This window comes from Enterobacter sp. SCRI0065 (genome assembly GCF_059766475.1).
This window is the reverse complement of sequence record NZ_JCBAJB010000003.1, coordinates 1-56,741: the sequence shown is the minus strand read 5'-3', so window position 1 is coordinate 56,741 and position 56,741 is coordinate 1. Positions and strand designations below refer to the sequence as shown.

The 56,741-nt window shown below is 52.5% G+C and carries 54 protein-coding genes and 1 tRNA gene (1 of these 55 running past the window's edge); 37 read left to right on the top strand and 18 right to left on the bottom strand.

Annotation, left to right across the window (positions count from 1 at the left end):
* The 3 genes in view from pepP to ubiI are tightly spaced (at most 12 nt apart) and all read left to right on the top strand, a layout consistent with a single transcriptional unit that may run on beyond the window.
* Positions 1-582 carry the end of a Xaa-Pro aminopeptidase gene (gene pepP, locus AC6EMZ_RS10355; RefSeq protein ID WP_498402379.1) on the top strand. 732 nt of this gene lie to the left of the window's left edge, so only the last 582 of its 1,314 coding nucleotides appear in the window; its start codon lies beyond the left edge, outside the window; the stop codon is at positions 580-582.
* Positions 579-1,757, top strand: coding sequence for a 2-octaprenyl-6-methoxyphenyl hydroxylase (gene ubiH / locus AC6EMZ_RS10350; RefSeq protein WP_498402377.1), 1,179 nt, complete (start codon positions 579-581; stop codon positions 1,755-1,757). The genes pepP and ubiH overlap by 4 nt, the downstream gene beginning before the upstream one ends.
* Before the next feature lie 12 nt (positions 1,758-1,769).
* Positions 1,770-2,972 (top strand): FAD-dependent 2-octaprenylphenol hydroxylase, encoded by a 1,203-nt coding sequence (gene ubiI, locus AC6EMZ_RS10345; RefSeq protein ID WP_498402376.1) that lies wholly within the window; start codon positions 1,770-1,772, stop codon positions 2,970-2,972.
* A 287-nt stretch (positions 2,973-3,259) separates the two neighbouring features.
* Here the strand turns inward: ubiI and AC6EMZ_RS10340 are convergent, their stop codons facing one another.
* Complete coding sequence (locus AC6EMZ_RS10340) at positions 3,260-3,397, bottom strand: hypothetical protein (RefSeq protein WP_498402375.1); 138 nt, start codon at positions 3,395-3,397, stop codon at positions 3,260-3,262.
* 1 nt (position 3,398) lies between these two features.
* Between AC6EMZ_RS10340 and gcvT the strand changes: the two genes are divergently transcribed.
* The 4 genes from gcvT to AC6EMZ_RS10320 all read left to right on the top strand — a co-directional run bounded on the left by gcvT (position 3,399) and on the right by AC6EMZ_RS10320 (position 8,669).
* On the top strand, positions 3,399-4,493 hold the full coding sequence (gcvT, locus tag AC6EMZ_RS10335) for a glycine cleavage system aminomethyltransferase GcvT (RefSeq protein ID WP_498402374.1): 1,095 nt from the start codon (positions 3,399-3,401) through the stop codon (positions 4,491-4,493).
* A gap of 24 nt (positions 4,494-4,517) precedes the next feature.
* Complete coding sequence (gcvH, locus tag AC6EMZ_RS10330; RefSeq protein WP_498402373.1) at positions 4,518-4,907, top strand: glycine cleavage system protein GcvH; 390 nt, start codon at positions 4,518-4,520, stop codon at positions 4,905-4,907.
* Positions 4,908-4,974: 67 nt separating this feature from the next.
* Positions 4,975-7,848 carry an aminomethyl-transferring glycine dehydrogenase gene (gene gcvP / locus AC6EMZ_RS10325; RefSeq protein ID WP_498402372.1) on the top strand — a complete coding sequence of 958 codons (2,874 nt, stop codon included), beginning with the start codon at positions 4,975-4,977 and terminating at the stop codon, positions 7,846-7,848.
* Positions 7,849-7,925: 77 nt separating this feature from the next.
* Positions 7,926-8,669 (top strand): SDR family oxidoreductase, encoded by a 744-nt coding sequence (locus AC6EMZ_RS10320; protein WP_498402371.1) that lies wholly within the window; start codon positions 7,926-7,928, stop codon positions 8,667-8,669.
* Between the two features lie 19 nt (positions 8,670-8,688).
* On the opposite strand, the gene bglA is transcribed toward AC6EMZ_RS10320, so the two are convergent.
* Positions 8,689-10,122, bottom strand: a complete 1,434-nt coding sequence (bglA, locus tag AC6EMZ_RS10315) for a 6-phospho-beta-glucosidase BglA (protein ID WP_498402370.1) — start codon at positions 10,120-10,122, stop codon at positions 8,689-8,691.
* A 116-nt stretch (positions 10,123-10,238) separates the two neighbouring features.
* Positions 10,239-10,970 carry a MurR/RpiR family transcriptional regulator gene (locus tag AC6EMZ_RS10310; RefSeq protein ID WP_498402811.1) on the bottom strand — a complete coding sequence of 244 codons (732 nt, stop codon included), beginning with the start codon at positions 10,968-10,970 and terminating at the stop codon, positions 10,239-10,241.
* Positions 10,971-11,022: 52 nt separating this feature from the next.
* Between AC6EMZ_RS10310 and yqfB the strand changes: the two genes are divergently transcribed.
* Together yqfB and trhA are read left to right on the top strand one after the other, a co-directional pair.
* Positions 11,023-11,334, top strand: coding sequence for a N(4)-acetylcytidine aminohydrolase (gene yqfB / locus AC6EMZ_RS10305; RefSeq protein WP_498402369.1), 312 nt, complete (start codon positions 11,023-11,025; stop codon positions 11,332-11,334).
* A 164-nt stretch (positions 11,335-11,498) separates the two neighbouring features.
* A complete protein-coding gene (gene trhA, locus AC6EMZ_RS10300; protein ID WP_498402368.1) occupies positions 11,499-12,152 on the top strand; it encodes a PAQR family membrane homeostasis protein TrhA in 654 nt (217 codons plus the stop codon).
* A 46-nt stretch (positions 12,153-12,198) separates the two neighbouring features.
* On the opposite strand, the gene ygfZ is transcribed toward trhA, so the two are convergent.
* Positions 12,199-13,179, bottom strand: a complete 981-nt coding sequence (gene ygfZ, locus AC6EMZ_RS10295) for a tRNA-modifying protein YgfZ (RefSeq protein WP_498402367.1) — start codon at positions 13,177-13,179, stop codon at positions 12,199-12,201.
* 264 nt (positions 13,180-13,443) lie between these two features.
* Between ygfZ and sdhE the strand changes: the two genes are divergently transcribed.
* Positions 13,444-13,710 carry an FAD assembly factor SdhE gene (gene sdhE / locus AC6EMZ_RS10290; RefSeq protein WP_095283258.1) on the top strand — a complete coding sequence of 89 codons (267 nt, stop codon included), beginning with the start codon at positions 13,444-13,446 and terminating at the stop codon, positions 13,708-13,710.
* Complete coding sequence (locus AC6EMZ_RS10285; RefSeq protein ID WP_498402366.1) at positions 13,691-14,104, top strand: protein YgfX; 414 nt, start codon at positions 13,691-13,693, stop codon at positions 14,102-14,104. Before sdhE ends, AC6EMZ_RS10285 begins: the two co-directional genes overlap by 20 nt.
* 4 nt (positions 14,105-14,108) lie before the next feature.
* Here AC6EMZ_RS10285 and fldB read toward each other — a convergent pair whose 3' ends face one another.
* Complete coding sequence (fldB, locus tag AC6EMZ_RS10280) at positions 14,109-14,630, bottom strand: flavodoxin FldB (RefSeq protein WP_498402365.1); 522 nt, start codon at positions 14,628-14,630, stop codon at positions 14,109-14,111.
* A gap of 100 nt (positions 14,631-14,730) precedes the next feature.
* Between fldB and xerD the strand changes: the two genes are divergently transcribed.
* The 5 genes from xerD (at position 14,731) to lysS (ending at position 20,825) form a co-directional block, all read left to right on the top strand.
* Complete coding sequence (xerD, locus tag AC6EMZ_RS10275; RefSeq protein ID WP_498402363.1) at positions 14,731-15,627, top strand: site-specific tyrosine recombinase XerD; 897 nt, start codon at positions 14,731-14,733, stop codon at positions 15,625-15,627.
* Between the two features lie 28 nt (positions 15,628-15,655).
* The gene (gene dsbC / locus AC6EMZ_RS10270) at positions 15,656-16,369 is read left to right on the top strand and encodes a bifunctional protein-disulfide isomerase/oxidoreductase DsbC (protein ID WP_498402362.1); all 714 of its coding nucleotides are present in this window, start codon (positions 15,656-15,658) and stop codon (positions 16,367-16,369) included.
* A gap of 5 nt (positions 16,370-16,374) precedes the next feature.
* Entirely contained in the window at positions 16,375-18,108 is a 1,734-nt protein-coding gene (gene recJ, locus AC6EMZ_RS10265) for a single-stranded-DNA-specific exonuclease RecJ (protein ID WP_498402361.1), read from the top strand.
* A gap of 91 nt (positions 18,109-18,199) precedes the next feature.
* Positions 18,200-19,298 (top strand): peptide chain release factor 2 gene (prfB, locus tag AC6EMZ_RS10260; RefSeq protein WP_498402360.1). Its coding sequence is split into 2 segments (ribosomal slippage): positions 18,200-18,274 and positions 18,276-19,298, totalling 1,098 coding nucleotides; the frame shifts between segments, so codons are not numbered across the junction.
* Between the two features lie 9 nt (positions 19,299-19,307).
* Positions 19,308-20,825, top strand: a complete 1,518-nt coding sequence (gene lysS, locus AC6EMZ_RS10255; protein WP_498402359.1) for a lysine--tRNA ligase — start codon at positions 19,308-19,310, stop codon at positions 20,823-20,825.
* Between the two features lie 49 nt (positions 20,826-20,874).
* Here the strand turns inward: lysS and idi are convergent, their stop codons facing one another.
* Positions 20,875-21,426 (bottom strand): isopentenyl-diphosphate Delta-isomerase, encoded by a 552-nt coding sequence (gene idi, locus AC6EMZ_RS10250; RefSeq protein ID WP_498402357.1) that lies wholly within the window; start codon positions 21,424-21,426, stop codon positions 20,875-20,877.
* 159 nt (positions 21,427-21,585) lie between these two features.
* Here idi and actS point away from each other — a divergent pair, with 159 nt between their 5' ends.
* The 4 genes from actS (at position 21,586) to ompA (ending at position 24,367) form a co-directional block, all read left to right on the top strand.
* Positions 21,586-22,326 (top strand): amidase activator ActS, encoded by a 741-nt coding sequence (gene actS / locus AC6EMZ_RS10245; protein WP_498402355.1) that lies wholly within the window; start codon positions 21,586-21,588, stop codon positions 22,324-22,326.
* Between the two features lie 80 nt (positions 22,327-22,406).
* Positions 22,407-22,480: transfer RNA gene (locus AC6EMZ_RS10240), tRNA-Gly, on the top strand.
* 99 nt (positions 22,481-22,579) lie between these two features.
* Complete coding sequence (locus AC6EMZ_RS10235; protein ID WP_498402354.1) at positions 22,580-23,209, top strand: helix-turn-helix domain-containing protein; 630 nt, start codon at positions 22,580-22,582, stop codon at positions 23,207-23,209.
* A 114-nt stretch (positions 23,210-23,323) separates the two neighbouring features.
* A complete protein-coding gene (gene ompA / locus AC6EMZ_RS10230; protein ID WP_498402353.1) occupies positions 23,324-24,367 on the top strand; it encodes a porin OmpA in 1,044 nt (347 codons plus the stop codon).
* 59 nt (positions 24,368-24,426) lie between these two features.
* Here ompA and AC6EMZ_RS10225 read toward each other — a convergent pair whose 3' ends face one another.
* The gene (locus tag AC6EMZ_RS10225; protein WP_498402352.1) at positions 24,427-24,825 is read right to left on the bottom strand and encodes a KPN_03583 family lipoprotein; all 399 of its coding nucleotides are present in this window, start codon (positions 24,823-24,825) and stop codon (positions 24,427-24,429) included.
* A gap of 151 nt (positions 24,826-24,976) precedes the next feature.
* Between AC6EMZ_RS10225 and AC6EMZ_RS10220 the strand changes: the two genes are divergently transcribed.
* The 6 genes from AC6EMZ_RS10220 (at position 24,977) to AC6EMZ_RS10195 (ending at position 31,677) form a co-directional block, all read left to right on the top strand.
* Positions 24,977-25,207, top strand: coding sequence for a (4Fe-4S)-binding protein (locus AC6EMZ_RS10220; RefSeq protein ID WP_498402351.1), 231 nt, complete (start codon positions 24,977-24,979; stop codon positions 25,205-25,207).
* A gap of 10 nt (positions 25,208-25,217) precedes the next feature.
* Complete coding sequence (locus tag AC6EMZ_RS10215; protein ID WP_498402350.1) at positions 25,218-25,490, top strand: GNAT family N-acetyltransferase; 273 nt, start codon at positions 25,218-25,220, stop codon at positions 25,488-25,490.
* A 206-nt stretch (positions 25,491-25,696) separates the two neighbouring features.
* Complete coding sequence (locus AC6EMZ_RS10210) at positions 25,697-26,560, top strand: ChaN family lipoprotein (protein WP_498402349.1); 864 nt, start codon at positions 25,697-25,699, stop codon at positions 26,558-26,560.
* Positions 26,557-27,333, top strand: a complete 777-nt coding sequence (locus AC6EMZ_RS10205; protein WP_498402348.1) for an energy transducer TonB family protein — start codon at positions 26,557-26,559, stop codon at positions 27,331-27,333. Before AC6EMZ_RS10210 ends, AC6EMZ_RS10205 begins: the two co-directional genes overlap by 4 nt.
* Before the next feature lie 17 nt (positions 27,334-27,350).
* On the top strand, positions 27,351-29,450 hold the full coding sequence (locus tag AC6EMZ_RS10200; protein ID WP_498402347.1) for a S9 family peptidase: 2,100 nt from the start codon (positions 27,351-27,353) through the stop codon (positions 29,448-29,450).
* A 37-nt stretch (positions 29,451-29,487) separates the two neighbouring features.
* Entirely contained in the window at positions 29,488-31,677 is a 2,190-nt protein-coding gene (locus AC6EMZ_RS10195) for a TonB-dependent receptor domain-containing protein (RefSeq protein WP_498402809.1), read from the top strand.
* A 40-nt stretch (positions 31,678-31,717) separates the two neighbouring features.
* Here the strand turns inward: AC6EMZ_RS10195 and AC6EMZ_RS10190 are convergent, their stop codons facing one another.
* Positions 31,718-32,947, bottom strand: a complete 1,230-nt coding sequence (locus AC6EMZ_RS10190; RefSeq protein ID WP_498402346.1) for an amino acid permease — start codon at positions 32,945-32,947, stop codon at positions 31,718-31,720.
* A 119-nt stretch (positions 32,948-33,066) separates the two neighbouring features.
* Positions 33,067-33,525, bottom strand: a complete 459-nt coding sequence (locus tag AC6EMZ_RS10185; protein ID WP_498402345.1) for a multidrug/biocide efflux PACE transporter — start codon at positions 33,523-33,525, stop codon at positions 33,067-33,069.
* Positions 33,526-33,633: 108 nt separating this feature from the next.
* Between AC6EMZ_RS10185 and AC6EMZ_RS10180 the strand changes: the two genes are divergently transcribed.
* From AC6EMZ_RS10180 to AC6EMZ_RS10170, 3 genes are all read left to right on the top strand, one after another.
* Entirely contained in the window at positions 33,634-34,500 is an 867-nt protein-coding gene (locus AC6EMZ_RS10180) for a LysR family transcriptional regulator (protein WP_498402344.1), read from the top strand.
* A gap of 96 nt (positions 34,501-34,596) precedes the next feature.
* Entirely contained in the window at positions 34,597-35,775 is a 1,179-nt protein-coding gene (locus AC6EMZ_RS10175; protein WP_498402343.1) for an acetyl-CoA C-acetyltransferase, read from the top strand.
* Positions 35,776-36,102: 327 nt separating this feature from the next.
* Positions 36,103-36,786, top strand: a complete 684-nt coding sequence (locus AC6EMZ_RS10170) for an oligogalacturonate-specific porin KdgM family protein (protein WP_498402342.1) — start codon at positions 36,103-36,105, stop codon at positions 36,784-36,786.
* A 134-nt stretch (positions 36,787-36,920) separates the two neighbouring features.
* Here AC6EMZ_RS10170 and AC6EMZ_RS10165 read toward each other — a convergent pair whose 3' ends face one another.
* Positions 36,921-38,096, bottom strand: a complete 1,176-nt coding sequence (locus AC6EMZ_RS10165) for an oligogalacturonate lyase family protein (RefSeq protein ID WP_498402341.1) — start codon at positions 38,094-38,096, stop codon at positions 36,921-36,923.
* A gap of 457 nt (positions 38,097-38,553) precedes the next feature.
* Between AC6EMZ_RS10165 and kduI the strand changes: the two genes are divergently transcribed.
* From kduI to araE, 3 genes are all read left to right on the top strand, one after another.
* The gene (kduI, locus tag AC6EMZ_RS10160) at positions 38,554-39,390 is read left to right on the top strand and encodes a 5-dehydro-4-deoxy-D-glucuronate isomerase (RefSeq protein WP_498402340.1); all 837 of its coding nucleotides are present in this window, start codon (positions 38,554-38,556) and stop codon (positions 39,388-39,390) included.
* Positions 39,391-39,453: 63 nt separating this feature from the next.
* The gene (gene kduD / locus AC6EMZ_RS10155) at positions 39,454-40,215 is read left to right on the top strand and encodes a 2-dehydro-3-deoxy-D-gluconate 5-dehydrogenase KduD (RefSeq protein ID WP_498402339.1); all 762 of its coding nucleotides are present in this window, start codon (positions 39,454-39,456) and stop codon (positions 40,213-40,215) included.
* A gap of 313 nt (positions 40,216-40,528) precedes the next feature.
* Positions 40,529-41,944 carry an arabinose-proton symporter AraE gene (gene araE, locus AC6EMZ_RS10150; protein ID WP_498402338.1) on the top strand — a complete coding sequence of 472 codons (1,416 nt, stop codon included), beginning with the start codon at positions 40,529-40,531 and terminating at the stop codon, positions 41,942-41,944.
* Between the two features lie 37 nt (positions 41,945-41,981).
* Here the strand turns inward: araE and AC6EMZ_RS10145 are convergent, their stop codons facing one another.
* The 5 genes from AC6EMZ_RS10145 to AC6EMZ_RS10125 form a co-directional block, all read right to left on the bottom strand.
* Positions 41,982-43,109: an oligogalacturonate lyase family protein gene (locus AC6EMZ_RS10145; RefSeq protein ID WP_498402337.1), complete on the bottom strand. Its 1,128-nt coding sequence runs from the start codon at positions 43,107-43,109 to the stop codon at positions 41,982-41,984.
* Between the two features lie 66 nt (positions 43,110-43,175).
* A complete protein-coding gene (locus tag AC6EMZ_RS10140) occupies positions 43,176-44,462 on the bottom strand; it encodes an ABC transporter substrate-binding protein (protein WP_498402336.1) in 1,287 nt (428 codons plus the stop codon).
* Between the two features lie 14 nt (positions 44,463-44,476).
* Positions 44,477-45,604 carry an ABC transporter ATP-binding protein gene (locus AC6EMZ_RS10135; protein WP_498402335.1) on the bottom strand — a complete coding sequence of 376 codons (1,128 nt, stop codon included), beginning with the start codon at positions 45,602-45,604 and terminating at the stop codon, positions 44,477-44,479.
* Between the two features lie 12 nt (positions 45,605-45,616).
* The gene (locus AC6EMZ_RS10130; RefSeq protein WP_498402334.1) at positions 45,617-46,519 is read right to left on the bottom strand and encodes a carbohydrate ABC transporter permease; all 903 of its coding nucleotides are present in this window, start codon (positions 46,517-46,519) and stop codon (positions 45,617-45,619) included.
* Complete coding sequence (locus AC6EMZ_RS10125) at positions 46,512-47,402, bottom strand: carbohydrate ABC transporter permease (RefSeq protein WP_498402333.1); 891 nt, start codon at positions 47,400-47,402, stop codon at positions 46,512-46,514. Before AC6EMZ_RS10125 ends, AC6EMZ_RS10130 begins: the two co-directional genes overlap by 8 nt.
* A 548-nt stretch (positions 47,403-47,950) precedes the next feature.
* Between AC6EMZ_RS10125 and wzz(fepE) the strand changes: the two genes are divergently transcribed.
* The gene (gene wzz(fepE), locus AC6EMZ_RS10120) at positions 47,951-49,075 is read left to right on the top strand and encodes an LPS O-antigen length regulator Wzz(fepE) (RefSeq protein ID WP_498402332.1); all 1,125 of its coding nucleotides are present in this window, start codon (positions 47,951-47,953) and stop codon (positions 49,073-49,075) included.
* A gap of 44 nt (positions 49,076-49,119) precedes the next feature.
* Here the strand turns inward: wzz(fepE) and AC6EMZ_RS10115 are convergent, their stop codons facing one another.
* Positions 49,120-49,443, bottom strand: a complete 324-nt coding sequence (locus tag AC6EMZ_RS10115; RefSeq protein ID WP_498402331.1) for a cupin domain-containing protein — start codon at positions 49,441-49,443, stop codon at positions 49,120-49,122.
* 133 nt (positions 49,444-49,576) lie between these two features.
* On the opposite strand from AC6EMZ_RS10115, the gene AC6EMZ_RS10110 reads away from it, so the two are divergent.
* Positions 49,577-50,269 (top strand): aspartate/glutamate racemase, encoded by a 693-nt coding sequence (locus tag AC6EMZ_RS10110; protein WP_498402330.1) that lies wholly within the window; start codon positions 49,577-49,579, stop codon positions 50,267-50,269.
* Here the strand turns inward: AC6EMZ_RS10110 and AC6EMZ_RS10105 are convergent.
* On the bottom strand, positions 50,256-51,182 hold the full coding sequence (locus AC6EMZ_RS10105) for a LysR family transcriptional regulator (RefSeq protein ID WP_498402329.1): 927 nt from the start codon (positions 51,180-51,182) through the stop codon (positions 50,256-50,258). The two genes, AC6EMZ_RS10110 and AC6EMZ_RS10105, sit on opposite strands and share 14 nt — an antisense overlap.
* 124 nt (positions 51,183-51,306) lie before the next feature.
* Between AC6EMZ_RS10105 and lysA the strand changes: the two genes are divergently transcribed.
* The gene (lysA, locus tag AC6EMZ_RS10100) at positions 51,307-52,569 is read left to right on the top strand and encodes a diaminopimelate decarboxylase (RefSeq protein WP_498402328.1); all 1,263 of its coding nucleotides are present in this window, start codon (positions 51,307-51,309) and stop codon (positions 52,567-52,569) included.
* Here lysA and AC6EMZ_RS10095 read toward each other — a convergent pair.
* Positions 52,561-53,577, bottom strand: a complete 1,017-nt coding sequence (locus AC6EMZ_RS10095) for a LacI family DNA-binding transcriptional regulator (RefSeq protein WP_498402327.1) — start codon at positions 53,575-53,577, stop codon at positions 52,561-52,563. The genes lysA and AC6EMZ_RS10095 overlap by 9 nt on opposite strands.
* A 299-nt stretch (positions 53,578-53,876) precedes the next feature.
* Between AC6EMZ_RS10095 and AC6EMZ_RS10090 the strand changes: the two genes are divergently transcribed.
* Positions 53,877-55,214, top strand: coding sequence for a PTS sugar transporter subunit IIC (locus AC6EMZ_RS10090; protein WP_498402326.1), 1,338 nt, complete (start codon positions 53,877-53,879; stop codon positions 55,212-55,214).
* 7 nt (positions 55,215-55,221) lie between these two features.
* Positions 55,222-56,655, top strand: a complete 1,434-nt coding sequence (locus tag AC6EMZ_RS10085; protein ID WP_498402325.1) for a glycoside hydrolase family 1 protein — start codon at positions 55,222-55,224, stop codon at positions 56,653-56,655.
* Positions 56,656-56,741: the final 86 nt, after the last annotated feature.

Genomic DNA, 56,741 nt, shown 5'->3' with positions numbered 1-56,741 from the left:
AATGAAAGCGAACTGCGTAATGGCGATCTGGTGTTGATCGACGCAGGCTGTGAATATCGAGGATACGCCGGTGATATCACCCGTACGTTCCCGGTTAACGGCAGGTTTACCCCTGCACAGCGCGCCATTTACGACATCGTTCTGGACTCGCTGGAAACGGCGTTGTCGCTTTTCCGTCCGGGAACATCGATTCAGGAAGTGACGAGCGTGGTGGTGCGCATCATGGTGACCGGGCTTGTGGAACTGGGCATTCTGAAAGGTGAAATTGACGAGTTGATTGCCGATAACGCCCACCGAGCATTCTTTATGCATGGCCTCAGCCACTGGCTGGGTCTGGACGTACATGATGTCGGTGGCTATGGCATCGATCGTTCGCGAGCGCTTGAGCCGGGTATGGTCATCACCGTCGAACCGGGTCTCTATATTGCGCCGGATGCGGATGTGCCTGCTCAATATCGCGGCATCGGTATCCGTATTGAAGACGATATCGTGATTACCGAAAACGGTAACGAAAACCTGACCGCAACCGTGGTGAAAAAGGCGGACGACATCGAAGCGTTAATGGCGGCGGCTCGCGCATGAGTATCATCATCGTTGGCGGTGGCATGACCGGCGCGACGCTGGCGCTGGCAATCTCGCAGCTCACGCACGGAACGCTGCCGGTTCATTTGATCGAAGCCGTTTCACCGCAGGGCGCGGATCATCCGGGTTTTGACGCTCGTGCTATTGCGCTGGCGCAAGGCACCTGTCAGCAGCTTGCACGCGTCGGGATCTGGCAGTCAATTGCCGAATGCGCGACGGCCATTAGTACCGTACACGTAAGCGATCGCGGCCATGCAGGTTTTGTGACGCTGGACGCGCAAGATTACCGCATCGATGCGCTCGGCCAGGTGGTTGAACTGCACGACGTCGGATTACGCTTGTTCCGTTTGTTGCAGGATGCACCTGGCGTCACGCTGCACTGCCCAGCGCGCGTCGCCAGCTATACGCGTCGTGACGACGGCGTCAGCGTTACGCTCGACGACGGTCGTCTTCTGGAAGGGCAACTGTTGGTCGCAGCGGACGGTTCTCGTTCCGCGCTGGCGACCCAGTGCGGTATCGAATGGCGACAGCAGCCTTATGGCCAGGCGGCGGTGATCGCCAACGTCTCAACCTCGGTTAATCCTGATGGTCGTGCGTTCGAGCGCTTTACTGAACATGGCCCGCTGGCGATGCTGCCGATGTCGAAAGGCCGTAGCTCGTTAGTCTGGAGCCACGCTCAGGAAAACATCGACGAGGTGATGGCGTGGTCGGATACGCGTTTTTGCGATGAACTGCAAAAAGCGTTTGGCTGGCGGCTGGGTCGTGTTACTCATGCGGGTAAACGTTCTGCCTATCCGCTGGCGTTGACCACTGCATCACAATCTATTTCCCATCGCCTGGCGCTGGTCGGTAACGCCGCACAAACGCTGCACCCTATTGCGGGCCAGGGTTTTAACCTGGGTTTACGCGATGTCATGAGCCTGGCTGAGACGCTGGCACTGGCATGGCAGGAGCAAAAAGATTGCGGCGCGTATCCGATCCTGTGCCAGTATCAAAAACGTCGTCAGACCGATAAAGAGGCGACAATCGGCGTGACCGACGGTCTGGTGCATCTTTTCGCGAATCGCTGGGCACCGTTGGTGGCCGGGCGCAACGCGGGGCTGATGGCGATGGAATTATTTACCCCGGCACGTGACGTGCTGGCGCAGCGGACCCTTGGTTGGGTCGCGCGTTAAGGAGTGAACTCAGTGCAGAATGTTGATGTTGCCATTGTGGGTGGCGGAATGGTTGGCCTGGCGCTGGCCTGTGGTTTGCAAGGCAGCGGCCTGCGCGTGGCGGTTCTTGAGCACTCTCCGCCGCAGCCTGTCGCGCATGACGCACCGCCTGAACTTCGCGTGTCGGCCATCAACGCAGCCAGTGAAAAGCTGCTGACGCGACTCGGCGTGTGGTCTGATATCACAGCGTTTCGTGCCAGTTGCTATCACGGGATGGAAGTGTGGGACAAAGACAGCTTTGGGCATATCGCTTTTGATGACGAGAGCATGGGCTATAGCCATCTGGGCCATATCGTTGAAAATGCCGTCATTCACCATGCCTTGTGGCGTAAAGCGCAGCAGTCTGGCGACGTTACGCTGATTGCACCTGCGCAAGTGCAGCAGGTCGCGTGGGGCGAAAACGAAGCTTTTATCACCCTGGAAAGCGGCGACATGCTGACCGCGCGTCTGGTCGTTGGCGCTGATGGGGCGAACTCCTGGCTACGCAACAAGGCCGATATCCCGCTGACATTCTGGGATTACCAGCATCATGCGCTGGTCGCGACCATTCGCACCGCTGAAGCGCATGGCGGCGTGGCGCGTCAGATTTTCCATAATGACGGTATTCTGGCGTTTCTGCCGCTGAGCGATCCTCACCTGTGCTCTATCGTCTGGTCCCTGGTGCCAGATAAAGCCCAGCAGATGCAGGAAGCCACGTCAGAAGTGTTCAATCAGGCGCTGTGTATGGCGTTTGATAATCGTCTTGGCCTGTGCGAGCTTGAAAGCGAACGTCAGGTATTTCCTCTAACTGGTCGTTACGCGCGTCAGTTCGCCGCGCACCGACTGGCGTTGATTGGGGATGCGGCACACACCATCCATCCTTTGGCTGGACAGGGCGTGAACCTGGGCTTTATGGATGCGGCTGAACTGATCGAAGAACTTCGCCGTCTGCATCGCGAAGGTAAAGATATTGGTCAGCATCTGTATCTGCGTCGTTACGAACGTAGCCGCAAGCACAGTGCGGCAATGATGCTGGCCGGTATGCAGGGTTTCCGCGAGCTCTTTGCCGGGAACCATCCTGCCAAAAAGCTGCTTCGAGATATGGGTTTGAAACTGGCAGATACCCTACCGGGTGTTAAGCCGCAACTTCTTCGTCAGGCAATGGGTCTTAACGATCTCCCCGACTGGCTGCGTTAATTCGATCCCCATCACACTTTCTTCTCCCGGCCTTTGTGCCGGGAAAGCACCCTCGTTTGAAATAATCTAATTTCACGGCAATTTTCGCATTAGATTATCTAATCTAGCGTTTTTCACATCACGGAAATTCTGCATGTTTTTCCGCAGTAAATATCACCCTCACTAAATAACGTGAAGTTATCGTTAACTTTATGCGGAGTTAATCGCATTTTTCTAGTGAATAGTTCTGTGGGCTTTTTAGCGTTTTTTGGTCATAAGCTAATGTGATGACCCATTTTACCTTATGGTTAATCGCCGGTTTCGGTGGTAACTTCAGGTAAAAGAGAACGTTTGCGTCGGCGTCCAGGCGTGATGTCGATGCCGGGTTTCGTGATGATTTTTTCATTGCGAAACGCAAGATAGCCCTGCTTATTCAACGAGGACAAGATGGCTCAACAAACTCCTTTATATGAACAACACACGTTATGCGGCGCGCGCATGGTGGATTTCCATGGCTGGATGATGCCACTGCATTACGGCTCACAGATTGATGAGCATCACGCGGTGCGTACCGACGCCGGTATGTTCGATGTGTCGCACATGACTATCGTCGATTTGCGCGGTAGCCGCACCCGGGAGTTTTTGCGCTATCTGTTGGCTAACGACGTCGCAAAACTAAAGACGCCGGGTAAAGCGCTCTATTCTGGAATGCTTAATGCTTCCGGTGGCGTTATCGACGATCTGATTGTTTATTACTTTACTGAAGATTTCTTCCGCCTCGTTGTTAACTCCGCTACCCGCGAAAAAGACCTCTCCTGGATTTCCCAACACGCCGAACCGTACTCCATTGACATCACCGTTCGTGACGACCTGTCGCTGATTGCCGTTCAGGGGCCGAACGCCCAGGCAAAAGCCGCAATGTTGTTTACGGATGAACAACGTCAGGCGACCGAAGGCATGAAACCGTTCTTTGGCGTGCAGTCCGGTGATTTGTTTATAGCCACCACGGGCTATACCGGTGAAGCCGGTTATGAAATTGCGATGCCGAACGAGAAGGCTGCTGAATTCTGGCACGCGCTGGTTGAAGCGGGTGTTAAGCCGGCAGGCCTGGGCGCGCGCGATACGCTGCGTCTGGAAGCCGGCATGAACTTATACAGCCAGGAAATGGACGAAACCGTTTCTCCACTGGCGGCCAACATGGGCTGGACCATTGCATGGGAACCTGCCGACCGTGAATTCATTGGCCGTGAAGCGCTGGAAATACAGCGCGAAAAAGGTACCGATCAGTTGGTTGGCCTGGTGATGACCGAGAAAGGGGTGCTGCGTAACGAGCTGCCGGTGCGTTTCACCGATAAACTTGGTAATCAGCATGAAGGCCACATTACCAGCGGCACATTCTCGCCGACGCTGGGTTACAGCATTGCGCTGGCGCGCGTCCCGGTCGGGATTGGCGAAACCGCCATTGTGCAAATTCGTAACCGCGAAATGCCGGTCAAAGTGACTAAACCGATTTTTGTTCGCGCCGGTAAGCCGGTCGCCTAATCATTTTTTATCAGGAGAATTCCAATGAGCAATGTGCCAGCAGAACTGAAATACAGTAAAGAACACGAATGGCTGCGCAAAGAAGCCGACGGCAGCTACACCGTAGGCATCACCGAGCATGCACAAGAGTTGCTGGGCGATATGGTCTTTGTGGATCTGCCCGATGTAGGTACGACCGTTAACGCGGGCGACGACTGCGCGGTAGCGGAGTCGGTCAAAGCGGCCTCTGATATCTATGCACCGGTCAGTGGCGAAATTGTTGCCGTCAACGATGCGCTGAGCGACTCCCCAGAGCTGGTCAATAGCGACCCGTACACCGATGGCTGGATCTTTAAAATCAAAGCCAGCGACGAAGCGGAAGTTGCCGCACTGCTGGACGCCACCGCTTACGCCGCCCTGTTAGAAGACGAGTAAGTATTTTCCCTCTCCCGGCGGGAGAGGGAGAAAACACATTCACCGCATGTTTCAGGAACCATCGCTCATGACACAGACTTTAAGCCAGCTTGAAAACCGTGGCGCTTTTATTGAACGCCACATTGGGCCGGATGCTCAGCAACAGCAGGAGATGCTAAAGACGGTTGGCGCGGATTCGTTAAACGCACTGATCGGCCAGATCGTGCCAAAAGACATCCAGCTCGCTACGCCGCCTCAGGTGGGTGATGCGACAACCGAATTTGCCGCGCTGGCAGAGCTGAAGGCGATTGCCGGCCTCAACAAGCGCTTTAAGTCTTACATAGGCATGGGTTACACCCCGGTGCAGTTGCCGCCGGTTATTCTGCGTAACATGCTGGAAAATCCAGGCTGGTATACCGCGTATACGCCGTATCAGCCAGAGGTGTCTCAGGGGCGTCTCGAAGCGCTGCTTAACTTCCAGCAGGTGACGCTGGATCTCACCGGTCTGGATATTGCGTCGGCCTCTTTACTGGACGAAGCGACCGCCGCTGCCGAAGCGATGGCGATGGCAAAACGTGTGAGCAAGCTGAAAAACGCCAACCGCTTCTTTGTCGCGGCTGACGTACATCCGCAAACGCTGGATGTGGTGCGCACGCGTGCAGAAACCTTTGGCTTTGACGTCATCGTTGATGACGCTGATAAAGTGCTGGATCACCAGGATGTGTTTGGCGTGCTGTTGCAGCAGGTCGGAACCAGCGGTGAAGTACACGACTACCGTCAACTGATCGCCGAGCTGAAATCCCGCAAAGTGATCGTTAGCGTCGCGGCTGATTTTATGGCGCTGGTTCTGCTCACCGCTCCTGGCAAACAGGGTGCAGACATTGTCTTCGGCTCCGCGCAGCGCTTTGGCGTGCCGATGGGCTACGGCGGTCCGCATGCGGCCTTCTTCGCCGGAAAAGACGAATTCAAACGCTCTATGCCTGGCCGTATTATCGGCGTGTCGAAAGACGCTGCCGGTAACACCGCGCTGCGCATGGCGATGCAGACTCGCGAGCAGCACATTCGCCGCGAGAAAGCGAACTCCAACATCTGTACCTCCCAGGTGCTGCTGGCCAACATTGCCAGCCTGTATGCCGTCTTCCATGGCCCTGTGGGTCTGAAGCGCATCGCGACGCGTATCCACCGTTTTGCGGATATCCTGGCGGCTGGTTTACAGCAGAAGGGCCTGAAGCTTCGCCATGCTCATTACTTCGACACGCTGTGCGTGGAAGTGGCGGATAAAGCCGCTGTTCTGGCGCGTGCAGAAGCCGCAGAGATCAACCTGCGCAGCGATATTCTGAATGCTGTCGGCATTACGCTTGATGAAACCACTTCTCGCGAAGATGTGCAGAATCTGTTCAACGTATTGCTTGGCGATGCGCACGGTCTGGATGTAGAAACCCTGGATAAAGACGTCGCGCACGATAGCCGCTCCATCCAGGAAAGCATGCTGCGCGATGACGCTATCCTGTCTCATCCGGTGTTTAACCGCTATCACAGCGAAACCGAGATGATGCGCTATATGCACTCTCTGGAACGCAAAGATCTGGCGCTGAATCAGGCAATGATCCCACTGGGATCCTGCACCATGAAGCTGAACGCCGCCGCGGAAATGATCCCAATCACCTGGCCTGAATTTTCTGAACTGCATCCATTCTGTCCGGTAGAACAGGCGGAAGGCTACCACCAGATGATTGGTCAGCTCTCAGAATGGCTGGTTAAGCTGACCGGATACGACGCGCTCTGCATGCAGCCAAACTCAGGCGCGCAGGGTGAATACGCGGGCTTGCTGGCGATTCGTCACTATCACGAGAGCCGCAACGAAGGTCATCGCGATATCTGTCTGATCCCAAGCTCAGCACACGGTACTAACCCAGCATCCGCGCAGATGGCCGGAATGGAAGTGGTCGTCGTGGCCTGCGATAAAAACGGCAACATCGACCTGAACGATCTGCGTGCGAAAGCCGAGCAGGCGGGAGATAAGCTGTCCTGCATTATGGTCACGTACCCGTCTACCCACGGCGTGTACGAAGAGACCATCCGTGAAGTGTGCGAGATTGTGCATCAGTTCGGTGGTCAGGTTTACCTGGATGGCGCGAACATGAATGCGCAGGTCGGCATTACTTCTCCGGGCTTTATCGGCGCAGATGTGTCGCATCTCAACCTGCATAAAACCTTCTGCATTCCGCACGGCGGCGGTGGCCCGGGTATGGGCCCTATCGGTGTCAAAGCGCACCTGGCACCGTTTGTGCCAGGCCATAGCGTCGTGCAAATTGAAGGCATGCTCACCCGTCAGGGCGCGGTATCTGCCGCACCGTTTGGCAGTGCATCTATTCTGCCAATCAGCTGGATGTACATCCGCATGATGGGTGCTGAAGGGCTGAAGCAGGCGAGCCAGGTGGCAATCCTGAATGCGAACTACATTGCGACCCGTCTGAAAGATGCCTATCCGGTGCTTTACACTGGCCGTGATGGTCGTGTGGCCCACGAATGTATTCTGGATATCCGCCCGCTAAAAGATGAAACCGGCATCAGCGAACTGGACATTGCGAAACGTCTTATCGACTACGGCTTCCATGCGCCAACCATGTCGTTCCCGGTGGCAGGTACGCTGATGGTTGAGCCGACCGAGTCGGAAAGTAAAGTTGAGCTGGACCGCTTTATCGATGCCATGCTCGCCATTCGCAATGAAATTACCCGTGTGAAACAGGGGGAATGGACGCTGGAAGATAACCCGCTGGTCAACGCACCGCATACCCAGAATGAGCTGGTAGCGGAATGGAACCATGGTTATACCCGCGAGGTGGCCGTCTTCCCGGCGGGCGGAGCGAATAAGTATTGGCCGGCCGTGAAACGTCTTGATGATGTTTACGGCGATCGTAATTTATTCTGCTCTTGCGTGCCAATGAGCGAATATCAGTAATCTTCTCACTGTAGTAACGTAGGCCGGGTAAGGCGCAGTTCATTGTCGCCGCCCGGCTTTTTTATTGGGAGAATAGAATGGGAATTGCCCTTGTGACGGGTGCCAGCCGCGGTATTGGTAAGGCCACCGCACTGCAACTTGCGCGCGAAGGCTACACCGTAGCCGTGAATTATCATCACAACATCAAGGCGGCGACCGATGTGGTCAATGCGATAGCCGAAGCGGGCGGAAAAGCCTTTGCGGTGCGCGCGGATATCAGCGATGAACCCCAGGTGATGGCGATGTTCGACAGCCTCGATCGTGAGGGTGAACCGCTGGCCGCGCTGGTTAATAACGCCGGCATTTTGTTCGAGCAAAGTACCATTGAAAACCTGACCGCCGAGCGTATCAACCGTGTGCTGGCGACCAACGTGACGGGCTATTTTCTTTGCTGCCGCGAAGCCGTTAAGCGAATGTCCTTCCGACACGGCGGAAAAGGCGGGGCGATAGTGAATGTCTCGTCCGCAGCATCACGTTTGGGGGCGCCGGGCGAATATGTGGATTATGCCGCCTCAAAAGGCGCGGTGGATTCATTGACGACAGGCTTATCGCTGGAGGTTGCTGCGCAGGGGATCCGCGTGAACGGCGTTCGTCCGGGATTAATCTACACCGATATCCATGCCTCGGGCGGCGAACCGGGCAGAGTCGACAGAGTCAAATCGCTTCTACCCATGCAGCGCGGCGGCCAGCCGGAAGAGGTGGCGCAGGCGATTGTATGGTTGCTGAGTGAGAAAGCGTCGTACGTGACGGGCAGTTTTTTGGAACTCGCCGGGGGCAAGTAGCGCCCCGGCGAGTCTGGCGTTAAAGGGTTTCGCCGTTGCTGGCAATAACCGCTTTATACCAGTTAAAGCTCTTCTTACGGGAGCGAGACATATCGCCCGTTCCGTCGTCGTGCTTGTTCACATAGATAAAACCGTAACGCTTGCTGTACTGACCGGTGGTGAATGACACGCAGTCGATGCAGCCCCACGGAGTGTAGCCCATCAGATCCACACCATCGTAAGTGACGGCTTTCATCATCTCTTCGACGTGCGCGCGCAGATAGTCGATACGGTAGTCATCGTTGATGCTGCCGTCCTCTTCTACTTTGTCGTAAGCGCCAAAGCCGTTTTCCACGATGAACAGCGGCTTTTGGTAGCGTTCGTATAGTTCACACAGCGCGTAGCGCAGACCAACAGGGTCAATCTGCCAGCCCCAGTCGGAGGCCTTAACGTGCGGATTCGGCACGCTGCCTTCAAAGCCGGAAATCGCATCGCCGGTGCCGCCTTCTGCTTTCACCGCGTTGGTCATGTAGTAGCTGAAACCTAAGTAAGCGCAGGTTCCATCACGCAGGATCTGCTCATCGCCCGCTTCCATCTTGATGGAGAACCCGCGACGTTCCCACTCGTTCAGCACGTAAGATGGGTAATAACCACGGAGTTGGACGTCGGTGAACACATAGCGTTCGCGCATGGATTCCTGAGCAAACATCACATCTTCTGGTTTGCAGGAGAAAGGATAGAGTGCCACCATCGCCAGCATGCAGCCGACCTGCATTTCAGGGTTAATGCGACGCGCGGCTTTCACCGCCAGGGCGCTGGCCACGAACTGGTGGTGTAACACCTGATACATGGTCTCTTCCGGGTTTTCATGCTCGGTGTAGACCACGCCGGAACAGCAATAACCGAACAATGGCGCGCGCCAGTTGCGTTGGTTATTGATTTCGTTGAAGGTCATCCAGTATTTGACCTTGCTCTTGTAGCGCTCAAAGACCACTTCGGAGAAGCGGACGAAGAAGTCCACCACTTTACGGTTAGTCCAGCCGCCGTATTCCTGCACCAGGTGCAACGGCATTTCGAAGTGGGAAAGGGTAATGACCGGTTCGATATTGTACTTCAACAGTTCATCGAACATGTCGTCGTAGAACTTCAGGCCTTCTTCGTTTGGCTGGGTTTCATCACCTTTCGGGAAGATACGCGTCCAGGCAATGGAGGTACGAAAACACTTAAAGCCCATCTCGGCGAACAGCTTGATGTCTTCTTTGTAATGACCGTGGAAGTCGATGGCTTCGTGGTTAGGGTAATATTTGCCTTCGATCACTTCCTGAGTGATTTCACGCGGAACGCCGTGTGCGCCGCCGGTCAACACGTCACAAATGCTTGGTCCTTTGCCGCCTTTGTTCCAGCCGCCTTCAACCTGGTGAGCGGCAACCGCGCCGCCCCATAAAAAGTCTTTTGGTAAGGTAAGTTTTTTCATTTTTGCTAGTCTCATATAATGACCTGATGCTTTCGAGTCTAGCAAAGCGGAATTAAATGTCACGATATAACAATTCACGGTTTATGTGATTTGTTACATCAAAAAAACAGGCTGTTTTATTCCGCCAGTTTCCTCGCCAGTTTACGACCTAATGATTCAAGAATATAAATAACCGGGATTTGAGTGGTTATATCGTAGACGCCGCCAATGCGGGTTTGCGGCACATGCCAGGAGAGATTAAAGTCTGCCAGTTTGGCCAGGCGTGAGTGTTCGTGGCTGGTGATCGACAGGACTTTACAGTTATGCAGGCTAAACTGGCTGGCAAAACGTAAGATCTCTTCGGTTTCGCCGGAGACGGACAGTACAATCGCCAGCGCGTTTTTGGCCATATCGTTGGTAACCGGGAAATAGGGGTCGTCGATATGATTACTGAATTTACCAATATTAGAAAAGAAACGAGCACCATATTTTGCCAGCGACCCCGATGTGCCCGCCCCGACAAAAATAATACGCTCTGACGATAATATAATATCCACTGCCTGTTCGAGCAGGATATCAAATTCTTCGTTATTGACGCTGCGAAAGAAACTGATAATTTCACTGGCACCAAAATTCGCCTGCTGCGGCTCATTCTGTTCAAGGTATAATTTGAACCGCACGCGAAATTCCGAGTAGCCCTCGCAGTTGAGCTTGCGGCAAAAGCGCAGGACGGTCGTGGTGGAAACACCCGCCGCATCCGCCAGCTCGCGAATCGTCATGTACGTCACTTTGTCGCGGTTTTTGATGGCAAAGTTGTAGACCATCATCTCAAGATTATTGAGGCTGGCAATGGCGGAATGGGAGAACATACTCACTATGGCTACACTCACTCATCAGACTTTATCTTCAGGGAATAATACCATGCAGCCAAACGACATGACTTTTTTTCAGCGCTTCCAGGATGACATTCTGGCCGGGCGTAAAACCATCACCATTCGTGACCAAAGCGAATCGCATTTCAAGGTGGGCGATATTTTGCGCGTTGGGCGATTTGAAGACGAGGGCTACTTCTGCACCATTGAAGTGACGAGTATGTCGACCATTACGCTGGATACGCTGTCAGAAAAACATGCGCAGCAGGAGAACATGTCTCTTGATCAACTTAAGCAGGTGATAGGTGAAATCTATCCTCTTCAGACCGAATTTTATGTGATTGATTTTAAATGTATTTAAAGATTGAGTTAACAGTTGTGAGTTGAGATTTTGGCTCAAAACAATGATTTATAAGGATTCGTCTGAAGTTTGATTTTATTTTAGCTAACAGGTGTTCACTGAAATCATTCTCAGTTAGCATAGTTAAGCGTTAATGATTATCTATGTTTTTTTCGGAGTCTCCTATGGTGAACAAGCCATTAACTACACAGGGATATTCACTGGCTGAGGAAGTAGCCAACAGTATTAGCCACGGCATTGGCCTCGTTTTTGGGATTGTAGGTTTGGTTCTGTTGCTGGTTCAAGCTATCGACGCGAATGCTAATGCGTTGGCCATCACCAGTTACAGTCTGTACGGCGGCAGCATGATTCTGCTGTTTCTCGCCTCCACGCTCTATCACGCCGTTCCACATCCGCGGGCGAAGATCTGGCTTAAGAAATTTGACCACTGCGCCATTTATCTGTTGATCGCCGGGACGTATACGCCGTTTCTGCTGGTGGGACTTAACTCGCCGCTGTCGCGCGGGCTAATGATTGTTATCTGGGGTCTGGCGCTGCTGGGGATCCTCTTTAAGCTCACTATTGCGCACCGCTTTAAAGTGCTATCGCTTGTGACCTATCTGACGATGGGATGGCTGTCGTTAATCGTGATATATCAGTTGGCAATGAAACTCTCGGCAGGTGGCGTCACGCTGCTGGCTGTCGGCGGCATTGTTTATTCGCTGGGCGTGATCTTCTACGTCTGTAAACGCATTCCGTACAATCACGCTATCTGGCATGGTTTTGTATTGGGCGGCAGCGTATGCCACTTCCTGGCGATCTATTTGTACGTCGGGTAGGCCTGAGTATATTGCCCGGCAGCGTTTGGCCTGCCGGGCACAGAAATCACTCTTCTAATGAATAAGGCAGCGGTTCGATGCTCAGCGTGTTGGCATCATCACGCACGCGGAATACGCTGCCTGCTTCCATATCGTTATTCATAACGACCTGTACCAATACGCGACCATCATCGAGTTGCACACCGGCCAGCACAGTACCGGTACGACGCCAGTTCTCACCCATTTTCAACTCAAGATCTTCACCGGCTTCCGGTACTCGGCTGGCGTTACCCGCCAGATACCACAGGGCGCGTTTGTTGGCTCCGCGGAATTTGGCACGTGCCACCATCTCTTGCCCGGTGTAGCAGCCTTTTTTGAAACTGATGCCGCCAAGGGCTTGCAGGTTGGTAGCCTGCGGGATGAACTGTGCGCTGTTTGCGGCATCAATCACCGGCAATCCGGCTTCAATGTTCAATGCTAACCACTGCTGGCTATTATTGAGTTGGGCTTCGCCGCGCAGGGCATCAGTGACGCGCTCGGCGGTGGCGGTATCCGTGACCAGCAGAAAGCGTTCATCAGGATGTTCAAACCACAGGAGGGACGTTGCGCCATCGTTGACCAGTGGTTTTTCGGCATCAGGCAGTACGCTAAAGAGATTCGTCAACGCAGCCCGCGCCTGAAAGCCCGCGACGCCCAGCAGGACTAGCTCATCGTCAGCGGCGATAGTGACTTTGGAGAACACTGCGTACTTTTTCAGTTCGGTCAGTTGTGCATCACGCAGGCTGCGGCGCTCTATAAAAGCAAATCCGTCCTGACGACGGAACAAACGCAGATTGCTCCACATCTTTCCTTTAGGGTCGCAGTGCGCCACCAGCAGGTGCTGATGTTCGGTCAACTGGCTGACATCGGCGGTGACCTGACCTTGCAGATACTTTTCGCCATCGGCACCGGTTACGGTAGCCAGTGCCCAGTCTTCAAGAGAAATAAGCGTCAGCGGCAGACGCGCGGAGGCGACGGGCTGGCGAGGAGAAAATGGGTTAAAAGCCATAGTGATGTCCTGAATTGCTTAACGCTTCGATAATGCCTAATGGTAAAAGAGACTGTAGTCATTGCAAGCGCTTTCAGCAGCTCAATCGTGCCTTATCGATATTCTGCGTAGTGCCACGCAATACAGAGTAATCCGCTCTATTCGTGCGGTTAATTCTGGAAGCATGCTCCCGGTTGGTAATATTCCAGTAAAGAAAGAGCAAAAAACACGTTACACTAGAAATCGTCCCTTAGAGGTAGAAGCAACGTTAAGCAGGAAATCAACATGGACATTAACAACAAGGCCCGTATTCACTGGGCGTGCCGTCGCGGCATGCGTGAACTTGATATTTCCGTCATGCCATTCTTTGAGTATGAGTACGACAGCTTAAGCGATGACGATAAGCGTCTGTTTATCCGCCTGCTGGAAAGTGACGATCCTGATTTATTCAACTGGCTGATGAATCACGGCAAACCCGCCGACACCGAGTTGCAACGGATGGTGCAATTAATTCAAACACGGAATCGGGAACGTGGTCCTGTGGCAATCTGATCTGCGCGTCTCGTGGCGCTCTCAGTGGATGTCGTTATTACTCCACGGATTGGTCGCGGCTTTCATTCTGCTGATGCCGTGGCCGCTCAGCTACACCCCTTTATGGCTGATTCTACTTTCGCTGGTGGTTTTCGACAGCGTTCGCAGCCAGCGGCGTATTAATGCCAGTCAGGGTGAAATTAAACTGCTGATGGATTCTCGCTTGCGCTGGCAAGGCAAAGAGTGGGAGATCGTTGGAACCCCCTGGATGCTCAGTTTTGGCATGATGTTGCGTTTACGCAAAGCGGAAGGCGGGCGTAAGCAGCATTTATGGCTGTCGGCAGATAGCATGGATGCCGATGAGTGGCGGGATCTGCGTCGGATGGTATTACAGCAACCGACGCACGGTCGATAACGAACTAGCTAAATTTTTCGGCCATTTCGCCCAGAATTTGTTCGCACCAGTTTTGTAGACGTTCATCGCTCAGGTCGTACTGATTAGTTTCGTCCAGGGCAAGCCCGACAAACAGCTGACCATCAGCAATAACTGGTTTCGGGCTGGTGAATTCATACCCTTCGGTCGGCCAGTAGCCAATAAAGGAAACGCCTTTGGGTGTAAGTTTATCGTGCAACATACCGAGTGCATCCAGGAACCATTCGCCATATCCTAACTGGTCGCCCATACCGTACAACGCGATGATTTTGCCTTCCAAATTGAGCGAATCGAGCTGATCCCAAATGGCTTCCCAGTCTTCCTGCAGTTCACCAAAGTCCCAGGTTGGGATACCAAGAATCAGGACGTCGTACTGCTCCATCTCGGTGGGGGCGTCGTCTTTGAGATTATGCAGAGTGACCAGTTCTGGGCCAATGATGTCGCGAATTTTTTCCGCCGCCATCTCGGTGTAGCAGGTGCTGGAACCATAAAACAAACCAATATTCATCGCGTAAACGTCTCAATACTTGCTATGACTTTGCGCGCATTGTATCAGAAACCTGTACCATTACGTCATAATGGCCGATAGCAGAACCAAAGGGGCAGACGTGGAAAAGGATCTCGCGCTCATCGAACAATTTCTTGATGCGCTCTGGCTGGAAAAGAACCTGGCGGAGAATACGCTCAGTGCCTATCGCCGCGATTTGACGATGCTGGTTGAGTGGCTCGCACATCGCGGGCTTTCGTTAGAACAGGCTCAGCGAGACGATCTTCAAGCGCTACTGGCAGAACGCAAGGATGGCGGTTATAAAGCCACCAGTTCAGCGCGATTGTTGAGCGCAATGCGACGGCTGTTTCAGCATCTTTATCGTGAAAAGCGTCGTAATGATGACCCCAGCGCGCTGCTGGCATCCCCTAAACTTCCACAGCGATTGCCAAAAGATCTCAGCGAAGCGCAAGTGGGGAGATTATTACAGTCACCCGCAGTTGACCTGCCGCTGGAGTTACGCGATAAAGCCATGCTTGAGGTGCTTTATGCCACTGGTCTGCGCGTTTCAGAACTGGTCGGGCTGACCATGAGCGATATCAGTTTGCGTCAGGGCGTAGTGCGCGTGATAGGTAAAGGAAACAAAGAACGTCTGGTGCCGCTGGGTGAAGAGGCGGTTTACTGGGTCGAGACGTATCTTGAGCACGGTCGCCCGTGGCTTCTGAACGGAGTCTCGATTGACGTTCTGTTCCCGAGCCAACGTGCGCAGCAAATGACGCGACAAACCTTCTGGCATCGTATAAAGCATTACGCCACACTGGCGGGTATCGACAGTGAAAAACTGTCGCCGCACGTTCTGCGTCATGCTTTCGCCACGCATTTGCTCAATCATGGCGCTGATTTGCGCGTGGTGCAGATGCTACTAGGGCACAGCGATCTTTCAACGACGCAAATATACACCCATGTCGCGACGGAACGCCTGCGGCAGTTACATCAACAGCACCACCCTCGAGCGTGAGTGCCGACGAATTGTTATAGGATCGAATATGAAAAAGTCTTTAGTGCTGTTCTCTTTGCTGGCAGCGTCGTTTACCGGTTTTGCCCACGCTGATGATGCAGCGATAAAACAGTCGCTCGCCAAGCTTGGCGTGGCGAGCGGTGATGTTCAACCTTCACCGGTTGCAGGAATGAAAACCGTGCTGACTAACAGTGGCGTGCTGTATGTCACCGAAGACGGTAAACACATCATTCAGGGCCCGATGTATGACGTCAGCGGCGCTCAGCCGGTCAACGTAACGAATCAACTGCTGATGAAAAATCTCAACGCCCTCGCAAAAGAGATGATCGTCTACAAAGCGGCACAGGAAAAACACGTTATTACCGTCTTCACTGACATCACCTGCGGCTATTGCCACAAGCTGCATGAAGAGATGAAAGACTACAACGCGTTAGGTATTACCGTGCGTTATCTGGCCTTCCCGCGCGCGGGTGTGCAGAGCCAGCCAGAGCAGGACATGAAAGCTATCTGGTGTGCGAAAGACCGTAATAAAGCCTTCGACGATGCGATGAACGGTAAAGGTGTTAAGCCTGCCAGCTGTGATATCGACATTGCTAACCACTACGCGCTGGGCGTGCAATTTGGTGTGACCGGTACGCCAGCTATTGTGCTCAGTAACGGTTATGTCGTTCCTGGTTATCAGGGGCCGAAAGAGATGAAAGAATTTCTCGACGCACACCAGAAACAGACTGGCGGTAAATAATTCGCGTGAAATCAACGATACAACTGCGCCGCCGTGAGGTGGATGAAACCGTCGATTTACCTGCTGACCTCTCGCCGCTGTTGCGTCGTTTGTACGCCGGTCGCGGCGTTCGCCATGCTGACGACCTTGAGCGTAGCGTCAAAGGGATGCTGCCCTGGCAACAGCTGAGCGGCGTTGAAAAAGCCGCTGAATTACTTTACGACGCTTTTCGCGAAGGTATTCGCATTGTCGTGGTCGGTGATTTTGATGCTGACGGTGCAACCAGCACGGCGCTGAGCGTGCTCAGCCTGCGCGCGCTCGGCTGTGATAACGTCGCCTATCTGGTGCCAAACCGCTTTGAAGATGGTTATGGACTCAGCCCGGAAGTGGTCGATCAGGCTCATGCTCGCGGCGCGCAGATGATCTTAACCGTTGATAATGGGATCTCGTCACATGATGGGGTCGATCGAGCCCATCAGCTTGGGATCCCGGTCATTGTCACCGATCACCATTTGCCGGGTGACATACTGCCTGCTGCAGAAGCGATCATTAATCCTAACCTGCGCGAGTGCGATTTCCCGTCGAAGTCGCTTGCGGGCGTGGGGGTGGCGTTCTACTTGATGCTGGCGCTGCGCACGTTGCTGCGTGACAAGGGATGGTTTGAAGCACGTGGTATCGCGGTGCCGAATCTGGCGGAATATCTTGATCTGGTGGCACTGGGTACGGTGGCGGACGTTGTGCCGCTGGATACCAATAACCGTATTCTGACCTGGCAAGGGTTAGGCCGCATTCGGGCGGGTAAATGCCGTCCGGGAATCAAAGCGCTGCTGGAAATTTCTAACCGAGATGCGCAAAAGCTGGCGGCAAGCGATTTAGGTTTTGCACTGGGTCCTCGCCTTAATGCAGCAGGACGGCTCGATGACATGTCGGTCGGCGTCGCGTTGCTGCTGTGTGACAACGTCGGCGAGGCGCGCGTGCTGGCGAACGAGTTGGATGCGCTGAATCAGACTCGCAAAGAGATTGAGCAGGGCATGCAGGCAGAAGCATTAACCCTGTGCGAGAAACTCGAACGCAGCGGTGACACACTTCCCGGTGGTCTGGCGATGTATCATCCAGAGTGGCACCAGGGCGTGGTGGGGATTTTAGCCTCACGCATTAAGGAGCGCTTCCACCGCCCTGTGATCGCTTTTGCCCCTGCGGGTGACGGTACGCTTAAAGGTTCTGGTCGTTCGATTCAGGGGCTGCATATGCGTGATGCGCTTGAGCGTCTGCATACGCTGCATCCTGAACTTATCATCAAATTTGGCGGCCATGCGATGGCGGCAGGTTTGTCGTTAGAAGAGGCTAAATTCGAAGCGTTTCAGCGGCTTTTCGGTGAACTTGTCACGCAATGGCTGGATCCCGCACTGCTCCAGGGGGAAGTGATTTCCGACGGCGCACTGTCGCCAGCGGAGATGACCATGGAAGTGGCACAAATGCTGCGCGATGCAGGGCCATGGGGACAAATGTTCCCCGAGCCACTGTTCGACGGGCGTTTTCGCCTGCTGCAACAGCGTCTGGTGGGCGAGCGTCACCTGAAAGTGATGGTGGAACCGGTAGGCGGCGGACCGTTGCTGGACGGGATTGCTTTTAATGTGGATACCGCCATCTGGCCGGACAATGGCGTACGTGAAGTCGAGCTTGCTTACAAACTGGATATTAACGAGTTTCGCGGCAACCGCAGCCTGCAAATCATCATCGACAATATCTGGCCAATTTAGCGCCACTAATCTCTATAAAAAAGAGCGCGGATTCGGTACAATCCCGCTCTTATCACCGCATTTTGACTAGTCCAATAAAGAAAAAAAGACCATGTTTGAAATTAATCCGGTAAAAAACCGCATTCAAGACCTCACGGAGCGTTCCAACGTTCTTAGGGGGTATCTTTGACTATGATGCGAAGAAAGAACGTCTCGAAGAGGTAAACGCCGAGCTGGAGCAGCCGGACGTCTGGAACGAACCCGAGCGCGCACAGGCGCTGGGCAAGGAACGTTCCTCCCTCGAAGCCATCGTTGATACGCTGGATCAAATGTCTCAGGGGCTGGAAGATGTTTCCGGTCTGCTGGAATTAGCCGTCGAAGCCGACGACGAAGAAACTTTCAACGAAACCATTGCTGAACTCGACGTGCTGGATGAAAAGCTGGCACAGCTTGAATTCCGTCGCATGTTCTCCGGCGAATACGACAGCGCAGACTGCTATCTCGATATCCAGGCAGGTTCTGGTGGTACAGAAGCGCAGGACTGGGCGAGCATGCTGGCGCGTATGTATTTGCGCTGGGCTGAAGCGCGCGGATTCAAAACCGAGATCATCGAAGAGTCTGAAGGTGAAGTGGCGGGTATTAAATCCATCACTATCAAGATTATTGGCGATTATGCTTACGGCTGGCTGCGTACTGAAACGGGCGTACATCGCCTGGTGCGTAAGAGCCCGTTCGATTCTGGCGGCCGCCGTCACACCTCCTTTAGCTCTGCGTTTGTCTATCCGGAAGTCGATGAAGATATTGATATCGAAATCAATCCGGCGGATCTGCGCATCGACGTTTATCGCGCATCCGGCGCGGGCGGCCAGCACGTTAACCGAACTGAATCGGCGGTGCGTATTACTCACCTTCCGACCAACACGGTCACCCAGTGTCAGAACGACCGTTCGCAGCACAAGAACAAAGACCAGGCCATGAAGCAGATGAAAGCGAAGCTTTATGAGCTGGAGATGCAGAAGAAAAATGCTGAGAAACAGGTGATGGAAGATAACAAATCTGACATCGGCTGGGGCAGCCAGATTCGTTCTTATGTCCTTGATGACGCCCGCATTAAAGACTTGCGTACCGGGGTTGAAACCCGCAACACGCAGGCGGTGCTGGACGGCAGCCTGGACCAATTTATCGAAGCAAGTTTGAAAGCAGGGTTATGAGGAACCAACATGTCTGAACAACAAGCACAGGGCACTGACGCGGTAGTCGATCTTAATAACGAACTGAAATCCCGTCGCGAGAAGCTGGCTGCACTGCGTGAGCAGGGCATTCCCTTCCCGAACGATTTTCGTCGCGATCGTACCTCAGACCAGCTTCACGCTGACTTCGATGCGAAAGAAAACGAAGAACTGGAAGCACTGAATATCGAAGTGTCCGTTGCAGGCCGCATGATGACCCGCCGTATTATGGGCAAAGCGTCCTTCGTAACGTTACAGGACGTTGGCGGTCGCATTCAGCTGTACGTTTCTCGCGACGATCTGCCAGAAGGCATTTATAACGAACAGTTCAAGAAGTGGGATCTGGGCGATATCCTCGGCGCGAAAGGTAAGTTGTTCAAGACGAAGACCGGTGAACTGTCTATCCACTGTACCGAACTGCGTTTGCTGACCAAAGCACTGCGTCCTCTGCCGGACAAATTCCACGGCCTGCAGGATCAGGAAGCGCGCTACCGTCAGCGTTACCTGGATCTCATCGCTAATGATGAATCCCGCAAGACCTTTAAAATCCGCTCCCAGATTATGGCCGGTATCCGTCAGTTCATGGTGGGTCGCGACTTTATGGAAGTGGAAACGCCAATGATGCAGGTGATTCCGGGTGGCGCTTCTGCGCGTCCGTTCATTACCCATCATAATGCGCTGGATCTGGACATGTACCTGCGTATCGCGCCGGAACTGTACCTGAAGCGTCTGGTGGTCGGCGGCTTCGAGCGCGTGTTCGAAATCAACCGTAACTTCCGTAACGAAGGCATCTCCGTTCGCCATAACCCAGAGTTCACCATGATGGAACTCTATATGGCGTATGCAGATTATAAAGATCTGATCGAGCTGACCGAATCCCTGTTCCGCACCCTGGCGCAGGACATTCTGGGCACCACCGAAGTGCCTTACGGCGAAGAGGTGTTCGACTTTGGTAAGCCGTTCGTGAAGCTGACCATGCGTGAAGCGATTAAAAAGTATCGTCCAGAAACCGAAATGGCCGATCTGGATAATTTCGATTCCGCGAAAGCGATCGCTGAAAGCATTGGCATCAAGGTTGAGAAAAGCTGGGGTCAGGGCCGTATCGTGACCGAGATCTTTGAAGAAGTGGCAGAAGCGCATCTGATTCAGCCAACGTTCATCACTGAGTACCCGGCAGAAGTCTCTCCGCTGGCGCGTCGTAATGACGAAAACCCAGAGATCACCGATCGCTTTGAGTTCTTCATCGGTGGTCGCGAAATCGGTAACGGTTTCAGCGAGCTGAACGACGCTCAGGACCAGGCTCAGCGCTTCCAGGATCAGGTGGATGCGAAAGCGGCAGGCGACGACGAAGCGATGTTCTTCGACGAAGACTACGTGACCGCACTGGAGCATGGCTTACCGCCGACTGCGGGTCTGGGTATCGGTATCGATCGTATGGTTATGCTGTTCACCAACAGCCATACCATTCGTGACGTGATCCTGTTCCCGGCAATGCGTCCGGTAAAATAGGTCAATAAGCTCTAAAAGAAGCCTCGGCGTGAATCACGTCGGGGCTTTTTTATTGCGTTGATTTTGCAGCAAACTGTCTGAGCCTGGCATGGGCAGTCGCGGCTTCCGAGACCATCCACGGGCTAAATGCCCACGGCGTTGTTTCTAGCGCGCTAAACAGGGCATCAAGCTCTACCCATTTGAACTCCATCACCTCGTCCAGATTCACCCGCACAGCGCTGGTCACTCGCGCCGCAAAGACCGGACAAAGCTCGTTTTCAACAATGCCGGAAGGGTCGGTCTCGCAGTAGCGAAATTCAGTGGCGATGGGCGTGATGTCGGCAATATCAACGCCAACTTCGAAGCGGCAGCGGCGAACAATCGCCTGTTCTGCGGTTTCGCCCAGTTGTGGATGCCCACAGACCGAGTTAGTCCAGACGCCGGGCCAGGCTTTTTTGTTCAATGCGCGACGAGTCACAAGGCACTGGCCTCGTTCGTTAAACAGCCACGATGAGAAGGCCAGATGCAGGTGAGTGTGTGAAGTGTGCGCGGCGTACTTCTCCTGGGTGCCGATCGCTTCTCCCTGGTCGTTAACCAAAATGACGTGTTCTTGTATGCTCATTCCGACTCCAGTACCCGAAATACGGGATGTCGATATTATATCGCACTATGAAGTAACGGGTTTGTCCTGCTGAGCGGAATAGGGGATGAGCGGCAAAGATTGGCAACAGAATTAAGGCTGTTATCATAGGACGCCATTTACGTTGACCGAGGATCTGTTTTGTTTGCAGGAAGCCTGATAAGAAATCCCCTTTCCGCTGCTTTATGTCTGATGCTGGCTCTGCTGTTAGCGGGCTGCTCTGGCAGCAAATCATCGGGTAGCGACTCCGGAGCGGTCTATACCGTTAAGCGCGGCGACACCTTGTATCGCATCTCACGCGCGACGGGGACCAGCGTGAAGGATCTGGCACGCCTGAACAATATTTCTGCGCCGTATACCATTGAAGTCGGACAACGACTTAAGGTTAACGGCGGCGGTTCATCTGCGAAAAAATCGTCCTCGAAGAGCGGCAAAACCGCAGCAGTCACGCCATCCTATGCCGTGCCTAAATCCTCATGGCCACCAGTGGGTCAGCGATGCTGGGTATGGCCTGCAAGCGGTAAAGTGGCTGTCCCGTATTCCACCGCAGAGGGTGGGAATAAAGGGATTGATATCGCAGGAACCCGCGGCTCTCCAGTATATGCATCCGGGGCAGGGAAGGTTGTTTATGTCGGCGACCAGCTACGAGGTTATGGCAACTTAATCATGATTAAGCACGGTGAAGATTACATTACGGCTTATGCACACAACGATTCGCTTCTGGTGAATAACGGACAGAACGTTAAGGCCGGGCAGAAAATTGCGACAATGGGAAGTACGGGCGCGAGCACAGTGGCTCTCCATTTCCAGATCCGCTATCGCGCCACGGCCATCGATCCGCAGCGCTATCTTCCCGCCCAGGGCGCAAAGCCGAAATGTTAGGTGGTCAATTAAACATCACTTAGCAACAAAGAGGCTTGTCTGAAAAAGCGTAAGGTCTATAATGCCTTACGCACCTCAAAGCGGGCGTAGTTCAATGGTAGAACGAGAGCTTCCCAAGCTCTATACGAGGGTTCGATTCCCTTCGCCCGCTCCAAAACATGTCTGCATACACGACCGCTAACAATTCTGGGCCGGTAACTCAATAAAATATCTGTTCTATAATGGCTGTTACACTCAGCTATCAGGTAGCACTATGCATCTATTACCACCCGTTCGCCCCGAAGAGTCGGTTCAGCGTTTGACCGCTGTCCTTGAGCCCATTGTAGAAAAAATGATTGTCATTCCTCGTAAGCGAATGACATGGACGCACAAAGGGCGTCCACAGCTGTATCTTTTTTTGCAAGGTGAACTGTCGATACTGCGCGCATCGGATGGTTTGCTCATTGTGACCGTATATGAATCGCATCTTTTTGGTATTGCAGAGATGATTCAACCGACGAAAGGGCATATTCTGCGTGCGGAATCTGAGTCGGTTATATTGCGGGTCGATGCAGAACAAGCTACAGCATTATTTCGTGAGCAAGGATTATGGGAAGATGTTGCCGCACTGCTTTCTTATCATACCGCTTATTTGTTCTACCGTGATGCACTTGTCGTACAACAACGTACATATTCCGTGATTCGCAGCCATCTTCAGGAAATGATATTACTGCCAGATGAGGCCCGGCTGCGCATCTCCATTTTGGACTATATCCAGGACCGTACGTTATTATCCCGTAGCAGCGTTTTGAATGTGATTTCAGCGTTAAAAAAAGGTCAATATATTGATTTTAAACGCGGCGGATATCTTGTGGCAATGGGCGAACTCCCGGAGTCTTTTTAGCCGGTAATTTAAAATTAAACAGAAAATGAATTAACCGATCGGTCATTTCGCTATATCGTTTGCCTACTGAAAAAACATACCAATTTAACTACAGTAAGCGTAAACGGGATTTTTATGAAAAAGACACTTGTAGCTTTAATTATTGCCAACGCCTTGACGGCGACAACTGCTTTTGCAGCGGCTGATGCCGGGACCTGGTACAGCGGGGCAAAATTTGGCTGGTCACACTATTTTGATGCAAACACAGGGTCAAAAGCCCTGGACAATAACAACGGCTCAAATCACTTTGATATCGATCGCGACAACGTAGGCGGCGGCTTATATACCGGTTATCAGATCACGCCCTGGCTGGCGGTAGAAGGTGGCTACGACTATCTCGGCAATATGCAGATTAACGGTCAACACGGTGGATCTGGCGCAAAACTGAAAAGCCAGGGCCTGCAAATGTCTCTGAAAGCCAGCTATGCCGTCACTCATAACTGGGACGTCTATGGGCGTGCCGGTGCGATGGGTTATCGTGCAGAATCGGATGTGAGCGGCCATAACCGCTTTGAAACCGGCGTTCGTCCGCTTGCGGCGGTCGGTACCGAATATGCCTTCAATAAAAACTGGGCGGGTCGTCTGGAATATCAATGGGTGAGCAATGTCGGTAATTCCAACCAAATTGGGGTGAGCAGCGACGTCAGTTCCGTCACTGCAGGGCTCACTTATCGATTCGGTCAACATGATGATGCACCCGTAGCCGTAACCCCAGCCGCAGTCATCGCACCGGCACCAGAGCCGCAGCACTTTAATCTTAAATCCGATGTGATGTTTGGCTACGACTCAGCGACCCTGACGCCAGAAGGACAGGCTGCGATTCGAAAGCTTTATAACAGCCCCGGATTACAGCCAGCGAAAGATAAATCAACGGTCGTCATTGGCTATAGCGATCGCACTGGCGCGGCTGATTATAACCAACAGCTTTCTTCACGCCGCGCGCAGGCTGTGGCAGATGAGTTAGTCACGTTGGGCATTCCGGCACAAAATATCTCTGCTGAAGGTCGTGGTGCGAGTGAATCTGTGACAGGCGCGCAGTGTGATGGCCAGACCAGTAACGCACTGATCGGTTGTCTCTCTGCGGATCGCCGCGTAGTCGTGGAAATTAGCGACAAGTAACTTTTTGTTCAAAATATTCTCTCTAAAAATCCCGACACCGTCATGGCGTCGGGATTTTTTTATCCGACGATAATAGGCTTCAAAGCGATGCTTAACGACGTTAATCCCGCCTCATTCCGTTCCTTCAAATACTGCTGGTTAATCGAGCCCATCTCTTCAAGCTTTGAGAGCGACGCAAATACTCGCTGCACATCACTATCTTTTTCAAAAATATCTTTCGGTTTTACATCCTGTAAATATTGTTCCTTGAGCATAAAGGTCAGTGCATTAATTTTATTTTTATTATTCTGATAGAGAGTCGCAATATGCGTGGTTTGACTCGGCAGCGGTTTTTCTCCCGGCAGCACGAGGGGAATTTGCAATGTTTTGATTTGATCGACCTTGTCGGGCGGCGATGAGCTGCAAGCGCCTAATGCGCTAAGGCTAAAAAGAAGTAAATAAGAGCGTATTTTAAACATATAACTACCTGTACCGGATTTCATTCGATGAATGGTTATTATCCAGACTGAATAGATTCGCGGCAGGATAATGTTGTTTATTTTTAAATGTATCCTCGCGTTCTGTTAGCCTATGATTAATGTCGATACCAAAAAAAACAGAGGCAATGTCATGGACAAGGATTTACTGGAGGCGGGCTACCGGGTCTACACCGGCGAAAAAATGGATGTCTATTTCAATACGAGTATGTGCCAGCATTCAGGAAACTGCGTGCGTGGAAGTGCAAGGCTCTTCAATCTGAAACGCAAACCGTGGATTATTCCCGATGAAGTTGATGTTGATATCATCGTTAAAGTGATCGACACCTGCCCAAGCGGCGCGCTGAAGTACCGCCAAAAATAAGAGAGGAATCATGGATATTCTGGAAGGCCATAACAAGTTTTATGTCAATGATGCTCAGGGCAACCAGGTTGCTGAGATTGTCTACGTACCCACTGGCGAAAACCTGAGCATTATTGAACATACCGATGTCGATGCGAGCCTGAAAGGGCAGGGTGTTGGCAAAAAGCTGGTGGCAAAAGTAGTCGAGAAAATGCGTGGAGAAAAACGCAAAATTATCCCGCTGTGCCCGTTTGCTAAGCATGAATTTGATAACACGCGAGAGTATGACGATATCAGGGCGTGAATCTGCTGCCAGGATGTCATCACTTATGCACATCGATTTTTATTTGTCTAACTCATTGAATAGAAAAGACCTTTAAATTAGCGTGGTAATTAAATGGTAATGCTAATGATCTTGATATTAATTATCATTAGCATTAATGTTTGTTCGTTGTTTACACGAATAAACGGATAAAGCTGTCATAACAAGATAGCAAGCCATTAATTATTATGAAAAATTTAAAATTTATTACGGTATTACTGCTGTTATGCGGCTCTCTGGTCTTAACCGCGTGTCAGAAAGCACAACCTACCGCGTCAGACGCGACACAAATTCCGCCTGGTTCGCACATCCAAAATGCGCATACGGGATCCACGCTGACGCCAGAAGCGTTACTCAGTGCCTTGAGCGATGCCCCGATAGTTATTGTTGGGGAGGAACACACTAACGTTGCGCATCATGCGATTGAGCTGTGGTTGCTGCAAAATCTGCAAAGCAAGCGCAAGCAGGGCAGCGTGCTGATGGAGATGATCGCCGCCGATCAGCAGCCGGCAGTGAATGACGTCAAGCAGGCGCTGCAAGGCGGTGCAACCATGCGCGATCCGCGGATTCAGGAAGCGTTACGCTGGAATCCAGGTTGGCCGTGGGCGCTATACGGCGACCTGGTTAAGGCCGCACTACGGGGTGATTACCCCTTGCTCGCGGCGAATATTCCACGTGCGCAAGTCAGTACACTTTATAAAAAACCGACATTCCCCGCTGGTGAACACAGCGCTCAGCCGGCCGTTCGTGATGCGCTGTCGGCCATTATTTACCTGATGCATGGGGGTGAGATTGCGCCTGAACAACTCACGGCGATGCTCTCCATTCAGCAAAACCGCGATCGCTTTATGGCGCAACAGCTTATTGATGCGCCAAAACCTGCATTGTTATTTGCAGGCGGTTATCACGCGGCAAAAGATGTCGGCGTACCGCTGCATATTCAGGATCTGAATGGTCCAAAACCTCTTGTCGTGATACTCGCAGCAGACGGGGCGACCCCGAGCGTAAAACAGGCCGATTATATCTGGTCTTTAACGGCCGCTAAAAAATGACAGAAGTCTTCGAAACCCGCATGCCGTGGGCTAGGGGCAGCGTCATCAGCGTGATGGCGCACCTGGCCGTAGCGTTACCGTTTATTATCCATTTCGCCAACTCGCAGCCTGTCGCCTCACCGGCGGCGGTTAGGGTGGAATATTCACCCGAACTGGAAGTTTCCCTCATTTACCCCACGCAGCCGCCGGGCATCAGCCAGCAGCGCAAGGTTGAAGCGATGAGCACCGATGAAACGCTCCAGCTAAAAGAGGTGCCGGAGCTGCCAATTGTTGAAGAGGCCGAGTTACAAATGGCGGCTCGTAAGCCCGTTCAAAAGGTCGTGAAGAAGCCGGAGACAAAGAGAAAAGCTCAGCAGCAACAGCGTGAAGAGAAAGGGAACTCGACCGTGACCAGCCGCGCCGCGCCGCCGGTACAGGCGATCGTTAGCCAGCGAAATTCGGCCCCGATCGATACCGACTCCGCGCAGTTAAGCCACAGCAAAATCAACTGGGAATCGCTGGTGAAAGGCAAAATCAATCGGATGCGTAACTATCCGGAAGATGCCAGAAAGCGTAAACGAACCAGGACTGCCGTTATCGCCTTTAGCGTGAACAATCGAGGGGAGATTGTGACCAGCCAACTGGTGAATTCTTCCGGTACGCTCTCGCTCGATCGCGCAGCGCTGGCCGCGTTGCAAAATGCCCAGCCGTTGCCGCAGCCGCCCGCGGAATTATTACGCAACGGCATACATAAAGTGACGCTGCCCGTGGAGTTTACTCTGCTCAGGATATAAAACCGAAAGGACGATAAATGAAATATCTCTCAATAATTGTTGTTAGCCTCGCGCTAACGGCACGGTGTGCTATTGCCCATAGCCTACCGCCAGCGCCTGTCGCAAATAAGATTATGCAGTCTTCAGAAATACACGGCGATAAACGCCAGGATGATTATGGCTGGATGCGCGACGACTCACGCCAGAATGAAACGGTACTGAATTACCTTCGCCAGGAAAATGACTATACCGAGAAGCTGGCTGCCCAGTGGCAACCGCTTCAGACGCAGGTCTATCAGGAAATGCAGGCGCATCAGGTGCAGGATAATTATGCCCAGCCGGTGCGAAAGCATGATTATTTTTACCGGGTTGAGTATCCAGCGCGGGCAAATTTCCCCCAGATCCAGCGGAAAGCTAATAATGATACCGTCTGGACAACGGTAATCGATACCGCTACACGTAGCGCGGGGAAAGACTATTACGCGCTGGGGCGCTATGCGGTAAGCGAGGATAATCGTTATATCGCGCTGGCGGAGGATGAAACCAGCGACGGACAGTACAACATTGCACTTTTTGATACTCGACGTGGCGAATGGCTAAACCTGAATATCCAACAGGCCTCCGACGACATCGTATTTAGCAATGATGGAAAGCAGCTCTATTACGTCCGGCTGCATCCGCAGACGCTTACGCCTTATCAGGTAATGCGCTATGAGCTGGCGACAAAAAAAAAGGAATTACTCTGGCAGGAAAACGACGGGCGCTTTTTTACCGGTATTGCGCGCTCGGCGTCAGACCGCTTTCTGCTGATAACGCTTAGCGCCAATGATACTTCCGAGGTGCGTTATCTTTCGCTCGATGACGTGCACAGGCCGTTGCAACTGGTGCGCCCGCGCGCGACAGGTAAGGAATACTATGTCGATAACGCGAATGGCTATTTTTATATCCGAAGCAATCATGAAAATAAAAACTTTGCGTTATATCGCGTCAAAGTTGATGAGGACTGGCAGCGCGTATTAGCACCTGATAATGAACGCGAGCTGGAAGGCTTTACTCTGTTCGATCGTGCCGTGGTGGTTTCGCAGCGATACGAAGGGAAAACGCACTATCGCAAACTGAGTTTCACCCATAATCTCTGGCAGGAATTAAGCTTCCCCGATCCTACCTATATGGCCCGCACCGGCAATAACAGTGATGGTCAGGCTAAAGCGTTTACTTATATTTATTCATCACTCGATACACCGCTCGGTTATTACCAGTGGGATCTGGACAGTGGCGCGACTACGCTCGTCCATCAGAAAGCCGTTCCGGGGCTGGTGGCAAGCACCTATACCAGCAAGCTGATTCATGTGACCGCGCGTGATGGCGAAACCATTCCGGTATCGCTTATCTGGCGAAAAGACCGCTTCCATCAGGGGCAAAATCCGCTGCTGGTTTACGGCTACGGTGCCTACGGCATGAGCCTGGATGCAGCCTTTAGCGCCCCGCGCATGAGCCTGCTGGATCGTGGTTTCGTCTTTGCGCTAGCCCATGTGCGCGGCGGCGGGGAGAAAGGCGTGGCCTGGTATCAGGCGGGTAAAAAAGAGCACAAGCAAAACAGTTTTAATGACTTTATTGATGCCACTCGCGGGCTGATAAAACAGGGTTACGGAGCAGCCGATCGTGTCTATGGCATGGGCGGAAGTGCAGGTGGGTTGTTACTTGCCGGGGCCGTCAACCAGGCACCTGAATTATTCCGCGCGGTCGTGCTCCAGGTACCGTTTGTGGACGTGCTCAACACCATGCTGGATAAATCACTGCCGTTAACCCAGCAGGAATACAGCGAGTGGGGCAATCCCAACCTGGCGAAAGACTACGTCGCAATAAAAGCCTGGAGTCCGTACGACAATATTCATCCTCAGCCTTATCCCACCATGCTGGTGACCACCGGACTTAATGATTCTCGCGTTCCTTACTGGGAGGCTGCGAAATACGTCGCGCGTGTGCGGGCGGCAAATACGACAAAAAAGAGTGTTCAGCTCCTGAACGTCAATATGAATTCAGGGCATGGCGGTCGCAGCGGTCGCTATTCCCGTCTTGAGGATTCTGCTCAGGCATTTAGTTTCCTCATTTTTGTTGATAGCCAGAAGAATAAATAAGGGGTTTATTTTGAAAAGCACACACATGGTTGGCTATATGCTGACAGGGTGTCTTATTGTTCCCGGAACCACTTTTGCCGCCGAGAGCGAAGGGGAATCGGTATTTTCACCATTGACCATTACGGATAACGCGCAGGCAGACACGAACCACCCAGGTTCATCGGCAGAGACCTACACTCGCCCGGGCGCCTACAGTTCGCGCACGCTCAATGAGAACCTGCAAAGTCTCGATGCTTCGCTTCGCAGCATGGCCGGAACCTATACGCAAATCGATGCTTTGCAGGGCGCGGTTAATGTCAATATTCGCGGTATGAGCGGGCTAGGGCGCGTGAATACCATGGTCGATGGCGTGACGCAAACCTACTACGGCATGGCACCGACTACGTATCATTTTGGGCAAAACAACGGCGCGGGCGTGCTTATCGACCCGAACTTCCTGGCGCAAGTGGACGTCACGCGTGGGAGCAGCGCCGGATCGCAGGGGGTTAACGCGCTGGCGGGCAGTGCCAACATGCGCACGCTGGCGATAGACGATGTGGTGAAAGAAGGCCGCCAGACTGGCGTGTTGTCGCGCTTCTCGGTGGGCGATAACGGTCTGGGCCGCACCGGCATGATTACCGTCGCGGGTAAAGCCGATCCGTTTGATAACGGCGGCCTGGTCGGCGCGCTCGTGGGCATTAGCGGCAGCCGAACCTACGCGACCTTTGATAACGGCGCTGGGCGCAGCAGTAAAGATTTTATCGGCGAGGACGTAAAGTACATGCGTCAGGAGCCCCGGTCGCAGCTCTACAAATTGAACTTCAATCCCGATCCTTATCATCAGCTTGAGTTTGCGGGCCGTAACTATCAAAACGCCTATACCCGCCGTGACATCACCAGCGACGATTACTACCTGCGCTATCACTTTGCGCCGCTGACGGAGCTTATCGAGTTTAACGTGCTCGCCAGCACCAGCCGCGCAGATCAGGACTACAAGCCCGACTCGCTGTACAACTTCAATAATGCCTCAACTGAAAACAAGTCCAACGCGTTGGACGTGAGCAACACCAGCCGCTTTAGCTACGCTGACGTTGATGTTGAATTCCTGGTGGGCGGCAAGCTGATGGACACGCGCTATACCCGTCGGTATTACCAGGATAACGACACGGAAAGAAACGCCTTTGTGCCGTCAGGTAAGCAGAAAATCTCAGCGCTCTATACCGGACTGGTGCTGAAAAAGAGCATCTACGAACTCGATATGAATCTCAACTACACCCGCAGCCAGGTGAGTGGCGTGAAACCGGCCTGTGACGATAACGAGAAATGCTTCCCGCAGGGCGAAGCAACGCTGGATTTGGATGACAAGGCGCTGAATCCCGCGATCACCTTATCTGCCCAGGTCACGCCGTGGCTGCAACCGTTTGTCGGCTGGAGCCGGTCTTCGCGCGCGCCTAACGTGCAGGAAGTGTTCTTCTCCAATGAAGGCGGAGCGTCGATGAACCCGTTCCTGAAACCGGAAAAAGCAGACACCTGGCAGGCCGGGTTTAACGTTAACAAAGTAGGGTTACTGAGCGAGAAAGATACGTTTCACCTGAAGGCGCTGGCCTATGAATCACGTATTAAGGATTACATTAACAGCGAATCCTTCTTCCTTTGTTACGACGGCTCGCGCTGTAAAGATATTGATAATTCAGCGGGCGGCTTTAACGCCAATATTTACGTCAACACGCTGTCGCCAGTGACCTCAAGAGGTTACGAAATCGAAGCCGGGTATGATATTGGTTTTGCCTACGTCAACCTGACCTGGAGCAAGCAGCATACCGACCAGCCCACCTCTATTGCCAGCACCGCCTACAGCTTTGCTTATGACGACATGAGCGATCTGCCGAGCTATTACGCTACGCTGGATGTGGGCGCGCGCTTCTTCGAGGAGAAACTGGTATTGGGTAGCCTGGTGAAATTCACCGGGAAGTCAAAACGGTTAAGCACTGAGGGCATTAGCATAGACTCCAACACCGTACCGAAGGAAGACATGCCGAGTATCCCGACCATCGTCGATCTCTACAGCAGCTATCAGGTTACGGATAACGTGATGCTGCGTCTGGGCGTGCAGAACGTCACTGACCGCGATTACTCAGAGGCGTTGAACCGGATGAATCAGAGTGTGGATAATGCGATCGAAGGCGCGTCGTTGAACACCACCGCGCGCGGTCGAACCTGGATCTTTGGCGGGGAGATTAAATTCTGATAATAAACGGTGTTCAGCGTCAGGCTGAACACCGTTTTGCTTATCCTACAAACATCACCGATACGCACAATACGCCGACGATAAGCGTTAAGAGATTGCCGATGGAGCGATACGGTTTAAGCACCGGAATCAGATAGGTGGAAAGCGTTGGCATGATAAACAGAATCATGGCGATAAGCGGCCCGCTGATGGCGTAAATCATCGAGATGGCGTTTGGATTGATGCAACACACCACGAAGGTAATGAACGACACGGCCATAATCGATAACGCGCGGTTAAAGGCGCGACTTTTCTTAATCCCCACCTGATTCAGTGACGATTTCACTATCTCCGTTGCTCCCTCAATCACCCCAAAATAGGTGCCAAGGAACGATTTCGACATCGCAATAATGGCCACGATAATCCCGGATATACCCAGCCAGGCCGGGGAAGAGGGCATCATGGACAGCGCGGACAGAATCGTCACGCCTTCTTCTTTCGCCGCCACAATATACGACGGTGGTATCGACAGCAGGCAGCTGAATACAAAGAACAACACGCTCAGGCAAATAATCAGATACGCGACCTTCATGATTTTTTTGCATTTACCCATGGCCGCATCGCCATACTTTTCGCGCCTGTCGACGGCAAAAGTAGAGATAATCGGCGTATGGCTAAAAGCGAAAACCATCACTGGAATAGAAATCCATACCTGGTGCAGAGTGTGTTGGTCAAACGCCATTTGGCTGGTGAGCAGCGAAGGCTGCCAGCTCGTTGTGAGATACAGCGAGACAAACAGGAAGTAGGCAATCAGTGGGAACACCAGAAAACCCATCACCTTAATCGTGATGTGGCGACCCGTCAGAAAGATCAGGTTTAGCACCAGCACCACACCCAGACTCACCAACACGCGCACGGTGGTGTCTACCGTCAGATGTTTAGCCAACTGTTCGGTGACCGAGTTGGTGATCGCCACGGCATAGATCAACACCACCACGAAGAAGGCGACAAAGTAGAGCGTGGTGATCAGATTGCCGATCTTTTTCCCATAGTAGTGGGTGACCGCGCTGGTGATCCCTTCGCTGCCTTTCGCTTTTGACGACAGGATGAACTGGGCCAGCGCTTTGTGCGGCCAGTAGGTTAATGGATAGGCCACAAGGGCAGTGATAAGCAAGACGATAGCGCCTGCGGAGCCGAGCTGAATGGGCAAGAACAGCGTTCCTGCGCCCACGGCGGTGCCATAGAGGGCGAAACTCCAGAGAGTCTCTTCTTTTGACCAAATTTTCGACATTAGAGCAACGTATCAACTATAAAATGAACAAAAAGGAGTGCAATTTACCATAATTATGAGATGAGAGCGTAGTTGACTTCGCTGGGATGGGCCGGAAAATGTTTCCGGCCGAAAGGGAATTAATTTGCCAGGGCTCGTCGTTGCTGGCGTCGCTTGATGTTTTTCTCACGCAGAGTGTCATACGCCCAGTTATAAAACATGGTGTACGGCAGGAAGAACAGGAAGAAACCTATTTCTAGCGTGAATGCCTGAAGCAAGGTCACGCCCAACACCGCCGAGACAATCGATACCCCGATGACGATAAAACCGCATTCGAAGCCAAGCGCGTGCAAGGCGCGGACTTTTGCCGTACGGGTGACACGCTGAACGGGCCAAAAACGGTCAAACCCAAAGTTATAGATAATGTTCCAGATCATCGCCGTCGTCGCCAGGATAATGGTCAACCCACCCATCTCCATGACCGAGCGTTGCATCAGCCAGGCCGCTGTTGGCGCGAGGATCGCCGTGGCGATCGCCTCAAAGCAAACCGCATGGAAGATGCGCTCCGGCAGCTTGCGTTGTTGTACATCGTGTTGCATGACTTTAACCTCATCAGTTCACTCGCCGAAATGGGCGTGAACAGGGGATTATTTTATCGCTAAAGATGATATATAAAAGATAGTTACCATCGATAAAGTAGATAGATCATGCGTTATTCCCCTGAAGCGTTAACCGCGTTTGTGGAGACGGTGGCCACCGGCTCCTTTTCGGCTGCTGCACGGCGTCTGCGCAAAAGCCAGTCCACTATCAGCACCGCCATTGCCCATCTTGAAGCGGATTTAGGCTTTGCGCTTTTCGATCGCTCGGCGCGGCAGCCGGTATTAACCTCGCAGGGCAAACAGGTTCTGGGCTATGTGCAGTCGATCCTCGCTGCCAGCGCTCGTCTTGATGAGCTGGCCGTGTCGCTCACTGCGCAAACCGAAGCGAGGCTGGCCTTTGTGCTGTCGGATACACTGCACCCGGACGTTCTGGAGGATCTGATGACCCAGTTCGATGCCCGTTTTCCTCACACCGAGTTTGAATGCCTTATTGGTGAAGAGGAAGATGTTGTCGATTTGGTCCAGAAGGAGCGGGCGCAAGTCGGCCTCATTGAAGCGCGCGAAAGTTATCCAACGGACATCGGTGCGGTGCGCTTGCCATTGCAGACGCACATGGCGATTTATGCGGCGGCAACGCACCCACTGGTCTCACAAAGTCCTGTCGGACGGGACGAGCTACAGGGCTGGCGCGAGCTGAGGCTTAACACCTATCTTGAACGCGAGCCGACGCTGTCGGCAGGCCCGGTGTGGTCTGCACCTAACTATTTGCTGTTGCTCAGTATGGCGGTGCAAGGATTTGGCTGGTGCGAGCTGCCCTGCGCGCTGGTGGAGGAGTTTGCCGCAGCGAAAACGCTGACTCAGCTGAATGTCCCCGGTTGGCCGCGATCGATTGCCATCGACCTGCTGTGGAACAAACGTACCCCGCCAGGCGTGGCCGGGAGCTGGCTGCGCGAATATTTGCAGGGGAATCACTAATCCTTTGTGATTAAACTCACTTTTTTTAAACAATTGCGTTAATTGTTGATAACAATGCCTCTACTATCAGCGATGTCAATTTGCGCTGAGGTAGAGATGAAAGATGTCGTGATAGTGGGTGCGTTGCGTACGGCTATCGGCTGTTTTCAAGGTGCGCTTGCGCGCCACTCTGCCGTGGATCTGGGAAGCGTGGTGCTGAAGGCTCTCGTGGAACGCAGCGGAATTCCTGCGCATGAAGTCGATGAAGTGATTCTGGGCCAGGTGCTGACGGCGGGTGCCGGGCAAAATCCTGCGCGTCAGGCCGCGCTCAAAGGCGGACTGCCGAATACGGTTTCTGCCATTACCATCAACGACGTCTGTGGTTCAGGTCTGAAAGCGCTGCATCTGGCGACGCAGGCGATCCAGTGCGGTGAAGCTGACGTCATTATTGCGGGCGGACAAGAGAACATGAGCCGCGCACCGCATGTGCTTACCGATAGCCGCACCGGCGCGCAGCTCGGCAATAGCCAGCTTCTCGATAGCCTGGTGCATGATGGGTTGTGGGACGCTTTTAACGATTACCATATGGGCGTGACGGCAGAAAATCTGGCGCGAGAATATGGTATCAGCCGTGAATTACAGGACGACTACGCGCTCAGCTCGCAGCACAAGGCGCGCGCGGCGATTGATTCCGGGCGTTTTCGCGACGAAATTGTACCGGTCAATACGGTTCGCCAAAACGGCGAGCTGCTGATTGTCGATACCGATGAACAGCCCCTCACGGATGCCAGTGCTGAAGGGCTGGCGATGCTCAATCCCGCCTTCGATACGCTGGGTTCGGTGACGGCTGGTAACGCGTCGTCAATCAACGACGGCGCGGCCGCGGTGATGATGATGAGTGAAAGCAAGGCGGAAGAGCTGAACCTGCCGGTACTGGCGCGCATTAAAGCGTTTGCCAGCGTTGGCGTCGATCCTGCCCTGATGGGTATTGCTCCGGTCTACGCCACGCGCCGCTGTCTGGAACGCGCAGGCTGGCAGCTTGGCGATGTCGATCTGATTGAAGTGAACGAAGCCTTTGCGGCTCAGGCGTTATCGGTGGGTAAAATGCTGGAATGGGATCCCCGCCGGGTCAACGTGAACGGTGGGGCCATCGCGCTGGGTCATCCAATTGGCGCATCTGGCTGTCGAATTTTAGTCTCGCTGGTCCATGAGATGATCAAACGTGATGCCCGTAAGGGGCTGGCAACACTCTGTATTGGCGGTGGACAGGGCGTCGCGCTTGCCATCGAAAGATAGTTCGTTCTTAATCCTATTTTCCATTGAAGCCTCCCATTCGGGAGGCTTTTTTGTTTGTGAGTCGAATCATATTTTTACGCTTATCAGTTAATTCTAAAGCTTCCAATTCGTTTGTGACGTGTCATCTTGCGCCTCAATAGGATCCTGGTGTGATCTTAATCTTGAAATTTACCCTTAATCCCCTTCATTTGTTGATGTCTGTCACGTCGATCATTGCCAAAAAAAATGAAACAAATAATTACGATCTTGGTCACTAAAATATCGTTACTTTAAAAATAAAATGCAATTTCATAAAAACGAAACGTTATTTTAATTGAGGGTTTTTTCATGTTTAAGAAATCTCTGGTCCTTGCGTCTTTGATTGGTGCTTCTTTCGCTTCCCAGGCGGTAACGGTGGATCTGCGTCACGAATATATCGATAGCGGCTCAAATGCCGATCGTGTTTCCGTGTCGCATCGTTTTGCAAATGGCCTGGGCTTCTCCGTTGAAGCTAAATGGAAATCAGGCGGTGATAAAGCCGATCAGCCGTTTGCTGACGTGGTAGGTAACGGCCATGAAGACCAGATTAGCTGGCGCTGGAAGGCCACCGATAATATCGCACTGACGCCGGCATTCACGATTGAAAGTAACGACAGTCGCACCATCTATAAACCGAATTTGCATTTGCAATATAGCTTCGATAGTGGATTCTATGTTGCCGCGCGTTACCGTTATGAATATACCCGTTACCCGTCAAGCTCAAATAAAGAAGACGATAAAGTGAACCGTGGCGATGCATGGGTTGGTTGGGTTCTGGGAGACTGGCGCACCGAGCTGAACTATGTTTATGCGAAAAGTTCAGAAGGGATGATTCGTAATAACAACAAAGATTACTCTAACGAATATAACGCCAAGCTGGCGTACAAATGGGATAAAAACTGGGCACCGTACGTTGAAGTGGGTAACGTAGGTGTGAAAGAGACAGACGAGCGCCAGACTCGTTTCCGTTTAGGTGTCGCGTATTCTTTCTAATAATCAATAAGCAGTACCTCCGGGAAAAAACCGACTTATGTGAGTCGGTTTTTTTATATCTGAATATATTGCGACCCCAAAAAAAAGCCCTCCATAAAGGAGGGCAAGGCCAGTTACAGAAACACTAACTCAAATCATGCTTGCAACATTTCAGGTTGCTCGGGGAGTTTCGCGATATAGAGCGCCGGTTTGCCGTCTTTATCGGAACTGAACAGTACCGCTTTATCATCCGGGGTAAAGGATGGATGCGGGTGGGTGACCTGGCGGCTATTTGCCACCGTAGCCCAGGAGGTATCGTGGCGAGCAATACGGAAGTGCGCTTTTTTCGCCACATCAAATGCATAGAGATAAGGATCGTTATCGATGGTGTATCCGCTGGTATCTTTCACGTCGACCGGCGTGCCGGAGCCATCGCCAACCAATAGCGTGCCGTCAAAATTGCTCATCAAATGTGAGCAGGCTGGCATCTGCATTACCGCGTCGTTCACTCCGGTATCCGGGTTGAAGCTATAAATGGTGCGACCCTGCTGACCCTTCAGATAAGAGACGTAAACCAGCGCCGAGCCGTTCGGGACCCAAAACTCGTGGGTGCAGCTTTCGCCTTCCGCGTGTTCTTTTACTTTACGCACGTTGCTGCCGTCTTCGTTCACCATCCACATCCGCGCATCAACCAGATCGTGCGGGCCTTCATGGCAGAAAGCGACGGTATTATCGTCAAACGGACGGTAGATCGGATGACCCAGCCAGTTTTTCTCTTCATGGATTGTTGCGCTTTCGCCTGTTTTCAGGTCAACGCGCAGCAGGCGGCAATGAGGGCCTTTATGGAAGAAGTCGTGGAAGATTTTCCAGTCGTTCAGCGGAGTCCAGTCGCTTTTAGCGATTTCGATCCCGACCAGTTTAGTGCAATCGCTGTTTGCCACCCAGGTGCCGTAACCCACCCAGTCGTCAGAGACGCGATACACCTCGCGCTCGACCAGCGTCTCAAGGTTCACTTCCAGCAGGGTGCGATCGTTTTTCACATAATAAAGAGAGGTATCGTCCGGTGACAGGAAGCCGCCAAACGTGTTGTCGCCAGCGCCTTCAGTGAGCTGCACGGCCTCGGCTTTATTCAGATCCAGCAGGTAATAGTTCCAGTGACCATCGAACTCGCCCGCGAACAGCAGGTGACTGCCATCATTGAAAAAGCACTTCTGGTAGAAGTAGTTACGATGACAAGTTACTTCGGGTGGAGTCAGGCGGGTAATTTCCACGCCTGTATCCGGATCGCGGCTGACGTCATAGTTCAGCTTGACCCGCATACCTTTAGCCATGATGCGCTCCTTTGTCTTGACGGCCTGCTACTTCACTGCCGCCAGATCTGAATGAAAGATAAGTTAAAAGCTGGGTGTTAAATTATCAAAACATCGTTTCAATGTGTGTGACTGATGGCGCACTTTGGGAGATTGATGGCCTGGAATGATAAGTATCTTTGATTTTTAACGCTGAATGTTTTTTATGCTGTCAAAACTTCAAGGTTTTATAATCCATTGTTTACTATCATAAATATAATATTTTCATTTTAGCGCTTTCACTTTCCCATCGACGTCAACTCTCAACAATCGTGATCCGAACAACAGTTCTGTCAATAACATGCAGAAAAAGTGAAACAACGTTTTAAATGTAATTGAAAAGCCATTTCGCAGCGGATACTATGTGCCCATAGTGAAAACGGAACGTCGTTTCGTAAAATATCCTGGCCCTCGGGCTCGACCAATTTTGGAGGTAAATGTGGACGTCAGACAAAGCATCCACAGCGCGCATGCTAAAACGCTGGATACTCAGGGGCTGCGCGATGAGTTTTTAGTTGAGAAGGTGTTTGTTGCCGATCAATACACCATGGTGTACAGCCATATCGACCGCATTATTGTTGGCGGCATCATGCCGGTAGCAAAAACGGTCTCCGTCGGTGGGGAAGTGGGCAAACAGCTTGGCGTGAGCTACTTCCTTGAACGCCGTGAACTGGGTGTTATCAATATCGGTGGGCCAGGCACCATTACCGTTGATGGTCAGTGCTTTGAAATTGGTCACCGCGATGCCCTGTACGTGGGCAAAGGCGCACAGGAAGTGGTATTTGCCAGCGTAGAAAGCAGCAAGCCTGCGAAGTTCTACTACAACTGCGCACCGGCTCACATGACGTATCCGACCAAAAAAGTGACTCCTGCGGATGTTTCGCCCGTCACGCTGGGTGACAACCTCACCAGCAACCGTCGTACCATCAACAAATACTTTGTTCCAGATGTGCTGGAAACTTGCCAGCTCAGCATGGGGCTGACCGAGCTTGATCCCGGCAACCTGTGGAACACCATGCCGTGCCATACCCACGAGCGCCGGATGGAAGTGTATTTCTATTTCAACATGGATGAAGACGCCTGCGTTTTCCACATGATGGGTCAGCCGCAAGAAACTCGCCATATCGTGATGCAAAACGAGCAGGCGGTGATTTCCCCAAGCTGGTCTATTCACTCAGGCGTGGGTACCCGTGCTTATACCTTTATCTGGGGTATGGTCGGTGAAAACCAGGTCTTCGATGACATGGACCACGTCGCTGTTAAAGATCTGCGCTAGTCGCGGGCAGTTAAGCATAAACATGCCTGTTCGTGACAGGCGCTGAAAGATAAAGGAAAAAAAATGATTCTGGATGCATTCTCTCTGCAAGGTAAAGTCGCTGTTGTGACGGGTTGTGACACCGGTCTGGGCCAGGGTATGGCGTTAGGCCTGGCGGAAGCGGGCTGCGATATCGTGGGTATCAACATTGTTGAACCAACGGAAACCATCGAGCGCGTCACCGCGCTGGGTCGTCGCTTCCTGAGCCTGACTGCCGATCTGCGTAACATCGACGTTATCCCTGAACTGCTGGATCGCGCCGTCGCAGAATTTGGTCATATTGATGTGCTGGTAAACAACGCCGGTCTGATTCGTCGTGAAGATGCGATCAACTTCAGTGAGCGCGACTGGGACGACGTCATGAACCTGAACATTAAGAGTGTGTTCTTTATGTCTCAGGCGGCGGCGAAGCACTTTATCGCGCAGGGTAACGGCGGCAAGATTGTTAACATCGCTTCCATGCTCTCCTTCCAGGGCGGTATTCGGGTTCCGTCTTACACCGCATCCAAAAGTGCCGTTATGGGTGTGACACGTCTGCTGGCCAACGAATGGGCGCAGCATAATATCAACGTCAACGCGATTGCGCCGGGTTACATGGCAACAAACAACACCCAGCAGTTACGTGCAGATGAAGAGCGTAGCGCCGCAATCCTCGAGCGTATCCCGGCGGGACGTTGGGGTCTGCCAAGCGATCTGATGGGGCCGATTGTGTTCCTGGCATCATCTGCATCGGACTACATCAACGGTTATACCGTGGCTGTAGACGGCGGCTGGCTGGCGCGTTAATTCTCGCTATTGCCGTAGAACCTCTGCCAGTGGCGGAGGTTTTTTTTGCCCTAAATTTGTCATTGTCCATATGGCATAAAGTGAAAAATCCATAGTAAAAATCCACTAATGACAGGCATCACAATTTTATTGCTTATAAATTAGCTAATTAATAAAAAATGGTGAAAATTCACCTTGAGTTGAAATTGTAATGTCCATCACAGATCGTAGGTGTCCAGCTCATTAATCCATATCTTCACGTTATACCGCCTGACACTTTTGCTGGCTTTCTCGTAATTTCGTTTAACGTCTTACGCTGTTCAGGCAGGAAATAATGACTTCTATTAATGACACTACTTTTATGCCCCGCGCCCTCCGCGATACCCGGAGGATGAATCAGTTTGTTTCTGTTTCTGCCGCGGTGGCCGGTTTACTGTTTGGTCTGGATATCGGCGTGATTGCCGGTGCGTTGCCGTTTATTACCGATCACTTTGCATTAAGCAACCGCCTCCAGGAGTGGGTGGTGAGCAGCATGATGCTCGGTGCGGCAATGGGCGCATTGTTCAATGGTTGGCTGTCATTCAGGCTGGGCAGAAAATACAGCCTGATGGTGGGCGCGATTCTGTTCGTCGCGGGCTCGTTGGGTTCCGCATTTGCCACCGGCGTTGAGGCCTTGCTGCTTTTTCGCGTGTTGCTGGGCGTGGCGGTAGGCATCGCCTCTTACACGGCACCACTCTATCTCTCTGAAATGGCGAGCGAGAACGTGCGCGGCAAAATGATCAGTATGTATCAGCTGATGGTGACGCTGGGCATCGTGCTGGCGTTCCTTTCCGATACCTGGTTCAGCTACAGCGGAAACTGGCGCGCGATGCTTGGTGTACTGGCGCTACCCGCCGTATTACTGATGGTGTTGGTGGTCTTTTTACCAAACAGTCCACGCTGGCTAGCACAGAAAGGGCGTCACGTTGAGGCGGAAGAAGTGCTGCGAATGCTACGCGATACCTCTGAAAAAGCGCGTGAAGAGCTGAATGAGATCCGCGAAAGCCTGAAGCTGAAGCAGGGCGGGTGGGCGCTGTTCAAAGTGAACCGCAACGTGCGTCGCGCGGTGTTCCTCGGCATGCTGCTCCAGGCGATGCAGCAGTTCACCGGTATGAATATCATCATGTATTACGCCCCACGTATTTTCAAAATGGCCGGATTTACCACGACCGAACAGCAGATGATCGCCACGCTGTTGGTTGGGCTGACCTTCATGTTTGCCACCTTTATCGCGGTATTTACGGTGGATAAATCCGGGCGAAAACCCGCGCTTAAAATCGGATTTAGCGTGATGGCCATCGGGACGTTGATCCTGGGTTATTGCCTGATGCAGTTTGATAACGGTACCGCATCCAGCAGCTTATCCTGGCTGTCGGTTGGCATGACGATGATGTGTATCGCCGGTTATGCGATGAGCGCTGCGCCGGTAGTGTGGATCCTGTGCTCCGAAATTCAACCGCTGAAATGCCGCGACTTCGGTATCACCTGTTCCACCACCACCAACTGGGTGTCGAATATGATAATCGGCGCAACCTTCCTGACGTTGCTTGATTCAATCGGTGCTGCGGGAACCTTCTGGCTCTATACGGTGCTCAATGTGGCATTTATTGGGATCACGTTCTGGCTGATTCCAGAAACGAAAGGCGTCACGCTGGAGCACATCGAACGCAAGCTGATGAGCGGGGAGAAGTTACGGGATATCGGCATTTAAGTTTATCGCCCGGTAGCGAAGCGCCACCGGGCTTTCTTCACACCTGCGCAAGATAGAGCGCAGGCATTCCTTCTTCATCGGACGTATACAGTACCCATTGGTTATCCGGCGAAAACGACGGATGTGGATGGGTTACCTGGCGGTCGCCGTCCAGCACTTTCCAGCTGGTGTTATGCTGGCAAATCGCTTTTTGCGTTCCTTTCGCAATATCAAATACCCAGATAAACGGATCGTTGAGGCTGATATCGCCAGTGTTATGCGGCGAGCCGTCACCCACGATCAGCGTGCCATCAGCATTACTCATCAGGTGCGAACAGGGCGGGATCGCCATCAGTTGGCGGTTTTCGAGCGTTTGCGGGTAAGCACTAAACAGATAGCGTTGCGGATCGTTTTCTTTATGCGCCACGTAATACAGCGCGGAACCATCCGGCACCCAGAATTCATGGGTAAAGCTCTCCCCTGATGCATGCTGGCGTACCTTACGCAGATTGCTACCATCTGGATTAATAAGCCACATACGAGCATCAATGGCATCGCGTGGGCCTTCGTGGCAAAACGCGACCGTGTCGTCATCAAAGGGACGATATATAGGGTGCCCCAGCCAGCGCTTTTCTTGCAAAATCACGCTCTGCTTGCCGGTGCGTAAATCAATATTTATCAGGCGGCATTCCGGGTTGGTGAAGTAAAACGCGCGGAATTTGCTCCAGTCGGTGAGCGGCTGCCAGTCGCTTTTTTTGATTTCGATACCGACCAGTTTTGTACAATCGGTATTTGCCACCCAGGTTCCGTATGCGACCCACTCGTCATCGACCTCATACACCACCTGCTCTTCAACGCTTTCAAGGTCGACACGCCGGAGTTCTCGGTTGTTTTTCACATACCAAAGGGATTTATCGTCATCCGATAAAAAACCACCAAAAGTATTGTCGCCTGCCCCCTCGGTAAGTTGGGTAGCGTGTTGCTGATTTATATCCAGCAGATAGTAATTCCAGTGTCCCTCGAACGCGCCGCCAAAGAGGATTTTGCTGCCGTCACGGGTAAAGCATTTTTGATAGAAATAGTTGCGGTGACAAACGATGTGCGGGGGCGTCATCCGTATCACCTCGTGTCCGGTTTTTGGGTCCTGACGCGTGCGAAAATTCAGCGGGATGATTTTGCCTTTCATGGGGGATTCTCCAGATAAAAAAATACCCTGCCACCGGAGTGGCAGGGTACGGATAGAGCATGAGGATTAACGCATTGCGCGTTTCAGGATACGTTCAGCCTGGCGCTGGAAATCCGTTGCGGTTTCTTCCACGGTTTTCTGGCCGTAGTCGATGTACTGCAAAGACGTGCCGAACTGTGCCACGATCTGCGGATCGTCAAAGTATGGCGATACTGAGAGTTTGGCCGGCAGCGACTGAGCCAGGCGTAAACCCGAGACGGCCGGATCGTTTTCTTTGATTTTGCCGTCTTCGGTCAGGAATTTAACCGCAGCTTTGCTCAGTGGAACGCCACGTTCCAGGCCCAGCGTATCGACACCTTCTTTGCTGTTAAGCAGGAAGTTGATGACCTTGGCAGCCGCTTCTGGATTTTTGGTGGTTTTACCAATCGAGAGCATTTGCGCAGGTTTGAAGAACAGACCCGCATCGGTCGCGCCTGGAATCATTGGGTAGCTACCCAGCTCCAGTTTTGCTGGTGGCTTCAGGTTATCGGAATACTTATTGATGGTGGAGTTCCACATATACGTGCCGCCCCATTCGCCCTGGATCCACGGCTTCATTTCATACATGTTGCTTTTGCCGAACGACGCGTAGTACTTGGTATCAGGCATCACGTGGCTATCGACCAGATTTTTATAAGTCTGGAAGAACTCGACCCACTGCTCTTTGCTGTAAGAGAATTTCTTCGCCTTTTCATCAACCGCAGGAATGTTGTACTTCTGGATCATATAGGAGTTCAGCAGCGCCAGCGTATCCTGGTGCTCCAGTACCACCGGATAATACTGCTTGCCCAGTTTGCTTTCGAAGGCTTTACCTGCGGCCATCAGCTCATCCCAGGTTTTCGGGTATTCAACGCCCGCTTTCTTCCAGGTCTCGTCGTTAAAATAGAAGACGCGAGCGGTCACGGAGATAGGGATCCCGTTCAGCTTGCCGTTAACCGTAGTGGACTGCAGTTCTTTTGGATCGAACTGGGAAAGGTCGATCACATCCTTCATTTTGTTCAGATCGTAGAAGCCGTCGCCATTTTTAGAGAAAATGGGCAACCAGTTCCAGTTGGTCTGCATCACGTCCGGCTCAGTGCCGCCAGCAATCTGCGTCGTCAGACGGGAGAGGTGACCATCCCAGCCGGTGTATTCCGCTTTGACGGTGATATCCGGATGCTGTTTGTGGAACTCTTCTAACGCTTTCAGCGTCACCTGATGGCGGCCATTGCCCCCCCACCAGGACATACGTAATTCAACATCTTGTGCCATCGATGGCAGCGCGGTAAGGCCCAGGGTAGCGGAGATTGCTGCGCTTAAAAGCACTTTTTTCATTTTTATAACTCCAGTTAGATTGAGATGTTCAGTTCAGTCTTTGCGTCAAAAATATGACATTTATTCATATCAAACTTAAAATACACCTGACGATGAAGGCCTTTATCAATCATAGGCTTAGCTTCATCAGAAGGAATTCGGGCCGTTAATTCGTAATCTGCCACTTTCAGGTACATAAAGAATTCGTGACCCATGTTCTCAACGCGCACCAGCTCACCGCTACAGCTCCCTTCTGCGAAAGGTTCATCGGCTACTGAGACGAATTCAGGGCGAATGCCATAGAAGACGTCTTGCGCCTGATGATTGACCACTTTTTCATGCAGCGTTTCGCTCAGCGGCATCGTTTCGCTGCCAATGCTCAGCGCCAGGCGACCATTCTGATCGACCAGTCGGGTGGCGCGAATATTCATTTCCGGCGCGCCGATAAACCCGGCCACGAACATGTTTTTGGGTTTGTGGTAGAGGTTGTCCGGGGTATCCACCTGCATGATATGGCCAAGCTTCATCACGCAGATGCGATCGCCCATGGTCATGGCTTCGGTCTGGTCGTGCGTGACGTACACGGTGGTGGCCGGTTTACCGGATTTCTTCAGCTGCTTGTGCAAGTCCGAAATACGGATGCGCATGGACGCGCGCAGCTTGGCATCGAGGTTAGACAGCGGTTCATCGAACAGGAACACGTCTGGCTTTTTCACAATCGCACGGCCAACCGCCACGCGCTGTGCCTGGCCGCCAGAGAGCTGGCGTGGCAGCCTGTCCAGCAGTTCGTCCAGTTCGAGAATTTTCGCAGCTTCGTTCACCTGAGCCTCAATTTGCGCTTTCGGCATTTTGCTCAGCTTGAGGCCGAAGGCCAGGTTTTCACGTACCGTCATGTGCGGGTAAAGCGCGTAGTTCTGGAACACCATCGCAATCCCACGCTCTTTTGGCGCGAGGTTGTTCACGATTTTGTCACCGATGCGCACTTCGCCACCGCTGATGGTTTCAAGCCCTGCCAGCATACGCAGGGTGGTGGATTTGGCGCAGCCGGATGGACCGACGATCACCATAAATTCCCCTTCAGCGATTTTAAGGTCGATAGCATGTACCGCTTTGAAGCCGTTGGAGTAAACCTTTTCCAGTTTGTTGAAAATCACTTCAGCCATGATATTTCCCTCTTAACCTTTAATTCCGCTGCTGGTTACGCCCTGTACGAAGTAGCGCTGTGCCAGGAAGAAGACAATGATAGATGGCAGAATGGAGATGCTCGCCATTGCCAGAATTTCGTTCCACGGCGCACCTTCGGTGACGTCGATGGACATTTTCAGAGCCAGTGCAATCGGGTATTTATCCACGCTGTAGACATAAATCAGCGGCCCGATGAAGTCGTTCATTGACCACATGAACTGGAACAATGCGACGGAGATAATGGCCGGTTTCAGAATCGGCACCACCACGTACCACAGCACCTGAATGGAGTTACACCCGTCGATTTGCGCCGCTTCTTCCATGTCACGCGGCACGCCACGCAGGAACTGAATCAACATAAAGACGAAGAACCCTTGCGTCGCGAACGCCAGCGGCAGGTACAGCGGCATATAGCTGTTCAGCATGCCCATTTCGCGGAACATCAGGTACTGAGGAATCAGCAGTACAGTGCTCGGCAGCAGCATGGTGGTGATGAGCGTGGCGAACCAGAATTTCTTCCACGGGATTTCGAAGCGGGCAAAGCCGTACGCCACGATGGTGGAAGAGATAATGGTCAGAATCACTTTCGGGATCACATACTTGAAAGTATTCAGCATGTAATGACCAAAGTTGTATTCCGTGCCGGTTTTCCAGCCATTCACAAAGCCATCCCAGGTGGCGTTTGCAGGCCACAGGCTCAGGGTGGTGAAGATCTCGTGGTTCGGTTTGAACGATGCCGAGAACATCCACACCAGCGGGTAAAGCATCAGCAGGCCAACAAACAGCAAGACCACGTAGCGAATGCTGGCGTTGATTTTTTCTTTGCGCAGGGTCCGCGCCACTTCACGTTCCGCGATGCTTCTCGCCGTGGACATTTGTTGAATATCAGCCATTTTTGCCTCCCTTATCGGCGGAGTAGAACACCCAGTATTTCGATGACTTGAAGGCAATAGCGGCAAAGACAGCGACTACCAGGAACAGGATCCAGGCCAGTGCGGCGCCGTAACCCATGTCAAAGTACTTGAATGCGGTGTCGTAGATATAGAGTGAGAACAGGTAGGTAGAGTAGGTCGGTCCCCCACCGGTGATGACATACGGTCCGGTAAATTCCTGGAACGCCTGGGTGGTCTGCATAATAAAGTTAAAGAAGATGACCGGCGTAATCAGCGGCACGGTGACTTTCGTAAACATCTGCCATTTAGAGGCACCGTCGATCATCGCGGCTTCGTACTGGGATTGCGGCACGTTTTGCAGCGCGGCCAGGAAGATAACCATCGCCGAGCCAAACTGCCAGACGCGCAGCAGCGTAACGGACATCAATGCCAACGACGGCTCGCCCAGCCAGTTCACCGGGTCGAAACCTAACACACCAATAAAGCTGTTCAGCAGGCCGTCGATCGCGAACAACGCCCGCCACAGCACGGCAATTGCAACAGAGCTGCCGAGGATCGAGGGAATATAATAAGCCGTACGGAAGAATCCAATTCCGCGTAATTTAAAGTTAAGAACAAATGCAATGCCCAGTGCAAATGCGAGTTTTAACGGAATCGTTAAAAATACATATGCAAAGGTTACGCCCATGGATTTCCAGAAGAGGGTATCTTCGGTAAACATGTAGCGATAGTTTTCGATGCCGTTAAACACCGGTGGGCTCATCAAATCGTAATCAGTAAAACTGAGGAAGAAAGATGAGACAAAGGGGAACGCGGTAAAGAGTATCAACCCGATTATATAGGGTGATATCCACGCTAGCCCCAGCATTTTGTTTTCATTCATACATACCTACCTGGCAATCAATGGTTTAAAACGGAATCTGCTTTGTAACGACTTCTCATGCTGTGAAGCATCGACACATGAGGGTCAGTATTCATGACGACACGTATGAGCGTGGCTTCCTTTAACTTTGTTTCATAACGCTTTTTGTGGACTATGCTAGGCGAACCTTGTTTGGGTTTCAAAACATACGAACCGCCGTTCTTGATTTGTAAAACGTCGTTTTAATTTATTTTATTGCGATTTGTTTCTGAGTCATTCGGTAAATGATGGAAATGTGATCGCGGTCGAAACGCTGTTTCAATAAGGTGAAGTGGCTGGCACTTTTGCCTTTTTGAAAAGGGGAAAGGAGCGGGGACGATGTGGCGGTATGAACAGAAGTGTCACTTTGACAGAATTTACGTGGTTTTAAACATTCACTACCAATTCTCGTAGTAAATTTAAGTTTTGTGTCAATAACGCATTCAGATGATTCTTAGTTTCTTGTATCATCATCTTCCCTAAGCCTATTAGGCAGGATTTCACTGCACCTTCATAAAAGAAGAACGAGTATGTCAGCGATGGATTTCAAGAAGAACACGGATCTGGATTTTGCCAGTTATGTCCCTCAGGTAGCCGCGAATAAAGAGATAGACCTCCTCGGACTGATTGACGTTCTGTTAGCCGCTAAAAAACGCATCATTGCCATTGTCTTTGTTTTTGCCGTTGTCGGCGCAGCGATATCTTTCCTGCTACCGCAAAAGTGGACCAGTAAAGCGGTCGTGACTCCAGCTGAGCAAACGCAGTGGAGCGAGGTCCAGCAAATGCTGGTTGCGTTGCAGGTGCTTGATGTGGACGTCAGCGTCAAACGTGGCGAAATCTTCAATCTCTTTATCAAAAAGTTTCAGTCGCAGTCGTTGCTTGAAGACTATATAAAATCGTCGCCCTACGTAATGGAGCAGCTACAGGGAGCGGATGTTGACCCACTTGATCTGCACCGCGCGGTGGTGAGCATTGCTGAAAAAATGAAAGCGGTGGACAATTCTGCGGCGAAGGATGCGGATAAAGCGCCTTATACGTCCTGGACGTTGAGCTTTACCGCGCCAACGGCGAAAGATGCTCAGGTCGTGCTAAACGGCTATATCGCCTACATTTCTGCCATTGTTGAAAAAGAGACCATGCTGAACATTCGTAACGTGCTGGCGTTGAAAACGCGCATGGAGAAAGAGCGCCTGGACCTGGATCGCGTCCGTTTGACCACCATCCATAACACTAACCTTCAGCGGCTGAACTACTCCCTGGAAGTGGCGAATGCCGCGGGTATCAAAAAGCCGGTCTACAGTAATGGGCAAGCGGTAAAAGACGATCCTGATTATTCCGTGGCGCTGGGGGCAGATGGTATTGCGCAGAAGCTGGCCATTGAGAAATCCCTGAAAGACGTAGCGGAACTGAATGCTGATTTCCAGAACCGCGAGTATCACCTTGCGCAACTGCAAAAGCTCTCTATCGATGACGTGAATTTCGAGCCGTTTAAATACCAGCTGTCACCGTCAATTCCGGTGAAAAAAGACGGCCCGGGCAAAGCCCTGATCGTTATTCTTGCCGCGCTGTTAGGCGGGATTTTTGCCTGCGCAAGCGTACTGTTGCGCGAGGCGATGCTGTCCCGTTTGCCGTTGCCGGAACCGGTAACGCAATAAGCGGTTTAGATAAAAAAGGGCGCTGTTCAAAAGCGCCCTTTTTGTTACTTCAGGAAATCTTCTCGTACCGGCGTAAAGGTATCCAGCAGCGTACCGGGCTTCAGGCACACGCAGCCGTGCATGATATGCGGCTCTTTATAAAGCGTATCGCCGGCGGTCACTACGTGCTTTTGATCGCCGATGGTGAACTCAAACTCACCCGATAACACGTAGGTCAGCTGTTCATGCGGATGGTTGTGCATAGGACCTATCGCCCCCTGCTCAAAATTCACTTCTACCGCCATCATCTTACCGTCGTGCGCCAGAATGCGACGCGTCACGCCATTGCCCAGATCCTCAAGCGTGGTCTCTTTATGGAAAATAAACATATCGGTGTCCTGTTATAGAGTAAAACATCGTTTCATTTAATTTATATCACTACGGATTAAAAGGAAACGCTAAGCCAAATAACTGGAAACAGGATCACAAGTTTGCTTCACTGGAGAAAACACAGGAGGAAAAATGAAAACGATTGGCCTGTTAGGTGGAATGAGCTGGGAATCAACGATTCCTTATTATCGTTTAATTAATGAGGGCGTAAAACAGCGTCTGGGCGGCCTGCACTCGGCGAGCCTTATCTTGCACAGCGTGGATTTTCATGAAATCGAAGCGTATCAGGCAAGTGGCGAGTGGGATAAAGCAGGCGAAATGCTGGCTCAGGCAGCGGTTGGGCTGGAACGTGCCGGGGCCGAAGGTATCGTGCTGTGTACCAACACCATGCACAAAGTGGCGTCACATATTGAAGCACGCTGCTCGCTACCCTTTTTGCACATTGCCGATGCGACAGGGCGGGCGATAACGAACTCCGGCATGAAACGTGTCGCGTTGCTCGGTACCCGCTATACCATGGAACAGGATTTCTATCGTGGCAGATTGCGCTCGCCGTTTGATATTGAGTGCATTGTGCCGGAAGAAGCCGACCGGGTGCGCATCAACCAGATTATCTTTGAAGAGCTGTGTCTGGGGACGTTTAGCGATGCCTCACGTCAGTATTATCTCAGTGTGATGGATAAACTGGCGAAGCAGGGCGCGGAGGGGGTGATCTTTGGCTGTACCGAGATTGGACTGTTGGTGCCCGCCGACGAAAGCCCGATTCCGGTGTTCGATACCACCGCGATCCATGCGGCGGACGCGGTGGAGTTTATGCTGTCCTGAGCTGTTCCGGTAAGCGCTGTGCGACAAGGGTCGCGTGTTGAATAAGATGCGCCGAAAAGGCCTCGACCAGTGCGGATACCGGGCGATGAAGCGGGCGAATCAGGCTTACGGTAAACGGGACTGAAACGCTGAAACGGCGGAGCACAATTCCGCTGGCGGCATAATCCAGCGCCGTGAGCGGATTAACCACTGCGATGCCTGCTCCCGCGCGAACCATGGCGCAAATCGATGCCGCGCTGTGCGTCTCCACCACCATTCGTCGTTTCACCTGATGTTCGGTAAACAGAGTATCCAGCAGGTGCCGATAACTGTCCGTTTGCGACAGGCTAATGTAGTTCTCACCATGAAAATCGGCAGGCTCTAGCACGCTTTTGTTGGCAAGCGGGTGTCCAACAGGTAATACACAAACCTCATCTAATGAGAGTAACTCGGTGCGTTCCGTCCCCGCTGGCGTGGCAAGGGTTTCGGTCAGCCCTAAATCGTGACGCTGCGCCGAGAGCCACTCTTCAAGCAACGGCGATTCTTGCGGCACGATGGTGAGATTTACATCCGGGTAGCGAGCAAGAAAAGGCTGTAGCAGCTGAGGCAGGAATGACTGCGAGAATACCGGAAGACAGACGATCGACAGCTCGCCCTGGCGAAATTCCCGCAGGCTTTCTGCTGCGCTGACGATGCGATCGAGGCCATACCAGGAACGCTGAACTTCCTCGAAAAGACGCAAGCCCTGCACCGTAGGATGAAGTCTGCCGCGCGCGCGTTCAAACAGCTTTAAACCTAATACCTTTTCAAAGCGTGCCAGCTCGCGGCTGACCGTTGGCTGCGAGGTATGCAGCATCTGCGCGGCTTCGGTCAAATTTCCGGCGGTCATCACTGCGTGAAAAATCTCAATATGGCGTAAGTTTACAGCGGGCATCGGGCGGACCTGTGTGAGTCGAGTATCCATATCATTTTTGCATAGAGTCTCGATAAAACGATATTTTTTATTCTCTTCGCGCTGTGGCGTAATCATAAAAAAATGAATGCACCTGGAGAACACCATGCCACGCCCGCTCAACAGTACCGATACCGCACTGAACGCTGAAAACTTACTGCGCCTGCCGGCTGAATTTGGTTGCCCGGTATGGGTCTATGACGCGGAGATCGTGCGTGAAAAGATTGCGGCGCTACATCAGTTTGACGTGGTGCGCTTTGCACAAAAGGCGTGCTCCAATATCCATATCCTGCGCCTGATGCGCGAGCAGGGCGTGAAGGTTGATTCTGTTTCGCTTGGTGAAATCGAACGCGCGCTGGCGGCGGGCTACGATCCTAAAGCTGACGGCGATGCGATTGTCTTCACCGCTGACCTGATCGACAGCGCCACGCTGGCGCGCGTACATGAACTGCAGATCCCGGTAAATGCGGGTTCTGTGGATATGCTGGAACAGCTTGGACAAGTCTCGCCGGGGCATCGCGTATGGTTGCGCGTGAATCCGGGATTTGGCCATGGTCACAGTCAAAAAACCAATACCGGCGGTGAAAACAGCAAGCACGGCATCTGGTATGCCGATCTGCCTGCCGCGCTGGAGGTATTGCAGCGCTATAACCTGACGTTGGTGGGTATTCATATGCACATTGGTTCCGGCGTCGATTACGCACATCTTGAACAAGTGTGTGGCGCGATGGTGCGTCAGGTTGTGGACTTTGGTCAGGATCTGGAAGCTATCTCTGCGGGCGGCGGTTTGTCGATCCCTTACCGCGAAGGCGAAGAAGCGATCGATACCGATCACTATTACGGCCTGTGGAGCGCGGCGCGTGACAAAATTGCCGCACATCTCGGGTACGCGGTGAAACTGGAAATCGAACCAGGCCGTTTTCTGGTGGCTGAATCCGGCGTGCTGGTGGCGCAGGTGCGCAGCGTGAAGGCGATGGGCAGTCGTCACTTTGTGTTGATCGACGCGGGCTTTAACGATCTGATGCGCCCGTCCATGTACGGCAGTTACCATCATATTTCCGCGTTGGCGGGTGATGGCCGCGATTTAACGCAGGCTCCGCTGGTGGATACCGTAGTGGCAGGGCCGCTGTGTGAATCGGGCGATGTGTTTACGCAACAGGAGGGCGGGAAAGTTGAAACCCGCGCACTGCCAGCGGTTCAACCGGGTGACTATCTGGTGCTGCACGATACCGGTGCTTACGGGGCGTCGATGTCTTCTAACTACAATAGTCGTCCGCTGCTGCCAGAAGTGTTGTTTGAACATGGCGTGGCGCGACTGATTCGCCGCCGCCAGACCATTCAGGAATTGCTCTCGCTCGAGCTATTTTGAGTTGAAATACGGACCTGTCGTGACCGAATCGCGCAGTACCAGCGTGCCGGTAAATGGCGGGATCGTCTCGACCGGCTGGTTGTTTGCCAGCCGGATCGCCTGATCGATAGCGGTCACTATCATGTTATCGATTGGCAGGTAGACGGACGACAGCGCTGGCTCAAGCCATTTCGCACTGGGCGCGTCGTCAAAGCCGAACAATGAGATGTCCTGCGGAATACGTAATCCTGCCTGATGTAAAGCCTTTGAAGCGCCCAGCGCCATGTCATCGTTACAGGCAAACAGTGCGCTGAAAGGCGTCTTTTCGTTGAGCAACTCCTGACACAGTTCATATCCCCGCGTCATACCCGCATCGCCATATTTTACCCGGCGATCGTCCCAGACGATTCCGTGTTTTTCCAGCGCCTTGCGATAGCCCATCAATCGCGCTTTTCCGGTTGGTGTGTGAATCGGTACGGTGATACAGGCGATCTCTCGATGGCCCTGGCTTATCAAATAATCGACGGCTTTAAATGCTGCATCCTGCTGTTCAAAGAAAACGCAGCGGTCCGCCGCCTGGCTGACCTCACGGTTGATCACCACCAGCGGCGTTTGCACGCTGTGAATAAGCTTCATGATCGCTTTCTCGCTCATGTAGCGCGTGTAAAGCACGATGGCGTCGCATTTACGATCCGCGAGCATCTGCACCGCTTGCTCTTCTTGCTCGGGGGCGTCGTGGCCGTCGGTCACGATCAACTGTTTGCCGTGCGTTTCTGTCTGGCGCGATGCCTGTTGCAGCAGGCGGCCAAAGTAAAAACCGTCGAACGTTGAGACGACCAGCCCAATGCTGTTGCTGGTCTGGTTTGCCAGTGACTGTGCGAGAAAGTTCGGACGATAGCCCAGCTCTTCCATCGCTTTAAACACTTGTTGACGCGTGCTTTCTTTTACCTGACCTGTGCCGTTCAGCACGCGTGAAACGGTGGCCTTCGACACACCCGCGCGTAATGAGACATCCAGCATTGTTGCCATTAGAGATTCCTGCTTCCACGTAATGTCGGGCAGTTTATCACAGACCCATCGGCGCATAAGCGGAGCGGGGAGGGGAAAACCCCCATCAGGATCACGCTTTTTGGCAACGGTGACTGCGTCAGCATAAAACAGGGGAAGTGGTATGCCAAAATGGTGATAAATCATGATTTGGGATACCTGTGGTCGCGTTGAGAGCTTAATCACAGAACCCCAGGCGGTTGAAAGCTATTTTTGGTATGCCAATAGTATCCGGCTGTACACCTTATTCTATAAAAGCCCTTTTACTGAGGTATTACCCTATGGCATTACAGGAAAAACTGATCAATTCGCTGGGCAGTTTCGCCACCACATTCAATAGCTATCGCTACATCATGGCGATTAAGTCTGCCTTCATAACCTTAATGCCGGTCATCATCGTTGGGGCATTTTCGGTTTTGATCTCCAATATGGTGCTGGATCCTAAAAACGGTTTGGCGAGCTTTGAGTCGCTCTCGTTTTTAGCCTCACTTAAGCCCATCACCAGTGCACTTAACTACGCCACGCTGAACTTCCTGAACATCGGCGCGGTATTTTTAATCGGTATTGAGCTGGGACGCATTAACGGTATTAAATCGCTGTTTCCCGGCCTGCTGGCGGTGATTTGCTTTATTTGCGTCACGCCGACTACCGTTGAAATGCTGGTAGATGGCGAAATGCACGTGGTGAAGGACGTCCTGTTGCGTCAGTTCTCCGATACCCGCAGCCTGTTCCTCGGCATGTTTATCGCAATTTTATCCGTTGAGGTTTACTGCTGGCTGGAGAATCGCAAAGGGCTGAAAATCAAAATGCCGGATACTGTGCCGCCCAATGTGGCCGCATCGTTCTCAGCGCTGATCCCCGCGATCATAACGACTACCGCCATTGCGACACTGGGTTTTGTCTTCCATCAGCTCACGGGTATGTATCTCTATGATGCGGTTTATCAAGTGGTGCAACAGCCGCTTGAGCGCGTGGTGCAAAGCCTGCCGGGTATTCTGCTGCTGATGTTTGTGGCGCAGCTTTTCTGGGTTATCGGTATTCACGGTAACCAGATGATCAAACCGATCCGTGAGCCGCTGCTGCTGGGCGCGATCACCGTCAATATGAGCGCGTTTGAACAGGGAAAAGAGATCCCGAATATTATCACCATGCCGTTTTGGGATGTGTATATGAGCATCGGCGGGTCGGGGCTGACCATTGGCCTGCTGATCGCGGTCATGATTGGCACCAAGCGTAAAGAGATGCGTGAGATTGCCAAACTGTCGATTGGTCCGGGGCTTTTCAATATCAACGAGCCGGTTATCTTCGGTATGCCAATCATGCTGAACCCCATTCTGGCGATCCCGTTCATTATTACGCCGCTGGTAACCGGCTCGATAGGTTACTTCGCCACGGTAACGGGTTTTGCCGGTAAGGCCGTGGTGATGGTGCCGTGGACCACGCCGCCGCTGATTAATGCCTGGCTCTCCACCGCAGGATCGATGGGCGCGGTCATCACGCAATTTATCTGTATCGTCACTGCTGTTCTTATCTATCTACCGTTTGTGAGAATCGCTTCACGCCGTGCGGAACAAGCGGCATTACTGGCGCAAAGCCAGCAGTCGACCAATAACGCATGAGGATGCTATGAGCCAAAAACGGATCACCATACCGCAGGATTTTATTCTGGGCGCGGCGGCATCAGCCTGGCAGACAGAAGGCTGGAGCGGGAAGAAAGAGGGCCAGGACTCGTGGATCGATCTCTGGTACAAAAACGATCGCCATGTCTGGCACAACGGCTATGGCCCTGCGGTGGCGACCGACTTCGTCAACCGCTTCCGTGAAGACGTCGCGCTGATGAAACAGGCTGGGCTAACGCATTATCGTACCTCCATCAACTGGTCGCGTTTCCTGACCGACTATGAAAACGCGACCGTCGATGAGGAATACGCTGCCTACTACGATGCGCTGTTTGACGAAATGCATCGCCAGGGCATTGAGCCGATGATCTGCCTGGAGCATTACGAGCTGCCGGGTGTGCTGCTGGAAACCTACGGCGGCTGGGGGTCAAAGCACGTTGTTGAGCTTTTTGTCCGCTATGCAGAGAAAGTTTTCGAACGTTACCACGCCAAAGTCACGCGCTGGTTCACCTTCAATGAGCCGATTGTAGTGCAAACCCGCGTTTATCTTGACGCGCTGCGCTGGCCGTACGAGCAGAACACTGGCAAATGGATGCAGTGGAATCACCATAAGGTGCTGGCGACGGCGAAAGTGGTGAAGCATTTTCACGATAAAGGCTATCGGGGTACGGTGGGTTGTATTCTGAATCCAGAGGTCACTTATCCACGTTCGCAGGCTCCGCACGACGTGCGCGCAGCGGAAATTTACGACTTGTTCTATAACCGCGTGTTTCTCGATCCGTTGGTGCATGGGTGTTACCCACAGGAACTCTTTACGCTGCTGGATCAACATGGCGTCGCATGGGAGTACAGCGCAGAAGAGTTGGCGCTAATCGCTGACAATCCCGTCGATGAGCTGGGGATTAACCTTTATTATCCGCATCGCGTTAAAGCGCCGTCACGGGCCTGGCATCCTGAGACGCCTTTCCATCCTGCCTATTACTATGAGCCGTTTGAGCTGCCGGGACGCAAGATGAACAGCTCGCGCGGTTGGGAGATCTATCCGCGCATCATTTACGACATGGCGATGCGGATTAAAAACGACTATCGCAATATTCCATGGTTTGTGGCGGAAAGCGGGATGGGTGTGGAAAACGAAAGCCAGTTCAGAAATCACGACGGCATCATTGAGGACACTTACCGGATTAACTTCATTAGCGAACACCTCTATTACACGCTGCTGGCGCGTGAGGAGGGGGCGAACTGCCACGGCTATATGTTATGGGCGTTTACCGATAACGTCTCGCCGATGAACGCGTTCAAAAATCGCTATGGCCTGATTGAAATCGACCTTGCTGACAACCGCGCCCGTAAGGCGAAAAAGTCGGCCTCGTGGTTCAGGCAGTTACGTGACGAGCGCGCGCTGACGCTGACGCTGACGATAGATGATGAATGGAAATAGGCTAAATCAACGCGGGTTCTGGTAAAATAGCGTACAAACTGGTCGGGAGGATGCCCGGCTTGAGCATCAACTCATAGTCAGTACAG

Excerpts from the sequence above, each read along its gene's own strand:
- ubiH (WP_498402377.1), top strand. The coding sequence starts at position 579 with ATGAGTATCATCATCGTTGGCGGTGGCATGACCGGCGCGACGCTGGCG.
- gcvT (WP_498402374.1), top strand. The coding sequence starts at position 3,399 with ATGGCTCAACAAACTCCTTTATATGAACAACACACGTTATGCGGCGCG.
- gcvH (WP_498402373.1), top strand. The coding sequence starts at position 4,518 with ATGAGCAATGTGCCAGCAGAACTGAAATACAGTAAAGAACACGAATGG.
- gcvP (WP_498402372.1), top strand. The coding sequence starts at position 4,975 with ATGACACAGACTTTAAGCCAGCTTGAAAACCGTGGCGCTTTTATTGAA.
- AC6EMZ_RS10320 (WP_498402371.1), top strand. The coding sequence starts at position 7,926 with ATGGGAATTGCCCTTGTGACGGGTGCCAGCCGCGGTATTGGTAAGGCC.
- bglA (WP_498402370.1), bottom strand. The coding sequence starts at position 10,122 with ATGAAAAAACTTACCTTACCAAAAGACTTTTTATGGGGCGGCGCGGTT.
- AC6EMZ_RS10310 (WP_498402811.1), bottom strand. The coding sequence starts at position 10,970 with ATGTTCTCCCATTCCGCCATTGCCAGCCTCAATAATCTTGAGATGATG.
- yqfB (WP_498402369.1), top strand. The coding sequence starts at position 11,023 with ATGCAGCCAAACGACATGACTTTTTTTCAGCGCTTCCAGGATGACATT.
- trhA (WP_498402368.1), top strand. The coding sequence starts at position 11,499 with ATGGTGAACAAGCCATTAACTACACAGGGATATTCACTGGCTGAGGAA.
- ygfZ (WP_498402367.1), bottom strand. The coding sequence starts at position 13,179 with ATGGCTTTTAACCCATTTTCTCCTCGCCAGCCCGTCGCCTCCGCGCGT.
- sdhE (WP_095283258.1), top strand. The coding sequence starts at position 13,444 with ATGGACATTAACAACAAGGCCCGTATTCACTGGGCGTGCCGTCGCGGC.
- fldB (WP_498402365.1), bottom strand. The coding sequence starts at position 14,630 with ATGAATATTGGTTTGTTTTATGGTTCCAGCACCTGCTACACCGAGATG.
- dsbC (WP_498402362.1), top strand. The coding sequence starts at position 15,656 with ATGAAAAAGTCTTTAGTGCTGTTCTCTTTGCTGGCAGCGTCGTTTACC.
- lysS (WP_498402359.1), top strand. The coding sequence starts at position 19,308 with ATGTCTGAACAACAAGCACAGGGCACTGACGCGGTAGTCGATCTTAAT.
- idi (WP_498402357.1), bottom strand. The coding sequence starts at position 21,426 with ATGAGCATACAAGAACACGTCATTTTGGTTAACGACCAGGGAGAAGCG.
- AC6EMZ_RS10235 (WP_498402354.1), top strand. The coding sequence starts at position 22,580 with ATGCATCTATTACCACCCGTTCGCCCCGAAGAGTCGGTTCAGCGTTTG.
- ompA (WP_498402353.1), top strand. The coding sequence starts at position 23,324 with ATGAAAAAGACACTTGTAGCTTTAATTATTGCCAACGCCTTGACGGCG.
- AC6EMZ_RS10225 (WP_498402352.1), bottom strand. The coding sequence starts at position 24,825 with ATGTTTAAAATACGCTCTTATTTACTTCTTTTTAGCCTTAGCGCATTA.
- AC6EMZ_RS10220 (WP_498402351.1), top strand. The coding sequence starts at position 24,977 with ATGGACAAGGATTTACTGGAGGCGGGCTACCGGGTCTACACCGGCGAA.
- AC6EMZ_RS10215 (WP_498402350.1), top strand. The coding sequence starts at position 25,218 with ATGGATATTCTGGAAGGCCATAACAAGTTTTATGTCAATGATGCTCAG.
- AC6EMZ_RS10210 (WP_498402349.1), top strand. The coding sequence starts at position 25,697 with ATGAAAAATTTAAAATTTATTACGGTATTACTGCTGTTATGCGGCTCT.
- AC6EMZ_RS10205 (WP_498402348.1), top strand. The coding sequence starts at position 26,557 with ATGACAGAAGTCTTCGAAACCCGCATGCCGTGGGCTAGGGGCAGCGTC.
- AC6EMZ_RS10200 (WP_498402347.1), top strand. The coding sequence starts at position 27,351 with ATGAAATATCTCTCAATAATTGTTGTTAGCCTCGCGCTAACGGCACGG.
- AC6EMZ_RS10195 (WP_498402809.1), top strand. The coding sequence starts at position 29,488 with ATGCTGACAGGGTGTCTTATTGTTCCCGGAACCACTTTTGCCGCCGAG.
- AC6EMZ_RS10190 (WP_498402346.1), bottom strand. The coding sequence starts at position 32,947 with ATGTCGAAAATTTGGTCAAAAGAAGAGACTCTCTGGAGTTTCGCCCTC.
- AC6EMZ_RS10185 (WP_498402345.1), bottom strand. The coding sequence starts at position 33,525 with ATGCAACACGATGTACAACAACGCAAGCTGCCGGAGCGCATCTTCCAT.
- AC6EMZ_RS10180 (WP_498402344.1), top strand. The coding sequence starts at position 33,634 with ATGCGTTATTCCCCTGAAGCGTTAACCGCGTTTGTGGAGACGGTGGCC.
- AC6EMZ_RS10175 (WP_498402343.1), top strand. The coding sequence starts at position 34,597 with ATGAAAGATGTCGTGATAGTGGGTGCGTTGCGTACGGCTATCGGCTGT.
- AC6EMZ_RS10170 (WP_498402342.1), top strand. The coding sequence starts at position 36,103 with ATGTTTAAGAAATCTCTGGTCCTTGCGTCTTTGATTGGTGCTTCTTTC.
- AC6EMZ_RS10165 (WP_498402341.1), bottom strand. The coding sequence starts at position 38,096 with ATGGCTAAAGGTATGCGGGTCAAGCTGAACTATGACGTCAGCCGCGAT.
- kduD (WP_498402339.1), top strand. The coding sequence starts at position 39,454 with ATGATTCTGGATGCATTCTCTCTGCAAGGTAAAGTCGCTGTTGTGACG.
- araE (WP_498402338.1), top strand. The coding sequence starts at position 40,529 with ATGACTTCTATTAATGACACTACTTTTATGCCCCGCGCCCTCCGCGAT.
- AC6EMZ_RS10145 (WP_498402337.1), bottom strand. The coding sequence starts at position 43,109 with ATGAAAGGCAAAATCATCCCGCTGAATTTTCGCACGCGTCAGGACCCA.
- AC6EMZ_RS10140 (WP_498402336.1), bottom strand. The coding sequence starts at position 44,462 with ATGAAAAAAGTGCTTTTAAGCGCAGCAATCTCCGCTACCCTGGGCCTT.
- AC6EMZ_RS10135 (WP_498402335.1), bottom strand. The coding sequence starts at position 45,604 with ATGGCTGAAGTGATTTTCAACAAACTGGAAAAGGTTTACTCCAACGGC.
- AC6EMZ_RS10130 (WP_498402334.1), bottom strand. The coding sequence starts at position 46,519 with ATGGCTGATATTCAACAAATGTCCACGGCGAGAAGCATCGCGGAACGT.
- AC6EMZ_RS10125 (WP_498402333.1), bottom strand. The coding sequence starts at position 47,402 with ATGAATGAAAACAAAATGCTGGGGCTAGCGTGGATATCACCCTATATA.
- AC6EMZ_RS10115 (WP_498402331.1), bottom strand. The coding sequence starts at position 49,443 with ATGTTTATTTTCCATAAAGAGACCACGCTTGAGGATCTGGGCAATGGC.
- AC6EMZ_RS10110 (WP_498402330.1), top strand. The coding sequence starts at position 49,577 with ATGAAAACGATTGGCCTGTTAGGTGGAATGAGCTGGGAATCAACGATT.
- AC6EMZ_RS10105 (WP_498402329.1), bottom strand. The coding sequence starts at position 51,182 with ATGCCCGCTGTAAACTTACGCCATATTGAGATTTTTCACGCAGTGATG.
- lysA (WP_498402328.1), top strand. The coding sequence starts at position 51,307 with ATGCCACGCCCGCTCAACAGTACCGATACCGCACTGAACGCTGAAAAC.
- AC6EMZ_RS10095 (WP_498402327.1), bottom strand. The coding sequence starts at position 53,577 with ATGGCAACAATGCTGGATGTCTCATTACGCGCGGGTGTGTCGAAGGCC.
- AC6EMZ_RS10090 (WP_498402326.1), top strand. The coding sequence starts at position 53,877 with ATGGCATTACAGGAAAAACTGATCAATTCGCTGGGCAGTTTCGCCACC.
- AC6EMZ_RS10085 (WP_498402325.1), top strand. The coding sequence starts at position 55,222 with ATGAGCCAAAAACGGATCACCATACCGCAGGATTTTATTCTGGGCGCG.